This is a genomic window from Streptomyces spirodelae (assembly GCF_017676385.1).
Classification (GTDB): domain Bacteria; phylum Actinomycetota; class Actinomycetes; order Streptomycetales; family Streptomycetaceae; genus Streptomyces; species Streptomyces spirodelae.
In genome coordinates, this window is the sequence record NZ_JAFFZN010000008.1 from 114,341 (window position 1) to 172,011 (window position 57,671).

The window sequence follows — 57,671 nt, forward strand, 5'->3', positions numbered from 1 at the left end:
ACCACCGGCGGCTACGCCGATCTGCGCCAGGTGCACGCCTGGAACCAGGACTTCGTCAAGTCCAGCCCCTCCGGGCAGCGGTACGAGGCGCTGGCGCGCGAGATCGACCAGGCCATGAAGTTCATGCACGCCTGTGGGACCGATCCCGAAGAGCTCAAGACGGTCGAGTTCTACTCCTCGCACGAGGCGCTGCTGCTCGACTACGAGTCGGCCCTCACCCGGGTCGACTCGCGCAGCGGCAATCTCTACGACGTGTCCGGGCACATGGTCTGGATCGGCGAGCGCACCCGGCAGCTCGACGGCGCGCACATCGAGTTCGCCTCCCGGGTGCGGAACCCGATCGGGGTGAAGCTGGGCCCGACGACGACCTCGGAGGAGGCGCTCGCCCTCATCGAGCGGCTCGACCCGGACCGCGAGCCGGGCCGCCTCACCTTCATCACCCGGATGGGTGCGGACAAGATCCGCGACCGGCTCCCCGAGCTGGTGGAGAAGGTCACGGCCTCCGGTGCCACCGTCGCCTGGGTCTGCGACCCGATGCACGGCAACACCTTCGAGGCGGCCAGCGGCCACAAGACGCGCCGCTTCGACGATGTGCTGGACGAGGTCAAGGGCTTCTTCGAGGTCCACAAGGGCCTGGGCACCCACCCCGGCGGCATCCACATGGAGCTGACCGGTGACGACGTCACCGAGTGCGTGGGCGGCGGCGACGAGATCTTCGTCGACGATCTGCACCAGCGCTACGAGACGGCCTGCGACCCCAGGCTCAACCGCAGCCAGTCGCTCGACCTGGCCTTCCTGGTCGCGGAGATGTACCGGGACCAGTGAGCGCGGCCTGAGCGCTCGATCCCTCCCGCTGGGGCCCGCTTCACTCGTGTGACGCGGGCCCCAGCGGTGTATGTGGACAGGCCCACGCGGGTAAGGTTAGGTTAACCTCAGCAAGCCCTGAGACCGACCGGACCGACCCGAGGCGGAGGTGACCGCGTGTACGTCTGCTCGTGCTTCGGTATCACCGAGGAGCAGGTGCGAGAGCACGCGGCGGCGGGGGCGTGCACCCCGCGCCAGATTGCCTCGGCCAGCAAGGCGGGCACGGACTGCGGGTCCTGCGTCCGCCGTATCCAGGGCATCCTCGGCCGTGGCGAGTGCCCTCGCCGTACGGCGCTGGACCGCGGCGAGCCGCCTCTTACGGCGCAGCCGACCCCCGCCCCCGCGGCCTCATCTGCGGTCGCCGCGTAGGGCTCGCCCCGCATTCCCGCGCACCCCGCCACGGGGGCTGTGCATGCCGGCCCTGCTCCCCCAGCCTCCGGCCGGGAGGTACCCCCAGGGCGTGGACCTCCCAAGCACAGCAGGGAGGCGCCCCCTCCCACCGTGGCGGCGTCAGGTCTCGTCCGCGGCCTTCTGCTCGATCTGCCGCGAGAGATACAGCGACTCGCCCAGTTTGTCGACCAGGTCGAGCTGGGTGTCCAGATAGTCGATGTGGTGTTCCTCGTCCGCGAGGATGTCCTCGAAGATGTTGGCCGAGGTGATGTCGCCCTTGTTGCGCATCAGCTCGATACCGCGCTTGAGCCGGTCGATCGCCTCCACCTCGATCTGCCGGTCGGCCCGGAACATCTCGGTGACGGTCTGGCCCACCCGCACATGGAAGAGCCGCTGGTAGTTCGGCAGCCCCTCCAGGAAGAGGATGCGGTCGGTGAGCCGCTCGGCGTGCCGCATCTCGTCGAACGACTCGGAGCGGGTGTACTCGGCGAGCTTGGTCCAGCCGAAGTGCTCCTGCATCTTCGCGTGCAGGAAGTACTGGTTGATAGCGGTCAGCTCGGCGGTGAGCTGCTCGTTGAGGAATTCGATGACCTCGGGGTCGCCCTGCATGGTGGCGGGCTCCTTCCACGGCATGACGCGTGTACCGGGCAGAGTGCGCGCGTGGCGCGTAATCGCGCATCCTGTCACCGGCCAACGGCGTGGTCCAGTAAGTGCACGCTTACCGAGTGTGCCGATGTTTGCGGTTGTGAGCTGCGATTCCGACTCGGACGGGTACCCGCCCGACCGGCGTCCGACCGCCCGCTCGGGGGGTGGTCAAGACCACGGCCCGTGGTCTGTCACCATGGTTGGCATGGGTCAGCCGCAAAGCCGCGAAGGGGAGCAACCGGAGCTTCCGCCCGGGCAGCGGCTGCAGCGCGGGTGGCCGGTCACCCACTACGGCCCGGTACCGAAGTTCCGCCGCGAGCGCTGGGACTTCCGGGTCTTCGGCGCCACAGCGGACGGCGAGAAGCACTGCTGGAACCACGAGGAGTTCTCCGCGCTGCCGTACCGGACCGTCGTCGCCGATCTGCACTGCGTGGCCAAGTTCAGCATGCTGGGTGCCGAGTGGGGCGGCGTGCCCGCGCGCACGGTCCTCGAACTGGCGCCGCCCGCGCCCGACGTCACCCATGTGATGGTGTGGGCCGAGTACGGCTTCAGCTCGAACCTGCGCCTTTCGGACTTCACAGCTGAGAAGACGATGTTCGCCACGCACCGGGCCGGCGAGCTGCTGACCGCCGAGCACGGCTTCCCCGTGCGCCTGGTCGTTCCGCACCTGTACGCCTGGAAGGGCCCCAAGTGGGTCCGCGGTATCGAGTACATGACGGCGGACCGCCGGGGCTTCTGGGAGGAGCGGGGTTACCACAACATCGGCGACCCCTGGAAGGAGCAGCGCTACTCCTACCAGGAGGAGCCGGGGGACGGCCCGGAGCTGTAGCGGCCCCGCCCGCCCCCCCGTCGCGTCAGTGGTACTGGTGGACCACGGCGTGGCCCTTGCCCGCGCCGATGAGCAGGCGGTTGACCGGAGTGGTGACCGCGAAGGCGATCGCGAAGGCGACCGCGAGGGCGCCCCAGAACAGCGCTGTGTCCAGCTGGGCGTCCATCGCACCCGGGACCAGCAGGATCACGCCGTTGTCGACCAGCTCCATGACCAGGATGGAGACCGTGTCCGCGGCGAGGGCGACCTTGAGCGCCGTACGGAAGTCGAGGCCGGCGCGTACGACGGCGTACATCGTGAAGCTGTAGCCGAAGACGAACGCCAGGACGATCGCCAGCGCCATGGTCGGCGCGTTGTGCCAGGCCAGCGCTGTCCCGATCACCATGCCGAGGATCTCGCCCAGCGCGCAGCCCAGCAGGCAGTGCAGGGTGGCCCTGGCGGCCGTGGACCAGGAGACGGGACCGCGGCCGTGACTGTCGCCGTGGCCGCCGTGGCCGCCGTGGCCGCCGTGGTCGTGGCCGGGCTCGCCGTGCCGGTGGACTCCGGGGTCGTGCTGGACGTGCTGGGTCATGGGACACCTCGTTGTGAAGCAGAGCGGATCGTGCCGTCGCACCCCCGCAACGTTATACCCCCTAGGGGTATTCCGCATGGTGTGCGCCGACGAGTGTCAGCCGTCCCGCAGCTTCTTCAGCAGCGCCACATCCGTCGTATGCCCCTCCTTGCGGCCCGGGGTCTCGATCACCAGCGGTACGCCGGCCGTCAGCGGGTGGGCCAGCAGCTCGGCGAACGGCTCCGTCCCGATATGGCCGCCGCCGATGTTCGCGTGCCGGTCCTTGTGCGCACCGGCCACGTCCTTGGAGTCGTTGGCGTGGATCAGCTTCAGCCGGCCGGGCCCCGTCACCGACACCAGCTCCTGGAGCGTGCGGTCCACCCCGCCGGGAGCGGCCAGGTCGTGCCCGGCGGCGAAGACATGGCAGGTGTCGAGGCAGACGCCGAGCCTCGGATGGTGTTCCAGTGCCTCGAAGTACGGGCCCAGCTCGTGCACTTGGGAGCAGAGCGAGGCGCCCTGCCCGGCCGTCGGCTCCAGCAGCAGCCACGGGTCGTCGTCGTGGGTCAGCTCTTCCAGCAGCGGCATCATCAACGCGCGCGCCTGGGCGAGCGCGGTCGCCGGGGACCGCCCCCCGGTCGCGGCGCCGGTGTGGACGACGACCCCCAGCGCGCCGATGGCACGTGCGCGGCGCAGCGAATGCCGCAGCGAGAGCACGGACTTGGTGGCCGTCTCCTCGGTGTGCGAGCCGAAATTGATCAGATAAGGAGCGTGCACATAGGCGGGAAGTCCACGCTCCGCGCATGCGGTACGGAATTCGGCGTCCTGGTCCGCATTTCCCGTCGGCATCGCCCAGCCACGCGGATTCGCGACAAAGACCTGAAGTGCTTCGGCGCCGATATCCGCGGCATAGGAAATACCAGTGGCGGCCAGCCCCCCGGCTACGGGGACATGGCCGCCAATGGGATTGCGCATGCGCTGCGTCTCGTTCGTGGTCACACCACTCAGTATGCCGAGTTGACGTTGTCCATCGAACCGTAGCGGTCGGCAGCGTAGTTGCAGGCGGCCACGATGTTCGCCACCGGGTCGTACTGGTCCCAGGAGGTGCCCTCGACGTGGTAGGCGTCGAACGTCGGCTTGATCACCTGGAGCAGACCCTTGGACGGCACGCCGTTGATGGCGTTGATGTCCCAGTTGTTGATCGCGCGCGGGTCGCCGCCGGACTCACGGATGATGTTGCGCTTGATGCCCTCGTAGGAGCCGGGGATGCCGTGCTTGGCCATGATGGCGCGGGCCTCGCGAATCCAGCCGTCCAGGTTGTTCGGGTACGTGGGCTTGGCGGCGCGCTGCTTGGCGCGGTTGGCCGCCGCCTTGGCCGCACGCTCCTTGGCCGCGGCCGCCTCCGCCTTCTTCCGGGCCGCCGCCTTGGCGGCCCGCTCCTTGGCGTCGGCCTTTATCGCCGCTGCCACCTCGTCGGTGCCGGTGAAGCTCTTCGCGGTGGTGGTGGCGTCCTTGACGCTCGCCACCTCCTTGGTGTCGGCCGGTGCTGCGGCCAGCGACTGCTGCTGGGCGACCAGGTCCTTGCCCTGGTCGGGCAGTACGGAGGAGTGGGAGCTGAAGGCGACGTTCTCGGCGGTGACCTTCTTGGCCGTGGCCTGGCCCGCGTCACCGTGTGCCGCCGTACCGGGCAGCACGGTCACGGCCAGGGTCGCGGCGCCCGCGGCACCGAGACCGAACGCGGAGAACTTCTTGGCCCTGGGGCTGAGACTGAGGCTGGAGATGCTGGGCATGAGGAAGTACGGAACCTTTCATCGCTGGCGTCGTCGCAGAGGCGGGGAGCCGGGGAGAAACGCCGAGTGCTGATTCGGCGCCGTGCGACGACCGCAATTGTTAAAGGGCCCGTTTTACGAAATCAAAGGTGTGACGTACTACCTGAATTCGTTGCCAGGGGCCGCGCCCTGAGGTCCGTAAGGCACCTGCATTCCAGGTCGAGCGGTTGGTTCCTTTCCACTACGTTGTTTCGTAGGTGACGTGCGTCCTATGGGTGGGGTCACACGCCGACAAGTCGCCCAGCACTGACCGTGGCCGGACATGCGCGCCAAGCCGGACATCTCCGTACGGCGGGTGTCCGACCCGCTACACGGCGAAGCCCCGCGAGGAAGCCGGCGAACCGGCCCTCGCGGGGCTTGTGTCATGCGAGCTGCCGCCCTGCCCGGCGCCCCCGGGAGGGGGCGGGTCAGCAGCCGCTCAACGGAGCCAGATGGTGACCTCCGAGCCCCGGGGCGCCTTCTCGCCGCTGTCGGGGGACTGGTTGAAGACGGTGTCCCCGAAGAAGATGCGGCGCACGGTCACCTCGAAGCCCGCCTGCTCCAGCTTCGTGGTGGCCTCGTCCTCGCTGCGGCCCTCCACGTCCGGCACCTCGACCATGTCGGGCCCCTTGGAGACCGTCAGCGTCACGGTCTCGCCCTTGGCGAGCGAGCTGCCGTCGGTGGGGGACTGGCGGGCGACAGTGCCCTTGTCGTGCTCGGAGTGGACCCGCTCGGAGGCGATGCGAACCTTCAGGCCCGCTTCCTTCAGCTCCTTGACCGCGTCACTCTGCTCGTCACCCACCACATCGGGCACCTCGACCGGAGCGCCCTTGGAGACCGTCAGCGCCACCGCTGCACCCGGCCTGCGCTTGCTGCCCGGCCGGGGATCGGTGGTGATGACGGAGCCCTGCGCGGTCTCCTCGTCGAACCTCCGCTTGACCGTCCCCGGCTCCAGCCCGGCGTCCTTGAGCTGCCGGCGGGCGTCCGAGAGGGGAGTCCCCTTCAGCTCGGGGACCTTCACCACATGGGGGCCGCGGGAGACGGTCAGCGTGACGCTGCCCGTCTTGCGTACGCGCTCGCCCGGCTTCGGATCGGTGCTGATCACATGGCCGCGCTCGATCCGCTCGCTGTAGTCGCGCTCGACCTTCACATCCAGCCCGGCGTCCGAGAGCTTCTCCGTCGCCTCCGACTGGGTCTTGTCCAGCACGGCGGGGGTCCGGACGAACTGCCCGGAATTGACGTACCAGATGCCGGTGGCCACCAGCGCCACCAGCAGCACTCCCAGCGTCACCAGCCACCAGCGTGGCTGCAGTACCCGCCTCCGGTGGCCACCGGCGGCGGGACCTCCCGCTTCCCCCTCGCCGCCCGGCGGAGCCGCAGGCGGGGAGACGGGGGGTGCCGAGAGAATCGCCGTACGGTCCATCGGCTCGGCGTCCGGCACCGGTACCGGGGGGAGTGTCGCGGTGTCCGTGGCATCCGCGGAATGGGGGGCCTCCCCGGGGTGGGCGGCCTCCGCGAGATGGGTGGCCCCCGCGGGGTGGGCGGCCTCTGCTGGGCGGGGGATCACGGAGGTCTCGGCCTCGCTCGCCGAGGTGGCGCCCACGGGGGTCGCGACGGCGGGGTGTGCCGCTTCGGCGGCCGGCCCTGTGGGGCCCGCCGGGCCCGTGCCGCCGTCCTTGGCCTGCGGCGGTACTGCGTCCAGCTCCTCGTCGGACAGCCCCGCCCGGGCCGCGCGGACCTCCGCCAGCAGCGCGACCGCGTCCTCGGGCCGCCCCCCGGGCGACCGCGCCGTCGCCCGCGCGACCACGGCGTCCAACGCCGCCGCCATCCCCGGCACCGCCGCCGAGGGAGCCGGCATGTCCTTGTTCAGATGCTGGTAGAGCACCTGCGCGGGAGAGGCCCCGGAGTGCGGCTTGGTGCCGGTCAGCATCTCGTAGAGCATCACACCGCACGAGTACAGATCCGTACGCGGCGTCGCCGTGCCGTCCTCGATCTGCTCCGGCGCCAGATACGAGACCGTGCCCAGGATGGAGTCAGTCGTCGCCGAGGTCTGGCTGTCCACAGCGCGGACCAGCCCGAAATCGGCTACCTTCACCCGGCCGTCGTCCCCTATCAGCACGTTCTCCGGCTTCACATCCCGGTGCACGAGCCCGGCGCGGTGTGCCGCGCCCAGCGCGGCCAGCACCGGTTCCAGGATGTCGAGCGCCGCGCGGGGGCGCAGCGCGCCTCTGTCGCGCAGTACGTCACGGAGTGTGCAGCCCTCCACGTACTCCATCGCGAGATAGACGTACGTGCCGTCCGTACCCTGGTCGAAGACCCCGACGACGTTCTGGTGCGCGAGCCGCGCCGCCGACTTCGCCTCCCTGATGAAGCGGGTCACGAACGTGTCGTCCGCAGAGAGGGAGGTGTGCATCACCTTCAGGGCCAGCACGCGGTCCAGGCGGGTGTCCATGGCGCGGTACACCGTCGCCATGCCGCCGACGGCTACGCGGGCGTCGATGCGGTACCGGCCATCGAGAACCTGGCCCACCAGGGGGTCCTTGAGGGTGGTGTCCATTGCGCAGAGTGTACGAGGGCGCTGCGGCGGCTTTGCCGCTTGGTTGCGGGTTGCCGCTGTTTCGGAGCCGAACAGTGACAACCCCTCACGGGGGGCCGCCGCCTTGTGACCGCGGGCCCCTCACGGGGTGGTCCCCCGCGTTGTGGACGCACGCCCCGCTTGTTGCTTCGGCTGCCGCCGCGGGGTCGTGTCGGGGGGCTCCTCGGAGCCCCCCGACAACGGAAAGGAGCCAGAGGGCCGGGCCCTCAGCCAATGGTGGCGGCCTCAGGCAATGGTGGCGGCGTCAGCGGAAGGCGGGGCGTTCGGGGTCCAAGAGGGGGACCCCCTCAGAAGGAGAGGACGCCTCAGCGAAGTGGCGCCGCGGAATGCGCCCCGCGCGCTGGGCGAGGCGCCCGGCCTCAACGGCATGCCGCATGCCCTCAGCCATGAGCACGGGCTCCTGGGCCCGGGTGACGGCGGAAGCCAGCATCACGGCTGCGCACCCCAACTCCATCGCGAGGGCCACATCGGACGCGGTGCCGGCTCCGGCGTCGAGTACCACCGGTACCCGCGCCCTCTCCGTGATGAGCTGGAAGTTGTGCGGGTTGCGGATGCCGAGCCCGGAGCCGATGGGGGAGCCGAGCGGCATGACGGCGGCGCACCCCACGTCCTCCAGCTTCCGGGCGAGTACGGGGTCGTCGTTGGTGTACGGCAGCACGGTGAAGCCGTCGTCGACCAGGGTCTCGGCGGCGTCGAGCAGCTCGACGGGGTCGGGCAGCAGGGTGCGCTCGTCGGCGATGACCTCCAGCTTCACCCAGTCGGTGCCGAGCGCCTCGCGGGCCAGCCGGGCGGTGAGCACCGCTTCACCCGAGGTGTAGCACCCGGCGGTGTTCGGCAGTACGCGGATGCCGTGCTTGTCGAGCAGGGACAGTATGGAGCCGCTCACGGAGGGGTCCAGCCGCCGCATGGCGACGGTCGTCAGTTCCGTGCCGGAGGCCAGCAGCGCGCGTTCCAGGACGTCGAGGCTGGGCGCGCCGCCGGTGCCCATGATCAGGCGCGAGGTGAAGGTGGTGTCGCCAATGGTGAGCGGATCGTCGGCCATCGCTGTGCTCAGCCTCCCTGGACTGCGGTGAGAACTTCGACGCGGTCGCCGTCCACGAGCGTCGTGGCGGCCCAGCGGCTGCGGGGGACGACGTCCTCGTTGAGCGCCGCGGCCACGCCGGAGGGCGCGGTGGTGAGGGTGGCCACGAGCTGGTCGAGGGTGAGCCCGGCGGCCACCTGGCGGGGCTCACCGTTGACGGAGACGGTCAGTGTGCTGGCGGTGGAGGTCATACGGGCTGCTCCTGGAGCGCACGGGAGGGAGCGGGGGAGGCGGTGGAAGAGGCGAAGCGGCGTGGGGTGAACGGCAGCGCCGGCTCGGGCAGCTCGCCGGTGGTCAGCACTTCGGCCAGTACCTCGCCGGTGACGGGGGTGAGCAGGACCCCGTGCCGGTAGTGGCCGGTGGCCAGGTGGAGCCCGGCCAGTTCGGTGGGGCCGAGCAGGGGCGCGTTGTCGGGGGAGCCGGGGCGCAGCCCGGCGCGGGTCTCGGCCAGCGGCAGCTCGGTGACGCCGGGCAGAAGTTCGTGCGCGTCCCGCAGCAGCTCGTAGACGCCGCCGGCGGTGACCGTCGTGTCCCAGCCGAGCTCTTCGCTGGTGGCTCCGACGACCAGCTCGCCGTCCTCGCGGGGCACCAGATAGAGGGGAGCGCCGCGGACCACGGCACGCACCGTGCGGGAGAGGAAGGCGCCGTGCCGCGCGGGCGGCATCCGCAGCCGCAGGACTTGCCCTTTCACCGGGCGGACGGGCGGCGCCACCTCGGGCGGCAGACCCTCCAGGGCACAGCTGCGGGAGCCGAGCGCGAGGACCGTCTGCCCGGCGTGCAGTTCCGTGCCGTCCTCCAGGGCGGCGCCCACGGCGCGCTCCCGGGAGGTGAGCAGCCGCAGCGCGCGGGCGCGGCGGAAGACGACCCCCGCGCGTTCGCAGGCGCGCAGCAGTGCCGCCGCCAGTCGGCGGGGGTCGATCTGGTGGTCACCGTCCACGCGGGCTCCGCCGCGCACGGAGGGCGCCAGCATCGGCTCCAGGCGACGGCACTCACGCCCGGTCAGCCACTGCGATTCCAGTCCGCAGCGCTGCTGGAGCGCGTGCAGCTCGCGCAGGTGGGTGCGGTCGTCGGCGTCGAGCGCGACCGCGAGGGTGCCGCAGGCGCGGTGGCCGGTCTCCAGCCCGGCGGCGTCCTCCAGTTCGGCGACGAAGTCCGGATAGCGCGCGGCCGAGGCGAGGTTCAGGCGCAGCAGCGTCTCCTCGCCGTAGTGCAGCTCGGTGACGGCCGCCAGCATGCCCGCCGCGACCTGCGCCGCGCCGCCGCCGGGCTCGGGGTCGACGACGGTGACCGTCAGGCCGCGCCCGGCCGCCCGCCAGGCGGTGACCAGGCCGATGAGCCCGCCGCCGAGCACGAGCACATCGGGGCTCGCGCCGGGTTCGACGGGGACGGCCGAGACAGCTGGGACGGCGGTTCCACTCCTCGCGGTCTGCTTCTTCGGGGCTCGCTCCGCGGGGCCTGCGGTTCGCTCCGCGGGACTTGTCGTGCCGCGCATGGGCGCTGCTGCTCCCTTCGCCGGAATGACCCGGATCAGGTTCGGACGGTCGGAGGCCGCCGCAGCCTCCCTCTCAGCCCGGTGCGTCCGGGCTCCCGCGTATGCCGTGTGACTACCGCACCCACCCTACTGCGGTGCGGGTGAGCCGGGTAAGGCCACCGGGTGGGTCCGGGCGCCTCGCCGGGGGCCTACGACCGCTGGCCGATGGCCGTGCCAGCCGACCGGCATACAGTGATCGTGTGAGTGACAGTCAGAGGCAGCAGCGGGTCGTGATCGTGGGCGCGGGTATGGCCGGTGTGCAGACCGCCGTGCAACTGCGCGAACAGGGCTGGCCCGGCTCCGTCCGGCTGATCGGGGCCGAGCCGCACGCGCCGTACGACAGGCCGCCGCTGTCCAAGGCCGTGCTGCTCGGCAAGGGCGAGGAGGCCCAGGCGCCGCTCTTCGAGGTCGACTTCGCGAACCTGGACATCGAGCTCGAACTGGGCAGGACCGTCACCGGACTGCGGACCGACGAGCGGCTGCTGGTCACCGACGCGGGGCCGGTCCACTACGACCGTCTGGTTCTGGCCACGGGGGCCGAACCGGTCGCGCTGCCGGGAAGCGAGGGCGTGCCCGGTGTCCACCTGCTGCGCACTCTGGACGACGCGCAGCGGCTGCGCCCGGTGCTGGCGGCGCGGGGCAGGATCGTGGTGGTCGGCGCCGGCTGGATCGGCGCGGAGTTCGCCACGGCGGCGCGCGAGCGCGGCTGCGAGGTCACTGTCGTCGAGGCTGCGGACACCCCGCTGCCCGGCGCGCTCCCGGCGCAGGTGACCGAGCCGATGCGGGCCTGGTACGCGGAGGCCGGGGCGACGCTGCGCACCGGGGTCGCCGTCGAGTCGGTCGAACGCGGCGGGGTGCTGCTCGCCGACGGTACGCGGCTGGCGGCGGACGCGGTGCTGGTCGGCATCGGGGCCCGCCCGGCGACCGGCTGGCTGCGCGGCTCCGGCGTCGAGCTGGGCCCTGACGGTGCCGTGGTCGCCGACGCCCGGCTGCGCGCCACTGTCCCGGGCGACCACGACTCCGGTGTCTACGCGGTGGGCGACTGCGCCTCCTTCCCGTCGGCCCGCTACGGCGAGCGGCTGCTGATCCACCACTGGGACAACGCGCTGCAGGGCCCCCGTACGGTCGCGGCGAACCTGCTGGCCGAGGGGCACGCCGATGGCGAGGCCGACACCGTCGTCTACGACCCGGTGCCCTACTTCTGGTCCGAGCAGTTCGGCCGTTTCGTGCAGTACATCGGGCACCACGCGGAGGGGGACGAGCTGGTGTGGCGCGGCTCCCCGGACGGCGCCGCCTGGAGCGTGTGCTGGCTGCGCGGGGAGCGGCTGGCCGCGCTGCTGGCCGTCGGCCGTCCGCGCGATCTCGCACAGGGCCGGAAGCTGATTCAGCAGGGTACGGCCGTGGAGCGGGCGCTGGTGGGCGACGCGGCCGTGGCCCTGAAGCAGGCGGCGCGGTAGTGACTGTCGGCCCCAGATGGCAGTCTGGAACCCGTGACCGAGATTGACGCAAAGACCGATGCTCTCGTCCCCGCCTGGCTCACCCTTCCCGACGTCGCCGAAAAGCTCGGCGTCGAAGTGACCCGGGTACGGCAGCTCGTGAAGGAAGGCCAGCTGATCGCGGTGCGGCGGGAAGCGGAGTCCGGAAACAAGGTGCTCCAGGTTCCGGCCGCCTTCATCGGCGAAGGCCGGATCGTGAAGGGCCTGGCGGGCACCATCACGCTCCTGAAGGACGACGGCTTCAGCGACGAAGAGATGCTGGAGTGGCTGTTCACCGAGGACGAGTCGCTGCCCGGCTCGCCGGTGACGGCCCTGCGGGAGAACCGGGGCACGGAGGTCAAGCGCCGCGCCCAGGCGCTCGCCGTCTGACGCCGCCGCCCGGGCCGGCCGGCCCGGGCACAGCACGAGAACACCGACACCACCGGGTGCGCGGGTCCGCTCGTGGGCCCGCGCACCCCCGCACGGGGGGAACCACCGCGCCATGTCCCGTAGCACCACCACGCCCGGCACCACGCCCGGCACCACGCCCGGCACCGCGCCCGGCACCGCGCCCGGCACCGCGCCCGGCGCCGCGCCCGGCGCCGCGCCCGGCGCCGCCGTGACCGCCGATGCCGCGGCCCCCGACTCCGCCGACTCCGCCGCTTCTGCCGGAGTCCGGCAGCGGCTCGCCGCGGCGCGGCTGTACCTGTGCACCGACGCCCGTAAGGAGCAGGGCGACCTGCCCGAGTTCCTGGACGCCGTGCTGGCGAACGGTGTGGACATCGTCCAGCTGCGCGACAAGGGGATGGAGGCGGCCGAGGAGCTGGAGCACCTCGCGGTCCTCGCCGACGCCTGCCGTCGGCACGGCGCGCTGCTGGCCGTCAACGACCGCGCCGACGTGGCCCACGCCGCCGGCTCCGACGTGCTCCATCTCGGCCAGGGCGATCTGCCGGTGCCCGCGGCCCGCGCGCTGCTCGGCGACCAGGTGCTGATCGGCCGGTCCACCCACTCGGCCGCGGAGGCGGACGCGGCGCTGGCCGAGCCGGGCGTCGACTACTTCTGCACCGGTCCGTGCTGGCCGACCCCCACCAAACCGGGCCGCCCCGCACCGGGGCTGGATCTCGTCCGTCACACTGCCGCCCGTACCGGCACGAGTCCGGCGTCCCGGCCGTGGTTCGCCATCGGCGGTATCGATGCGGACAATCTCGGTCAGGTCCTGGAGGCCGGTGCCCGCCGGGCGGTGGTCGTCCGCGCGCTCACCCGGGCCGACGATCCGGGGGCTGCCGCGGCCTCGCTGGCGCGGCGGCTGCGGGAGGCGGCCGAGGGCGACCGGTAGGTCCGGCAGCCCCGTGGCCGCCCCCGCTGCGGCCGCCCCTCGCGGCCACCGGTGCCCTGACGTGGCCGTTCCCGTAACACGGGGTGGCCCCTCCGTCCAACAGGTGGACATCGGCCATCCGGGAAACGGACAGATCACCCCTTAATGCGTCAGTGTCGAGTCGCTCTGCAGGCCAGGCCGCTAGCCTGCAGTTATGGCCATCGGTATCTCAGCTCCCAGGACAGACCGTCCGCCGACTGTGCGTGATCTGCTCGCGAGCGGAGAGCAGTCCTTCTCCTTCGAGTTCTTCGCGCCGAAGACCGACAAGGGGGAGCGGACGCTGTGGGACGCGCTGCGCCGCATCGAGGCGGTGTCCCCGACCTTCGTGTCCGTCACCTATGGAGCGGGCGGTTCCTCGCGTGAGGGCACGGTCCGCAACACCGAGCGCATCGCCAACGAGACCACGCTGACCCCGGTCGCGCACCTGACCGCGGTCAACCACTCGCGGGCCGAGCTGCGCAACGTCATCGGGCAGTACGCGGACGCGGGCATCCGCAATGTGCTCGCGCTGCGCGGCGACCCTCCCGGCGACCCGCTGGGGGAGTGGGTCAAGCACCCCAACGGGATCAACTACGCCTCCGAGCTCGTCGAGCTGATCAAGGAATCCGGCGACTTCTGCGTCGGTGTCGCGGCCTTCCCCGAGATGCACCCGCGCTCCACCGACTGGGAGAGCGACATCCGGCACTTCGTGAACAAGTGCAAGGCCGGTGCCGACTACGCGATCACCCAGATGTTCTTCCGGGCCGAGGACTATCTGCGGCTGCGGGACAAGGTCGCGGCGGCCGGCTGCCACACGCCCATCATCCCGGAGATCATGCCCGTCACGAACGTGAAGCAGATCGAGCGGTTCGCGCAGCTGAGCAACGCCACCCTGCCGACCGGGATGATCGAGCGGCTCCATGCGGTACAGGACGATCCGGCGGCGGTACGCTCGGTCGGAATCGAGTACGCCACAGACTTGTGTGCGAGGCTGATGGCCGAAGGCGTCCCGGGGCTGCACTTCATCACGCTCAACCACTCCACGGCGACGCTTGAGATCCACCAGAATCTCGGCCTTCGGGAGAGGGCTAACCTGGGCCTCCGCAAGGGGGCTTGAGTCACGGAGCCGCCCATGGGGCGGCGGGAGCGGGAAGAGGGGCGTAGATGGGCTGGACGGTCCTCTATATCGCGTTCGGCGTCGTCGCACTGTGGCTGCTGGGCGAGGTCCTGCTCCAGTACAAGGCCCGGCTGCGCTGGCGGGCGCTGGCCTTCGCCGGGTTCCTGGGCGTGGTGGTGGGCACGGTGCTGCCGTCGGTCATCGTGATCGGGGTCGGCATCGCGGCCTTCGCCGTCGGCCAGACGTTCGTCACGCTCTCGGTGCGGAGCGGGTTCACCGCCGGGTGGTCGCTCGGCGGTGGCCCCGGCTCCAGCCGGCGCCGCCGCGCGGGCACGGTGACCGGCCGGGACACCGCATCCCTGGAGGTCACCGGACTGGAGACACACGGCCCCGGCGCCGCACCGGCCCCCGGCACGATGCCGGTGCCCGACCCGGTGGACGACTACGGCCCGCAGGGCTACGGCGGCCAGGAGCCCGCACCCCCGTACGGGCAGGAAGCCGGGACCGACTACGCGTACGCCGGATATGGCGCCTACAGCGGCCCCGACGGCTACGAGGAAGAGACCTCCGTCTTCGGCGGGCACCCGGGAGCGATGCCCCCTTCGGCGCCGGTACCCGGCCCCGTGCCCGCGGCGGAAGAGACGCAGGTGTACGCCTACGGGGAGGCGGCAGGTAGCGGCGAGCAGTACGCCGACCCGTACGCCGGTTACCCCGAAGCCCCCGGCGCCGGGGACTCCGCCGCGTACCAGAACCACCCCGCCTACCAGGAGTATCCGGACCCCTACGGCGGCTACGGCGGCGGCTACGCGGACGAGTACGCCTACCCCGCGCCGCCCCAGGAGCCCGCCCAGCAGCAGCCGTACTACCCCGATGTGCCCGAGACACCGCCGGGCGGCGTCTGGGTCCCCCAGCAGCGCGACTCCGGCGCCCCGCTCCCCCCGGCCGAACCGCCGCCCTACGGCGGCTACGGGAGCGAGTACGGAAACGAGTACGGCGGCAGCGAATACGGCGACTACTACGGCACCGATACCTCCCACCAGCAGCCGCAGCCGCAGCCCCAGCCGTATCCGCAGCAGGCGCCGCAGTACCCACCGGACTACTACGGCAGCGGCCAGTACTGAGCCACCTGCGGTCCCCGGGCCGGAGACGTACCCGCGTGGGGCCGGTCGGTCAGACCGAGCCGCGCCACTCCGGGTCCTGCACCAGCCCCGCCACCATGGCCCCGCTCATCCCGGCCGCGGGCAGGCCGCCGCCGGGATGGGACCAGCCGCCCGCCGCGTAGAGCCCCGGCAGCCGGGCCGGGTTGGCCGGGTGCAGGAAAGCGCCACCGGCACCGGGCAGGGCGGGCGGCGGCACCAGGCCGCCCGGGGCGCCGGTCTCCGCCTCGTAGTCGGCGGGGGTGCGTACGTCGTGCCAGAGCAGCCGCTCGCTCAGTCCCAGCCCCGCGGCGTCCGTCAGCGTCAGCAGCCGCTCGACGAACTCCCCGGCCGTACCGGACCCGGTCCCTGTGCCGGGGGGCACCGGTAGCGTGAGCACCGCAGCCTCGTGCTCGTCGTCGGGGCGCAGTGCCGGATCGTCAGGCCGCAGCAGGGTCAGCGGCTGCCCCGGCGCCTCCGCGCGGTGCACCAGTGTCCGGTGCGGCGTGCCCTCGGGGCGGGCGCCCCGCAGGGCGAGCAGCACCGTGAACCGGGCCATGCCACGACCGTTGCCGCCCTGGCCACCGGGCGCGCCCGGACCGGCCCCCGCGACGACCACATCCGCGTCCACCGTCGAGCCGTCCGCCAGCTCCACCCCGGATGCTCGCCCGTCCTTCTCGCGTACGCCCGTCACGGCGCTGTCGAAGTGGAAGGTCACCTTCCGCTCGCGGCACCGCTCGTACAGCGCGTCGGCGAGCACCCGCATACCGCCGCGCACGTACCAGGTGCCGAAGGTGTCCTCGACATACGCCAGTACGGCGGCGCTCGCCGGAGCCTCCGCCGGGTCCAGGCCATGCGCCCAGGCGCAGCCGCACAGCATCGCGGCCAGCCGCGGATCGCGCAGCTCGTCCCGGGCGATCTCGGCCAGTGCGGGACCGGCGGCACCTCCCGCCCGGCGAGTGCGCAAGCGGCCCAGCAGCCCCTTCTTCCGCAGCGCCGGATAGGCCCTGTCCCGGGCCAGCGCACCCCGCGAGGAGGGCTCGTCCCGCAGCGGCTCCTCCAACAGCGGCCGGCGCGTGGCCTCCCACGCCTCGCGGGCCCGCGTCAGCATCCCGGCCCACCGCTCGCCCGCACCGGCGCCCAGCGCATCGTCCAGCGCGGCGATCACCTTGCCCCGGGAGGCGTTCGGCAGCGTCACGGACGTCCCGTCGGCGAACACATGCCGGGCTGTGACCGGCACCTGGACCAGCTCCACCCGGTCCTCCAGCCGCTCGCGGCCGGTCTTGACGAACAGATCCCGGTAGACGGCGGGAAGTTGCAGCAGCCCCGGCCCGGTGTCGAACCCGAAACCGTCCCGCGCATACCGCCGCACGGCACCGCCATGGGTCCCGGCCCGCTCGTGCACCACGACCTCGTGCCCGGCGACAGCCAGCCGAGCCGCCGCCGCCATCCCACCCATCCCAGCCCCGACCACCACAACCCGCATACCCCGACCTTATCGAGCCCCCGACCCCGACCACTCTCCGCCGTCGCGGCAGGGCGCCCCTTTGCCCGCCGCGACGGCGCTCGGCGCGATAGTAGGTACTCGTACTCAGGGGGATCTTGAGTATGCGCACGGATGGGGCGCCATCCGGGCGGGCGGCAGAGTGGAGGGCGACGGAAGGGCACGGGCCGCACCGCTGACACGGGGCCGCGGAACGGTGCCGACGCCCTTCCGCGAGCCACCCCCCGCGCAGGCGGGGCGGTCCCGGTGGGGACGGGGCCGCCTCGCTCAGGCGGCCGGTTCCGCGGTCAGCGGGGCCGGCTTCCGCCGACCCGGCCCTGAAGCAGCAGGGACAGTGCGCCGTGTACGTCCTCGAGGGAGCGCTCCGGCTGGAACGCCTTCCAGTCGAGCGCGGCGACCAGCACCATCCCCACCAGGGCGGCAGCGGTGAGCTGGATGTCGATGTCCTCACTGAGCTCGCCCTCGGCGACCCCGGCACGCAGGACGCCCTCGACAACGGCGACCGCTTCCTTGCGTACCACCAGCAGGGTGTCGTTCCAGGCCCGTCCGGTGCGCCAGAGTTCGGCGACGTAGAGCTGGGTGAAGGCGGGGTAGCGGTCGATGAACTGCAGGCCGGCGCGGACCATCGAGTCCAGTGCGTCCACCCGGCTGTCGCCCCGGCGGGCCGTCTCCTCGGCGGCCTGCTGCAGATCGGCGGTCAGCAGTGCCACACCGTGCCGCAGCAGCTCCTCGAACAGTTCGGTCTTGCTGGAGAAGTTGTAGTAGACCGTGCCCTTGGCCACCCCCGCCCGTTCGGCGATCTCCTCGACGGTCGTCGAGGAGAACCCCTGTTCGGCGATGAGGGTGACCGCCGCCTGGAAGAGCTTGTCCCTGGTGGCGCTGCGGCTGCGTGGCGTGGTGGTGCGGGCACTCGTCATGCGGCCATTCTCCCCTCGGGGCCGACCGGGTCGGCGCGGTGCGTTCCCGGCCTCACAGCGAGATCTCCGGGCGCAGCCTGTCCAGCGTCCACACCTGCTTGCGGCGCGCTGTGACGGCCGTCAGCGCGAGGGCCCCCGCGGTGAAGGCCAGCAGCACCAGACACGCCCGCCACACCGGCCACAGCTCGCCCCCGGTGATCAGGTGCCGCAGCCCCTCCACCACGTAACTCATGGGCAGCAGCGGGTGGAGCGCGTTGAAGAAGCCGGGGCTGGTCTGGATCGGGTACGTACCGCCGGCCGAGGTCAGCTGCAGCATCAGCATCGCCAGGACGAGGATGCGCCCCGCGGGCCCGAAGCGCGCGTTGAGGAACTGGACGATCGCGGTGAAGCTCGCCGTGACCAGCACCAGGAAGCCCACTGTCGCCAGGCCGCGCGCCATCTGCAGCCCGAGCCCCCAGTGCAGCACGCTCATCAGCGCGGCCACCTGGGCCACCCCGATCGCGGCCACCGGCAGCCAGCCCGCCAGCGCGATCCGCCAGCTCGTGGCGCCCGCCGCCAGCGCCCGCTTGTTGAGCGGCTGCAGCAGCATGTAGGCGATCATCGCGCCGACCCAGAGGGAGAGCGGGATGAAGTACGGCGCGAAGCCGGTGCCGTAGTTGGGCGCCGCGTGGGCCTTGTGCGAGGCGAGGTCCACCGGGTCGGCCATCACGCCGGTGCGGTCCTGCCGCTCCTTCTTGTCGTAGTCCGGTATCTGCTTCGCGCCCGCGTGCAGGCCGTGCGCCAGCTTTCCTGAGCCGTCGGCCAGTTTGAACAGGCCACCGTCGAGCGTGGCGGCGCCGCTGGAGAGTTCGCCGAGGCCCGAGTGGAGCTTCCCGGCGCCCTTGGCGACCTTGTGGGCGCCCTTGTTGAGGGTGTTGATCTGCCGTACGGCGCTGTCCACGTCCTGCTGAAGGTGCGGAGCCCGGGCTGCGACCTTGTTCGCGGCCCGGTTCAGCTGGTCGAGGTGCCGGCCGAGCTCGTCGAGGTTCTTCTCGTTCTGGACGTAGCCGTTGAGCTTGGCGGCGACCTTCGCCGAGCGTTCCGCCGCGTCGACGGACTTCTTCAACTCCGCGCAGGAGTCGGCGGGCGCCTTGCCCGCGGCAGCCCCCGACCGGCTCGTGGACCCGTTCGCGGGTCCGTTCGTGGACCCGTTTGTGGACGGGCTCGTGGATGGGCTCGGGAGAGGCAGGTCGGGCGTGGGCTTGTCCGGTGCGGGGGTGCTCGGGCCGGTCCTGTCGGGAGCCGGTAGGTCCGGGCCGGATCCGGAAGGCCGGCCCTTGCCGCAGCGTGCCGCGTACAGCTTCGAGAGCGCGTCGGCGGCCTTGCGCGAGTCGGTCTGGGCACGCTGCGCGTCGGCCGGCAGCTTGCCGAGGTTCTTCTTGAGCGTCTTGCTGGTACGGGCCACGCCCCGCGCGGCCTCGCCCACTTCACCGCTGTGCGCCTTGAGGAACGGCCGCACCTCCTCGGCGGTGCCGTTCACCTTGTCGGCCAGCTTCTGGGTGCCCGCGGCGACCTTGCCCGCGCCGCTCTTGAGATCGCCGCTGCCGGTCTCCGCGTCGCCCAGGCCGCTCTTGAGCTTGCCCGCGCCCTTCTTCGCCTTGCCGATTCCGGCGCCCAGGTCGTCGGCGCCCTCGGCGGCCTTCGCCGTCTTGCCGTGCAGGGTGGAGAAGGAGACGTAGATCTTGTCGAAGAAGCCGCGCGAGACCTTGCTGGAGGCGCCGGCGCGGAGCTCGGAGAAGACGGTGCGGGAGATCTGCCCGACGATGTAGTTGTTGGCGTCATTGGTGCGCACCTTGAGCGCGCCCGTCTCGGGGGAGTCGCCCGAACTGGAGGAGACCCGCTTGCTGAAGTCGGCGGGCACCGTCAGCGACAGGTAGTACCGCCCGTCCTCGACCCCCTTCCGGGCATCCGCTGCGCTGGTCTCGTGCCAGTCGAACGAGTCGCTGTCGTGCAGGCCCTTGACGATGTCGTCGCCCGCCTCGATCCGCTCACCCTTGACCGTGGCGCCCCGGTCCTCGTTCACCAGCGCCACCGGGACCTTGTCCAGACGCTCGTAAGGGTTCCAGAACGACCACAGGTACAGCGCCCCGTACAGCAGCGGAAGCAGCAGCATCGCCGCCATCGCCGCTCGCGGCAGCCGTCCCCTGCCGAACCGCTTCAGCTCAAGCGCGGCTAGCCTCGGCGAGCGCATCCTCCGCCCTCTCCTTCTCCGTGTCGTCGTCCCGGTCGCCCTGCGAGCCGTCGTGCCCGTGTGCGTCGTCGTGCCGGTCGCCGTGTGCACCGGCGGAGTGCGTCCTGTCGGTACGGACCACAACAGCGCCCTCGGCGGGCGGTTCGCTGCACACCGCGAGCACGGTGGTGCCCCGCTCCGCCACCGTGCGCAACAGCCCCCACGCCGCCTCGCGTTCGCTCCGAGCCAGCTTCTGGTCCCAGTCGTCGACCGCCAGCAGCCGCGGCTCCCCCAGCAGCGCCAGCGCCACCGAGAGCCGCAGCACATCGAGCCGCTCCAGATCCCGTACGGCCGTGCGCCCGCCCCTGGGCAGCGTGTCCAGGTCCAGCCCGGCGGTCTCCAGCGCGGCCTCCAGCCGTGCCCGGCTCGCCGCGGCCCGCTCCTTGCGGGGGCGCAGCAGGGTGCGCAGCGGGCTGTCGAACCTCCGCTGGAGCAGCACCCGCTCGCGCAGCTGCTCGGTGACGGTCAGCGCCGGGTCCAGGTCGTTGACGCCGGGCACCGGGCCCAGGGCGCTGATGCGGCGTACGGGCGCGAGCCGCTTGGGCAGCGGATGACCTGCGACCTTCGCGTGGCCGCGGTGAGCCTTCATCCGGCCGGTCAGCGCCAGCAGCAGACAGGTGCGTCCGGAGCCCGAGGGGCCGGCCAGCGCGATCAGCGAGCCCGCATCGGCGGTGAAGCTCACCCCCTCGAAGACGGGGCCGCGCGGCCCGTCGAGCCCGAAGTCCTCCGCCGAGACGGCGGCTCCTCGCACGTCTGCCACGGCCCCTCCCGATGTGTCGTCCCGCTGGGTCGTCCCGCTGCGCCGGATCGCGTCCCGCCGGGGTGCGCCGTGCCCGGTCCCCGGCGCCGGGCACGGCGCTTTTGAACTGACTGGTCAGTTCAAAGTATGCAGCAGGCGGCGACCGGGATGCCAACCGGGCCGTCCCCTCGCCGCCCGCACGTCCGGCACTTCGCTGCCTCGTACGGCGTTTGCCCAGGTCGGGCAGATTGTCAGTGGCATGCGACACGATGTGCCCATACGACCGGTTCTCGAACCGGCATCAACCGACGGGAGGTTGATTCACGTGATGCGACCTTCTCCGGGGGCGCGCCCCGCGCCCCCGCAGCCGACAGCGCCACCCGCCAGCCACCCCGAAACGCCCCCGACCCCCGACCCGCGCCCGACCCCCGACGCCCGCGAGACCCGCGACGCCCACGACATCCACCCCGTGCTCCGCCGGGCCACCGCCCCGCCGGCCGCGCTCGACCTGCTGGCGCAGGCCCAGCACGGGCTCGACGAGGCGGCCGCCATGCAGACGGCCAACGAGCGGTACGCCACAGCGCACCTCGCCGCGCTCCGCACGGCCGCCGCCGTGCTGGCCGTCCGGGGCCGCCCGGAGCCGGCACCGCCCCGCAGGCGGGGCGCCCCCTCGCGCCGGGCGCGGCGCCCCGGCATCCGCAGCGCCTGGGAAGTGCTGCCGGAAGTCGCACCGGAACTCACCGAGTGGGCGGACCTCTTCGCCTCAGGGGCTCCCCGCCGCGCCCGCGCGGAGGCGGGCATAGTCGGCGCCGCGAGCTGGCGGGATGCCGACGACCTGGTCCACTACGCCGGGATGTTCCTCCGGCTCGTCGAGCGGATGCTGGTCGCCCAGCCGGCCCTGCCCAGGCCCCGCACGGTCACCGGCGAGGAGCACCACACCGAGCACCACGCCCGCCCGTCGCACCCCCGCGACCGGCGGGCGGGATGAGACGCCGTGCGGACGAGAGGCCCGCCGGGCGGAACAGCGGGCCCGGGAGGCAATAGGGTGGGGCACGCCCGTCCCTGAGCCGAGGAGCAGTCCATGTCCCGCCCCAGCGCAACCCTCCGGACCGCAGTGGTCTGGGACGTCCTCAGGGGAGCCCTCGACCAGCGCGCCAAACTGGCGGACCGTGCCGAGCTGGAGGTGCTCGACACCGGTGGCGGCACCGGCAACTTCGCCGTGCCCGTGGCGCGCCTCGGACACCGCGTCACCGTCGTCGACCCGAGCCCCGACGCCCTCTTCGCGCTGGAGCGCCGCGCTGCCGAGGCAGGCGTCGCCGAGCGGGTCACCGGCGTCCAGGGCGATGTGCGCGGCCTCTTCGACGTGGCCGAGCGCGGCGGCTACGACGTGGTGCTCTGCCACGGCGTCCTGGAGTACGTGGACGACCCTGCGGAGGGCCTGGGCAACGCCGTCGCGGCGCTGCGCGAAGGAGGCGGCACGCTCAGTGTGCTCGCCTCGGGGCTGGGCGGAGCCGTGCTGGCGCGGGCGCTGGCCGGGCACTTCACCGAGGCGCGGCACGCGCTCACCTCGCCCGGCGGGCGCTGGGGCGAGAGCGACCCGATGCCCCGCAGGTTCACCCCCGAGCAGCTCACCGCGCTGGTGACCAGCACAGGGCTGGAGGTGATCTCCGTGCACGGCGTACGGATCTTCGCCGACCTGGTGCCCGGCGCGCTCGTGGACACCGAGCCGGACGCGCTGGAGGCGCTCGCCCGGCTGGAGGCGGCCGCCGCCGAGCTGCCCGACTTCCAGTCGGTCGCCAGCCAGCTGCATGTGCTCGCTGAGGTCCCGCCCCGCGCGGCCCGGGCCGCCGGCCGCTGACGCCGCTGACGCCGCTCGTACCGGGCGGTCACAGCCGGCTCGTACCGGGCGGTCACAGCCGGCTCGTACCGGGCGGTCACAGCCGGCTCGTACCGGGCGGTCACAGCCGGCTCGTACCGCGCGGCCAGGGGCTGTCTCTTCGCGACCGCCCGATCACCCGCTGCGCGCCGTATGATCGAGGCACACCGTCCGGCATGGCGGAAAGGTGGTGCGGGAATGAACGGGACACGTCGTGGGCACCCCGTCCGTTATATCGGGTGTGGTGGGAGGAATTGGCGTAGAGGGGCGGGTTTCACGGGGGCGATTCCCTGCCTATCCTGAAAGAGTCGCATCCGGTCGCCCCCGCGACCGACGAGTAGGAGGACTCCGTGCCGCTCTCTGAGCACGAGCAGCGGATGCTCGAGCAGATGGAGCGAGCGCTGTACGCCGAAGATCCCAAGTTCGCGACAGCGCTCGAGGGAAGTGAGCTGCGCCGGTACACCCGCAAGCGGGTCTACCAAGCGGTTGCGGGCTTTCTGGTGGGTATCGCGCTCCTCATGGCCGGAATGGTCGCTCAGCAGATCTGGGTCAGCGTCATCGGCTTCCTGGTGATGCTGGGCTGCGCGGTCCTCGCGGTCACCGGGTGGAAGAAGGCCCCCAAGCGGGGCGAAGGACAGGCCCAGGGCCAGGCTGCGCAGGGTTCCGGCTCGCCATCCGGGTCCGGCCGCCGTCAGCAGCCACGCAGCCGCAAGTCGATGATGGCCCGCATCGAGGAGCGCTGGCAGCGCCGCCGCGACGAGGGCCACGGCCCCCACTGAGACGCTGAACCCGCGCCCGAAGGGGCGCGGGGAACTGCGCGAGCATCACAACGGACCCACGGTTCGCAAGCCACCGCCAGGGGCACCCCCACACTGGAACAGGGCGCCCCTCACCGGCTCCGTCACTGGAACGGGGGCGCCCCCCTACCGGTTCCGTCACTGGAACGGGGGTACCCCTCATCGGCTTCCTCACCGGAACGGGGGCACCCCGCACCGGCTCCGTCACCGGAATGGGCGTACCCCTCATCGGCTTCCTCACTGGAACGGGGCGCCCCCCTACCGGTTCCGTCACCGGAATGGGCGTACCCCCACCGGCTTCCTCACCGGAACAGGGCACCCCTCACCGGCTTCCGGAACGCGTCCCGCAATCGTCGCACCCTGCGGGTCGCAGACCACAGGAGCCGCACCGTGGAGGGCGGCAGCAGCAGCGCCCGTATCCGCACGGAACGCGGGGCTGCGGACCGCAGCCCCGCCCGGATGCGCCGCACCTCGCCAGCGATCCCCGGCGCCGCCCGCGGGACGGGTGCGTACAGCACCTGTTCGACCGCGAGGGCGACCCGTTGCGCCGCTTCGGCCTCTTCCTCCCGCAGCTCTCCGACCCGGGCCAGCCGCGCTGCGACGGTCCGTGGTGTCGCGGAGTCCTGGGGGACGATCCCGTAGTCCCAGCCGGTGTCGATGAGCTCCTGCCAGGCGCTCAGCACCGCCTCAGGACCGCCGGTGCCCGGGGCCGGGTCACGTAGCCGCCGGGAGCGTCCGCGCATCCGCGACAGCATCGGGGCCAGCAGCAGCGCGAGCACCGCCAGCCCACCGGCGCCGAGCCCGGCGACGGCGGCCATGGGCGGCCCCTGGTCGGAGTCGCGCGAGCCGGGGAGCGGGGCCGCGAGCCCGCACTCGGGGTCGGCCTGTTTCTGCTGTGCGGTGCACCGGTCGGACGGCGACGGATCGGCGGAGGGCTGGTCGTTCCGGCTGCGGTCGGGCAGCTCCTCGCCGGGGTCGAGGTCGGAGTCGGGCGTGTCGGGCTGGGCATAGGGCGGGGTGGTGCCGCGTGTGGGGGTGGGCTCGAACCGGGTCCAGCCGACGCCTTCGAAGTACAGCTCGGGCCAGGCGTGGGCGTCCTGGAAGCCGACCTCCATCTTGCCGTCGCCGCGGGCCGTGCCGGGGGTGAAGCCGACCGCGACGCGGGCCGGGATACCGAGGGTGCGGGCCATCGACGCCATGGCGAAGGAGAAGTGGATGCAGAAGCCCTCCTTCTGCTTCAGGAAGTCGGCGATGGCGTTGACGCCGGTACCGGCGGACACCTCGGTGTCGTAGGTGAAGCCGCCCTTGCTGGCGAACCAGTCCTGGAGCAGCACCGCGCGGTCGTAGTTGTCCTTGGCGCCGCGGGTGACCTTGCGTGCGGTCTCGGGTACGACGTCGGGGAGCGAGCCGGGGACGGCGGTGTACTCGCGCTTGAGCGCGGGCGGCGGCGCGGGGGCGTCGCGCAGCTGCTCGGCGGTGGGCCGCACCTGGAGGCTCTCGACGCTGTAGCGCAGGCCGCGGGTGGTCTGCCGGTCGTAGCCGACCAGGGTGCGCCCCTCCGGCTCGAACCGCCACTTGCCGTCGACGCGCACCCGCTGGGCCGGGTACGGCATGGGCAGCCAGTCCTGGGCGTAGGAGTCGCTGGCCTGGATGGTGGCGCGGACCGTGCTGGTGCGTACCCCGGGCGCCAAGCCGCGTGGTGTCGGCAGCGGGTCGGGGATCTCGCCGATGCGCCGCTCGGAGGGCTTCCACTGGGCGCCGTCGAACTTGTCGAGGGCGACGATGCGCAGGTACAGCTCCTGGTCGTCGTCGCCGTCGGTCGAGTAGACGAGCGCGGTGCGGTCCTGCGGCTGGTTGAGGCTGTTCTTGAGCGCCACGACCGGGTTGACGGCGGAAACGGTGCCGCCGCCCTTGTCGCCGCCGCCCCGGCCGCCGGTGCCCACGTCCTCCAGCAGTCCGCCGCTGAGCGAGGGCAGCGCGGCGGGCACCACCAGTGCGATGCCCAGCGCCAGTACGCCGATCCGCCGGCCTGTGCGCACCGGCGCCATGGCTGGTCCGCCGACGCTGCCCGGCTGGTGCGGGGGCGCGCCCGGCCTGGTCCGGTCGGCGAAGACGCGACCCCACTGCGAGAGCCGCTCGCGCCCCTCGGCCAGCAGGAGCAGCAGATAGCCGCCTGCGGCACACAGGAACCACAGCCAGCGGGCGCCGCCCTGGGAGAGCCCGGCGGCCACCGAGTACAGGGCGAGCAGCGGCAGCCCGGCGGGGGCCGCGCTGCGGTAGGTCACGGCGACGGTGTCCACCAGCAGGCCGATGACCAGCACACCGCCGACGAGCATCAGCCGTATGCCATCGGTGAGCGGCGCGGGTATCGCGTACCGGCTCACGTCGTCGATGCCCTGCTGGACCAGCGTGCCGAAGCGTTCGAACCCGGCGGGGCTGGGCAGGAACCCGCCCAGCGCGTACTCCCGTGCGAAGACCACGGTCAGCAGCAGCGCCGAGACGACGGCCTGCGTCAGCACGGTCACCGGGCGGGCGAGCGGCACCCGGCGGGTGGCCGCGCCCACTCCGGTCTGTACGGCGATCAGCAGCGCTGCCTGGAGCAGCCAGGTCGCCGGGTCGACCAGCGGCAGCAGCGCGCAGGCCGCGGTCAGGGTCGCCAGTGCGGCGCAGCATGCGAGCCGTCCCCGTCCGCTCATCGTTCCAGCCCCCTCGCGCTCGCGTTGTCGGCTTCCTGCCACAGCGCGGCCAGCGGCGTTCCGGGGCCGCCGGGCAGCGCGGTCCACCCGGCCCCGCGCAGGGCGCGCAGCGGTGCCTCCGCAGTCCCGTCCCCGGGCCGGGGCCCGGGCCGACGACGAACGCCACGGCGCGGTGGGAGCGCTGCCGCATCCGGCCGACCGTGCCGGCCTGTTCCTCGTCCAGGGCCCCGAGGAACGCGATCAGCAGTCCCTCGTTCCCTGCCGCTCCACCGCGCAGCGCGTCATAGGCGCCCGCCAGCCCCTGTTCGGGTGAATGTTCGACGATGGCGAGGGTGTCCAGCAGCAGCCCCGCCGTGTCCGAGGGCTCCGAGAGGAATCCCCCGCTCTCCGGTCCCGGCGCCGCGGCCCCGGTGTCGGTCAGCAGCCGTACCGACCAGCCCCGCTCCAGCAGGTGCAGACAGACGGAGGCGGCGGCCGCGACGGCCCACTCGAACGGGGAGTCGGGCCCCGCGCCGGGGTAGGCGCAGCGGCGGGTGTCCAGCACCACGGTGCAGCGGGCCTGCTGCGGCTGCTCCTCGCGGCGCACCATCAGCTCGCCGTAGCGCGCGGTGGACCGCCAGTGGACCCGCCGCAGGTCGTCGCCGTGCCGGTAGCCGCGCGGGATCACATCGTCGTCCCCGGCCAGGGCCAGCGCGCGCTGCCGTCCCTCCCCGTAGCCGCTGGTCTCGCCCGTCAGCCGGACGGGCGGCAGGGCTTCGACGGGCGGTACGACGGTGAGGGTGTCGTACGTACTGAAGGACCGGGTCAGCTCGCACATCCCGAACGGGTCCGTCAGCCGCAGCTGCAGCGGGCCCAGCGGATAGCGTCCACGCAGGTCGGAGCGGACGCGGTAGGAGACCTCACGCCGCCCGCCCGGCTCCACCCGGTCCAGCACGAACCTGGGGCGGGGGCCGAGCACGTAGGGCACCCGGTCCTGCAGCATCAACAGCCCGGTGGGCAGCCGCGAGACGTTGTCGATCCGCAGGTGCACCCGGGCCTCCGAGCGGGCCGGCACCCGGGAGGGCGACAGCCTGCGGTAGCCGGCCACCCGGTAGCGGGTGCGGTGCAGCACCAGCACGCACACCAGCGGCAGCACGGCCAGCAGCACGCCGACCCGCAGCAGTTCGTCCTGGCCCAGTACGTACGCGCACAGGGCCGCCGCCAGCCCGGCCGCCAGGAAGGAGCGGCCGCGCGTGCTCAGTCCGCCGAACGCCCGGCGCAGCGAACCCCGGCTCTCCCGGCCCTCCTCGGGACCCGCGCCGGCGGAGCGGCCGGCACCGCGCCGGGGCGTCTCCCCGCTCCCGTACGGCTGCGTACCGCTTTTCCCGGACGGCCCGCCGCGCTGTGGTCCCGTACCTCCGTGCGGGCCGGTGGCGGGCGACGGCGGGGGCGACGACGGGGGCGGCGACGACGGCGGTGGCGGGGCGCCGGGGGCCGGTCCGTAGGCCATCAGTAGCCCCGGGCCTGCCCGGGCTGCGGCCGGCCCGCCGGTGGGTGCCCGGGCGCCGGGTGCCCGGGCGCCTGCGGCTGACCGTAGGGGCCGGTCACACCACCGGGCGCGCCCGGGGCTGCTCCGGGCGGCGTGGGGCCGGGCCCGACGGCGGGTACCGGCACCCGCTGGAGGATCTCGGTGACCACCTGCTCGGCCGTACGGCGGTTCAACTGTGCCTGCGCCGTGGGCAGCAGACGGTGCGCCAGCACCGGAACGGCCAGCGACTGCACGTCGTCGGGCAGCGCGAACTCGCGCCCGGCCAGCGCCGCGGACGCCTTGGCGGCCCGCAGCAGATGCAGTGTCGCGCGCGGCGAGGCGCCCAGCCGAAGGTCGGCGTGCGACCGGGTGGCGGCCACCAGTTCGACCGCGTAGCGCCGTACCGCGTCCGAGACGTGCACGCCCCGCACCGTCTCGATCAGCTTGGCGATGTCGTGGGCGTGCGCCACCGGCTGGAGGTCGTCCAGCGGGGAGGTGCTCCCGTGCACATCGAGCATCTCCAGCTCGGCGGCCGGGCTGGGGTAGCCGATGGAGACGCGCACCATGAACCGGTCCCGCTGCGCCTCGGGCAGCGGATAGGTGCCCTCCATCTCCACCGGGTTCTGGGTGGCGACCACCATGAACGGGTCGGGCAGCTCATAGGTCTGCCCGTCGATGGTGACCTGGCGCTCCTCCATCGACTCCAGCAGCGCGGACTGCGTCTTGGGCGAGGCACGGTTGATCTCGTCGCCGATGACTATCTGCGCGAAGACGGCACCGGGCTTGAACTCGAAGTCCTTGCGCTGCTGGTCGTAGACGCTCACCCCGGTGATGTCCGAGGGCAGCAGGTCGGGGGTGAACTGGATACGGCGCACCGAGCAGTCGATGGTCTTGGCCAGTGCCTTGGCCAGCATCGTCTTGCCGACCCCGGGCACGTCCTCGATCAGCAGGTGCCCCTCGGCCAGCAGCACCGTCAGCGAGAGCCGGACGACTTCCGGCTTTCCCTCGATCACCGACTCGACACAGCGGCGTACCTCCCCCGCGGTAGCACTCAGCTCGCTCAGGTTCGTCCGCTCGTCATAGGTCGTCACCGGCCCTCCTCGGCCCCATCCCCGTGCCCGTCCGTACGCGCCCGCCGCGGAGGCGCCCGCATCCGTTCGACCGGGCCCCGCAGTGTGCGCTGTTGCGTATTCTTCACGGCGACAGGGCCTCCCGTCACTCTCCCGGGTGGCCGGGAGCAGGCTGCCCCTCGCGTCAGGCCGGGGCGACCTCACGCAGCCGGCCCGTCGTCACGTCGAAGACGAAGCCGCGGATGTCGTCCCGGTGGGGCAGGAACGGCGAGGTCCGTACGCGCTCGATCGGCTGGCGCACCTCCTGGTCCAAGTCCTTGAAGGACTCGTCAGCCCAGGACGGCCGCTGACCCACTTCCAGTTCCCGTTCGTGCCGGAAATCCTCGGTGAGGTCGAGCAGTCCGCAGCCGGTGTGGTGACGTTGGACGCTTCCGTAACGGCCGGCCCGTCCGGGAACGGGGAAAAGCGGCGGCTCACCGCGGTGTGAAGTACCCCACAGCCCACCCAGCGGCATCCCCGGTCCCACCCGTCCACCGACGCCCCGGTCCGGCGCTCCGGCCGCCGCCGGAATGCGCCTGGTCCCGTAGGTGGACGCGCCTGGTCCCGTAGTTGACCGCGAGGACGAGTGGACTAAAGTGACGCGAAGTGGGAGGCGACACATTCTCCCCAAGGACGCCCGAATCCCCTCGCGTGCGCGGGCGCGCACGTGCGGCTCGGCCTCCTCCCGCTCCCGGCCTCCGGCGCCCGTTCGGCGCGGGTGGCCGCTCCCCTTCGAGCGGGCGGGGACCAAGGAGCATGTGCAAGGTGCCCGCCAGATCTGAGAGGGCACAGTGACCACCAACGAGCGGCCCGTCGGCGAACTCCACAACCCGGTGATGCTCGGGCGCACCCTGGAACTGCTCGCCCCCGCCCTCGCCGAACCCGGCGCGACCGTCGTCGACTGCACGCTCGGCCTCGGCGGCCACAGTGAGGCGCTGCTGGCCACCTTCCCCTCGGTGCGGCTGATCGGCCTGGACCGGGACACCGCCGCGCTCGAACTCGCCGGTGAGCGGCTGGCCCGCTACGCCGACCGGGCCACCTTGGTGCACGCCGTCTACGACGAGCTGCCGCAGGTGCTGGCCCGGCTGGAGGTCCCGCGGGTCCAGGGCGTGCTGTTCGACCTGGGCGTCTCCTCCCTCCAGCTGGACGAGGCGGACCGGGGCTTCGCCTATGCGCAGGACGCGCCGCTGGACATGCGCATGGACCAGACGAAGGGCCTCAGCGCCGCCGAGGTGCTCAACACCTACGCACCCGGTGACCTGGTGCGCATCCTGCGCTCCTACGGCGAGGAGAAGCAGGCCCGCCGCATCGTCGAGGCCATCGTGCGGGAGCGCGAGAAGGAACCGTTCACCCGCAGCGCCCGGCTGGTCGAGGTGATCCGCGAGGCCCTGCCGCAGGCTGCGAAGCGCACCGGTGGCAACCCGGCCAAGCGGACGTTCCAGGCGCTGCGTATCGAGGTGAACGGGGAGCTCACGGTGCTGGAGCGGGCGCTGCCCGCCGCGCTGGACGCGCTGGTGGTCGGGGGCCGGATGGCCGTCCTGGCGTACCACTCGCTGGAAGACCGGCTGGTCAAACAGCTGTTCGCCGCCGGCTCCCGCAACACGGCCCCGGCGGGGCTGCCGGTCGTACCCGAGCAGTACCAGCCCAGGCTGCGCCTGCTGACCCGGGGCGCCGAGCTGCCCACCGACGAGGAGATCGCCCGCAACCGCCGCGCCGCACCGGCCAGGCTGCGGGCCGTCCAGCGCATCCGGGAGGCACCATGACCGCCCGCCGCACCCAGGACATGACCGCCCGCAGGCCGAGGGAGGCGACATGACCGCACAGCAGCGCATCGCGCGGCTGGCCAGACTGATGCCCGCCGGGGGCTCCCCGGCGGCGCGCGCCCCGTTCGTCCTGCTGGTGGTCCTGCTGCTGGGCAGCGGCATGCTGACGCTGCTGCTGCTGAACGCGTCCCTCAACAAGGGCTCCTTCCAGCTGGACAGGTTGCAGAAGGAGACCGAGGAGCTGACGGACCAGCAGCAGGCACTCCAGCAGGAGGTCGACAGCTACTCGGCCCCCGAACGGCTGGCCAAGCGCGCCCGCGAGCAGGGCATGGTCCCCGGCGGCAACCCCGTCTTCCTCAGCCCGGACGGCACCGTGCGCGGCAAGCCGGACAGCGACAGCGCCGACGGCACCGGGCAGGTGGACCCGTGAGTGAGCGCTCCCGCGAGCCGGACCCCGGTGCCCGCAGGACCGGACGGCCGGCAGCGGACAAGGGCCGGACGGCCGAGCGGGGCCGGGCCACCGGTGCCCGCCGCGTGCCCCGGCCGGTCCAGCAGGGCTCCTCTTCCAATACGTCCCGCTCCGGTACGTCCCAGGGCGCGCGGCCGCCGGCGGCGCGGCGCGGCGGCGGCTCGGGGCCCCCGCGGGGCGGCGGTCCTGCACCGCTGCGGCTGGTGAACCCCCGCCCCCGGCTGCGGCTGGTCGCCGTCGCGCTGACGCTGGTGATGCTGGCGTTCACCGCGCGGCTGCTCCAGGTGCAGGCCGTCGACGCGAGCGCGTACGCGGACAAGGCGGCCGTCAACCGCTACATCACCGTGCCCCTCGCCGCCGAGCGCGGCACCATCACGGCCAGGGACGGCTCAGCGCTGGCCAGCACGGTGGACGCCTACGACATCACCGCCGACCCGTATCTGCTCACCCCGGAGCAGACGAAGAGCAAGGACGCACCCGAGCGGGCCGCCGAGCTCCTCGCCCCCCTGCTGCACAAGGACCGGGCCGAGCTGGCCGAGAAGCTGTCCGAGCCGGACACCCGCTATGTGGTCCTCGCCCGTCAGCAGACCCCGCAGACCTGGCGGCAGATCAAGAAGCTCAAGGACAGCAAGCCCGACGTGCTCGCCGGGATCTACCAGGAGAAGCACGCCAAGCGCGTCTACCCGAACAAGGAACTGGCCGCCCCGGTGCTCGGCTTCGTCAACTCCGACGGCAAGGGCGGAGCCGGGCTGGAGGCGATGCTGAACGACAAGCTCGACGGCGAGAACGGCAAGATCACCTACGCCCAGTCGGGCGGCCGTCAGGTCCCCACCGCGGGCGTCCGTGAACAGCCGGCCAGGCCGGGCTCCGACGTGGAGCTCACCCTGGACCGCGACATCCAGTGGTCGGCGCAGCAGGCGATCTCCGACCAGGTGCGCAAGTCGCACGCCGACAGCGGTTACGTCATCGTCCAGGACACCAGGACCGGCCAGCTCCTGGGGATGGCCAGCGCGCCCGGCTTCGACCCGAACGACATCCGCGGCGCCAAGGTCGACTCCTTCGGCAACCCGGCGGTGCAGGACGTCTACGAACCCGGCTCCACCAGCAAGGTGATGTCGATGGCCGCGGTCCTGGAGGAGGGCAAGGCCACCCCGACCACGGCGGTCACCGTCCCCAACCGGCTCAAGCGGGCCGACCGCGCCTTCGCCGACGACATCGACCACCCCACCTGGCACCTGACCCTCAACGGCGTCCTGGCCAAGTCCAGCAACATCGGCACCATCCTCGCCACCGAGCAGCTCGGCAAGACGCAGAAGCAGGCCAACAAGGTGCTCTACCGCTATCTGCGCAAGTTCGGCATCGGCCGGCCCACCGGGCTCGGCTTCCCGGGGGAGACCAACGGCCTGCTGGCGAGGCCAGGGAAGTGGAGCGCCTCCCAGCAGTACACGATCCCCTTCGGCCAGGGCCTGTCCCTCAACGCCGTCCAGGCCGCCTCCATCTACTCCACCATCGCCAACGGCGGCGAACGGATCGAGCCCACCGTCGTACGCGGCACCACGGGCCCCGACGGGCGGTACCGGCCCGCCGAGCCGCCCGAGAAGCGCCGGGTCGTCAGCGAGAAGACCGCCAGGACGCTCGCCCGGATGCTGGAGTCCGTGGTCTCCGACATGGAGGGCACCGGAACCACGGCCAAGATCCCCGGCTACCGCGTCGCGGGGAAGACCGGTACGGCCAACCGGGTGGACCCGAAGACGGGCCGCTACCACGGCTACACCGCCTCATTCGCCGGCTTCGCCCCCGCCGACGAGCCCCGGATCACCGTCTACTGCGCTGTCCAGAACCCCAAGAAGGGCAGCTACTTCGGCAGCGACGTGTGCGGCCCCGTCTACAAGAAGGTCATGAAGTTCTCCCTCAAGACCCTGCAGATCCCCCCGACCGGGGCCAAACCCGCGCGGTTTCCCGTGCTCGCGGGGAAGGACCGGAACGACTGAGCCATGCACCACGTGAGAACGATCACTGACAGCGAGTACAACCCCCCGGGATCGGCTCCGCCGCGCCCCTCGCTTCGCGGGGCGGGGGCGGCGCCCGGTACGCTCACCGCCGTGCCACAAGCTGATCAGACCTCCCCCGAGTCCTTCCCGGGGCCGCCCCGCCCCATGCGGGTCGAGCCCGTCCCGCTCGCGGAGCTGGCCCGACTGCTGGATGCCGAGGACGCCGGCGCTGCGGTGACCGGCCCCGCGGGCGCACCGGAAGGCGACGCCGCTCCGGAAGCCGGGCTGTCCGGCGTGTCCGTCACCGGCATCACCCACGACTCGAGAGCCGTGCGCCCCGGCGACATCTACGCCGCGCTGCCCGGCGCCCGGCTGCACGGCGCCGACTTCGTGGACCAGGCCCACAGCCTCGGCGCCGCCGCCGTGCTGACCGATCCGGGCGGTACCGAGCGCGCGGCGGCCACCGGGCTGCCGGTGCTGACGGTGCCCGACCCGCGCGGCCGGATGGGGAAGCTGGCCGCGGCGATCTACGGGACTCCCGGCGAGGACCTGCTCCAGATCGGCATCACCGGCACCTCGGGCAAGACGACCACCGCCTATCTGGTGGACGGCGGGCTTCGCAAAGCCGCCGAGAAGGACGGCGGCCTCACCGGGTTGATCGGCACCGTCGAGTCGCGGATCGGCGACGAGCGGATCAAGTCCGAGCGCACCACCCCGGAAGCCACCGACCTGCAGGCACTGTTCGCGGTGATGCGCGAGCGCGGCGTCCGCTCGGTGGCCATGGAGGTCTCCAGCCACGCGCTGGTCCTCGGCCGGGTGGACGGCTGCGTCTTCGACATCGCGGTCTTCAACAACCTCAGCCCCGAGCACCTGGACTTCCACCGCGACCTGGAGGACTACTTCCAGGCCAAGCGGCAGCTGTTCACCCCCGAGCGGTCGCGGGCCGCGGTGGTCAACTTCGACGACGACCACGGCTTCCGGCTGCTGGGCGAGCTGAAGGACGAAGGTTTCCCCGTCACCAGCTTCTCCGCCGAGGGCCACCCCGACGCGGACTGGCGGGCCGCGGACGTGGAGGTCGGCCCGCTGGGCTCGACGTTCACGGCGGTGGGGCCCGACGGCCAGAAGGTGCCCGCCGGCGCCCCGATCGCCGGGCCCTTCAACGTCGCCAACGCGCTGGCCGCGCTCACCGCGCTGGTCGCCGCCGGTATCGACGCGCACACGGCGGCCGACGGCATCGCCGCCGTCCCCGGCGTGCCAGGGCGCCTCCAGCGGGTGGACGCGGGCCAGGACTACCTCGCCATCGTCGACTACGCGCACAAACCGGACGCCGTCGAATCCGTGCTCTACGCCGTCCGCAAGGTCACCGAGGGCTCCGTGCACGCCGTCCTGGGCTGCGGCGGGGACCGCGACCCGCACAAGCGGCCCGCGATGGGCGCCGCGCTGGCGCGGCTGGCCGACACGGCGGTGCTCACCTCCGACAACCCGCGCTCCGAGGACCCCCTCGCGATCCTCGCCGCCATGCTCGGCGGGGCCGCCGAGGTGCCGGCCCACGAGCGCGGCACCGTGCTGCTGGAGGAGGACCGGGCCGCCGCGATCCGCGCCGCCGTCGCCCGCGCCGAACCCGGCGACACCGTCCTGGTGCTGGGCAAGGGCCACGAGCAGGGGCAGAACATCGCCGGTGTGGTGCGCCCCTTCGACGACGTCCAGGTCCTGCACGAGGCCATCCGCGCACGCGCGGCCGACCACCCCGAGGCTTCATCCGCTGCCGCACCGGCGGCCGAGTCCCTGTCGTCTCCCTCCTACTCCCCGTCCACCTCGTCCTCCTCGCCCACTTCCGTCGAGAACCAACGGACAGACAACCAGAACCGATGATCCCCCTCTCCCTCGCAGAGATCGCCGCCCTGACCGGCGGACGGCAGCACGACATAACGGACCCGGAAGCGCGGATCACCGGGCCGGTGGTGATCGACTCCCGGGAGGCGGGCCCCGGCGCGCTGTTCGCGGCGTTCGCCGGTGAGCGTGCCGACGGTCACGAATTCGCCGCCGGCGCCGTCTCCTCGGGCGCCGTCGCCGTGCTCGCCACCCGCCCCGTCGGTGTCCCGGCGATCGTCGTCGACGACGTCACCCGCGCCCTGGGCGCCCTGGCCCGGCACACGGTGCGGGAGCTGGGCACCCAGGTCGTCGCGCTGACCGGGTCCAGCGGCAAGACCAGCACCAAGGACCTGATCGCCCAGTTGCTGGGTCGGCTGGGTCCCACGGTGTGGCCGGAAGGCTCGCAGAACAACGAGATCGGCCTGCCGCTGACGGCCCTGCGCGCTGATACGGCCACCCGGCACCTGGTGCTGGAGATGGGCGCCCGCGGCATCGGCCACATCCGCTACCTCACCGAGCTCACCCCGCCCCGGATCGGCGTCGTCCTCAACGTCGGCACGGCCCATATCGGCGAGTTCGGCGGCCGCGAGCAGATCGCCCAGGCCAAGGGCGAACTGGTCGAGAACCTGCCGACCGCCGACGAGGGGGGAGTGGCGGTCCTCAACGCCGACGATCCGTACGTACGAGCCATGGCCGAGCGCACCCGGGCCCGGGTGCTGTTCTTCGGTGAGGCACCGGAAGCGGACGTACGGGCGGAAAACGTGCGGTTGTCGAAACGCGGCACACCAGCTTTCACCCTTCACACACCTACCGGGTGCGGTGATGTGACCATGCGCCTGTACGGTGAGCACCACGTGTCGAACGCGCTCGCCGCGGCGGCCGTCGCCCACCAACTGGGCATGCCCGCTGGGGACATCGCCGATGCGCTCTCCTCCGCGAGCTCGCTCTCCCGTTGGCGGATGGAGGTCACCGAGCGCGCCGACGGCGTCACGGTCGTCAACGACGCCTACAACGCCAACCCCGACTCCATGCGGGCAGCGCTCAGGGCGCTGTCCGCCATGGGGGAGGCGGCGAAGGCCCGGGGGGGCCGGACCTGGGCGGTGCTGGGCGAGATGGCCGAGCTCGGCGACGATGCGCTCGCCGAGCACGACGCGATCGGACGGCTCGCCGTCCGGCTCAACGTCAGCAAGCTCGTGGCAGTCGGAGGCCGGGAGGCCGCCTGGCTCGACATGGGTGCCAAGAACGAGGGTTCGTGGGGTGAGGAGTCGGTGCATGTGTCCGGCACTGAGGCGGCCGTCGACCTGCTGCGCGGTCAGCTGCGCGCGGGAGATGTCGTACTGGTGAAGGCTTCCCGGTCGGTGGGCTTGGAGCAGGTGGCTGCCGCCCTCCTGGAGGACGGCTCCGGGGAGGGTGAGGGCTCCGCCCGATGACGATGAAGCAGATCCTCTTCTCCGGGGTCATCGGACTCTTCCTGTCCCTGATCGGGACCCCCCTGCTGATCAAACTGCTCGCCCGGCGCGGCTACGGCCAGTTCATCCGGGACGACGGCCCGCGCAACCACCACAGCAAGCGCGGCACCCCCACCATGGGCGGTATCGCCTTCATCCTGGCCACCGTCCTGGCCTACGTCCTCACCAAGCTCATCACGGGCGAGCAGCCCACCTTCTCCGGCGTGCTGGTGCTCTTCCTGTTCGCCGGTATGGGCCTGGTCGGCTTCCTGGACGACTACATCAAGATCGTCAAACAGCGCAGTCTGGGCCTGCGGGCCAAGGCGAAGATGGCCGGACAGCTCATCGTCGGCATCGCCTTCGCGCTGCTGGCGCTCAGCTTCGAGGACGCGCGCCAGCTCACCCCCGCCTCCACCAAGCTCTCCTTCACCCAGGACTTCGGCTGGGCCCTGCCACCGGTGCTGTTCGTGGTCTGGGCGCTGTTCATGATCCTGGCGATGTCCAACGGCGTGAACCTCACCGACGGTCTCGACGGTCTGGCGACCGGCGCCTCGGTGATGGTCTTCGGCGCCTATGTGTTCATCTGCGTATGGGAGTACCAGGAGTCCTGTGCGCACATCGCCACGGCGGGACCCGGCTGTTACGAGGTACGGGACCCACTCGACCTGGCCGTCGTCGCGGCGGCGCTGATGGGCGCCTGCTTCGGCTTCCTGTGGTGGAACACCTCGCCCGCGAAGATCTTCATGGGGGACACCGGCTCCCTCGCCCTCGGCGGCGCGCTGGCGGGCCTGGCCATCTGCTCGCGCACCGAGCTGCTGCTGGCGATCCTGGGCGGCCTGTTCGTGCTGATCACCATGTCCGTAGTGATCCAGGTCGGCTCCTTCCGGCTCACCGGGAAGCGGGTGTTCAAGATGGCCCCGCTCCAGCACCACTTCGAACTCAAGGGGTGGTCCGAGGTCCTTGTGGTGGTCCGGTTCTGGATCATCCAGGGCATGTGCGCCATCGTCGGCGTCGGCATCTTCTACGCGGGCTGGGCGGCGAGCAAGTGAGCACCGAGGACGCGACGAACCGTACGAACCTGACGAAGCTCTCCGAGGAGCTGTCCGGCAAGCACGTCACTGTCGCCGGTCTCGGCGTCAGCGGCATGCCGGCGGCCAAGGTGCTGCACCGTCTCGGGGCCCGGGTCACGGCGGTCAACGGCGGCGACGGCGAGGGGCCGCGCCGCCAGGCGGCCGAGCTGGAAGCGCTCGGGATCGGCGTCCGGCTCGGCGACGACCGCACGCTCCCGGAGGGCACCGAGCTGGTCGTCACCACCCCCGGCTTCAAGCCCACCAGTCCGCTCTTCCAGGCCGCGGCCGAGGCAGGCGTACCGGTGTGGGGAGACGTGGAGCTGGCCTGGCGGCTGCGCGGGCCGGAAGCGCCGCCGTGGCTGGCGGTCACCGGCACCAACGGCAAGACCACCACCGTGCAGATGCTCGCCTGCATCCTGCGCGCTGCGGGACTGCGGACGGCCGCGGTCGGCAACATCGGGGTCTCCCTCATCGACGTCGTCCTGGAGCAGGAGCCCTACGACGGCCTCGATGTGCTCGCCGTCGAGCTGTCCAGCTACCAGCTGCACTGGGCGCCCAGCCTGCGCCCGCACTCCGGCGCGGTGCTCAACCTCGCCCCCGACCACCTCGACTGGCACGGCTCGATGGAGGCGTACGCCGCCGCCAAGGGCCGCATCTACGAGGGCAACCAGGTCGCCTGCGTCTACAACGCCGACGACCGGGGCTGCGAGCCCGGCGTGCCCCGCACCGAGGACCTGGTGCGGGCGGCCGACGTGGTCGAGGGAGCGCGCGCCATCGGCTTCACCCTCGGCACCCCCGGGCCCTCCCAACTCGGTGTCGTCGAGGGCGTACTGGTCGACCGGGCCTTCGTCGCCGACCGGCAGGAGCGGGCACAGGAGCTGGCCGAGGCGGGCGACATCACCCCCCCAGCCCCGCACAACATCGCCAACGCGCTCGCCGCCGCCGCGCTGGCCCGCGCCTTCGGCGTGCCGCCCGTGGCCGTACGCGACGGACTGCGCGCCTTCAGCCCGGACGCGCACCGCATCACCCACGTCGCCGAGGTGGGCGGCGTCTCCTACGTCGACGACTCCAAGGCCACCAACACGCACGCGGCCGAGGCGTCACTGGCCGCCTACGAGTCGATCGTGTGGATCGCGGGCGGACTGGCCAAGGGCGCGACGTTCGACGAACTGGTCGCCGCGTCCGCGCCCCGGCTGCGCGGCGTCGTGCTGATGGGCGCCGACCGGGAGCTGATCAGGCAAGCCCTGGCGCGACACGCCCCCCAGGTGCCGGTGGCCGACCTCGAACGCACGGACACTGGGGCGATGGCGGAAGCCGTCCGGGAGGCGACATCGCTGGCTCGGCCCGGCGATACCGTACTGCTGGCCCCCGCGTGCGCCTCGATGGACATGTTCGTCAACTACAACGCGCGAGGCGACGCGTTCGCCGAGGCGGTCCGGGCCCTCGCCGCCGACGGGCCGCACAGCGGCCGAGCAGGCCGCAGCGAGCCCGCCGAAGGCAACAGCGAGCACTGACCCCGTCCCCGCCGGCCGAGGACGCGGGCGAGACGGAGGGGATACGGATGACGGCGCGACCCGCCAAACCGCCCACGCCCCGGCGCGCGCGCAGCCAACCCGCGCCCATGCGTCCGCCAAGGCGCCTCGGCAGCCCCGGGGGCGCCTCGGCGCCCCAGCGGCTCTACGCCCGCGCCAAGCGTGCCTGGGACCGCCCGCTGACGGCGTATTACCTGATTTTGGGCGGCAGTGCGCTCATCACCGTGCTGGGCCTCGTAATGGTCTTCTCCGCCTCGCAGATCCAGGCCCTCCAATCCGGGCTGGCCTCCACCTACTACTTCCGCAAGCAGTTGGTGGCCGCCGTCCTGGGGACCGGGCTGCTGCTGGCCGCCTCCCGGATGCCGGTACGGCTGCACCGGACGCTGGCCTATCCGCTGCTGATCGTGTCGGTCTTCCTGATGTGCCTGGTGCAGGTGCCCGGTATAGGGCAGGAGGTGAACGGCAACCAGAACTGGATCCATCTGGGCGGCCCGTTCCAGCTCCAGCCCAGCGAGTTCGCCAAGCTGGCCCTCGTGCTGTGGGGCGCGGACCTGCTCGCGCGCAAGGGCGACAAGAAGCTGCTGACCCAGTGGAAGCATCTGCTGGTGCCGCTGGTGCCCGTCACGCTGCTGCTGCTCGCGCTCATCATGCTCGGCGGCGACATGGGCACGGCCCTGATCATCGCCGCCGTGCTGTTCGGGCTGCTGTGGCTGGTCGGCGCCCCCACCCGGCTGTTCACCGGTGTGCTGGTGGCCGCGCTCACGGCCGCCGCGCTGCTGGTCACCTCGAGTGCGAACCGGATGTCGCGGCTCCGCTGCATCGGCGCGACCGATCCGGGCCCCGACGACCAGTGCTGGCAGGCCGTGCACGGAATCTACGCGCTGGCCTCCGGCGGCTGGTTCGGTTCCGGACTGGGGGCGAGTATGGAAAAATGGGGCCAACTACCCGAACCCCATACCGATTTCATCTTCGCCGTGACCGGGGAGGAACTCGGACTGGCGGGGACGCTGTCGGTACTCGCCCTCTTCGCGGCTCTAGGCTATGCGGGTATCCGCGTGGCCGGACGCACGGAGGAACCCTTCGTGAGGTATGCCGCGGGAGGTGTGACGACGTGGATCATCGCGCAGGCGGTGATCAACGTGGGTGCGGTGCTCGGTCTGCTGCCGATCGCCGGGGTCCCCCTCCCGCTGTTCTCCTACGGTGGGTCAGCCCTGCTGCCGACGATGTTCGCTGTCGGACTGCTGATCGCCTTTGCGCGCAGCGACCCGGCGGCACGCGCTGCCCTGGCCGTGCGGCAGCCCGCCCTGTGGCAGCGCACGTCCCGGGGAGGGCTGGCAGGGGTGCTGCGGAAGGGGAGCGCCCCCGGCCGGAAGAGAGAGAAGACGATGAGACGGCGCGCCGGAAGGCCGCCGTCCGGAGAGCGGTGAAACAGCGTGCACGTCGTACTCGCCGGTGGGGGGACCGCCGGCCACATCGAGCCCGCGCTCGCCCTCGCGGACGCCCTGCGCAGGCAGGACCCGACCGTGGGAATCACGGCCCTCGGTACCGAGCGCGGCCTGGAGACGCGGCTCGTGCCGGAGCGCGGTTACCAACTCGAGCTCATTCCGGCCGTTCCGCTGCCGCGCAAACCCACACCCGAGCTGATCACCGTGCCCGGGCGGCTGCGCGGCACCATCAAGGCAGCCGAGCAGATCCTGGAGCGCAACAAGGCCGACTGCGTCGTGGGCTTCGGCGGCTACGTGGCGCTGCCCGGCTATCTGGCCGCCAAGCGGGCCGGTGTGCCGATCGTCGTGCACGAGGCCAACGCCCGCCCGGGGCTCGCCAACAAGATCGGCTCCCGTTACGCGCACGGCGTGGCCGTCTCCACGCCCGACAGCAAGTTGCGGGGCGCGCGCTACGTCGGGATTCCGCTGCGCCGCTCCATCGCGACCCTCAACCGCGCCGCCGTACGGCCCGAGGCGCGGGCCGCCTTCGGGCTGGCTCCCAACCTGCCCACGCTGCTGGTCTCCGGCGGCTCGCAGGGTGCGCGCCGGCTCAACGAGGTCGTCCAGCAGGTCGTTCCGCCCCTGCAGCGCGCGGGCATCCAGGTCCTGCACGCGGTCGGCCCCAAGAACGAACTCCCCCACGTGGACCACATGCCCGGAATGCCGCCCTATGTGCCGGTACCGTATGTGGACCGGATGGACCTCGCGTACGCCGCGGCCGACATGATGCTCTGCCGCGCGGGCGCGATGACCGTGGCGGAGCTGTCGGCCGTCGGGCTGCCGGCCGCCTATGTCCCGCTGCCGATCGGCAACGGCGAACAGCGGCTGAACGCTCAGCCGGTCGTCAAGGCGGGCGGCGGACTCCTCGTCGACGACGCGGAGCTGACCCCGGAGTGGATCAAGGAGAATGTGCTCCCGGTCCTCGCCGACCCGCAGCGGCTCACCGCGATGTCGCGCGCGGCGGCCGAGTTCGGCCGTCCGGACGCCGATGAGCTGCTCGTCGGCATGGTGTACGAGGCGATCGCCGCGGGCCGCCGGGGCTGACCCGGCGCGGCAGCTCGCCGAGAACCGGAAAGCAGGGTGGTCCTTGTGGTCAGAGCTGCCAGAGCCGTCAGGGCGACGAACCGGACCGCCGAGCGGGCAAGGGGTGCCGGCGTCACGGCCGGCACCCGGCCAGGCCCGCGCGCCGGAGCCGGTGGCCGTGACCGCCGGGAGCCGGCCCACCCGGGACCGTCCGGACCGCGGCTGCGCCGCAGACGTCTGCTGGCCCTGCTGGCCCTCCTCGCGGTGGTGCTGGGCGGCTTCGGCAGCTGGGCGCTGTACGGCTCACCGTGGCTGCGCGTGAAGAGCGTGTCCGTCACCGGCAACCGGGTGCTGACCGACTCCGAGGTCTCCCGCGCGGCGGCGGTCCCCACCGGCGAGCCGCTCATCTCCGTGGACAAGGCGGCCGTACAGCGGCGCGTACGCCAGGAACTGCCTCGCGTGCGCCAGGTGACGGCCGAGCGGTCCTGGCCGCACGGCATTGTGCTGACCGTGACCGAAAGACGCCCTCAACTCGTCATGGAGTCGGCCGGGAATTACGTGGAAGTGGACTCCGAAGGCGTGCGATTCGCCACAGTCGGCAAGCCGCCGAAAGGCGTTCCGCTTCTCGTCCTGGAGCCGCGGAAACCGGCGGGCAAGCGCTACTTCTCGGCGACCCGGCTGCGCCGGGAGGCGGCAAGGGTCACAGACGCCCTCCCCGATTCCGTCCACCGTGCCACCCGCTCCGTACGGGTCCGCTCCTACGACGACATCAGCCTGGAGCTGACGGGCGATCGCACGGTGCGGTGGGGTAGCGCGGAGCACGGCAAGGCGAAGGCCGAAGCGCTCGGAGCACTGATGAAAGCGGCAGCGGACGCCGACCACTTCGACGTCTCAGCGCCCAGCGCCCCGGCGGCTTCGGGCAGTTAGCCGGGGCGGGTCCGCCTGCCGTACCGCTTCCGGACACGCGGCCGCGCGGCCGGACAACCCCCGTGCGGTCCGGCCGGATTCGTAAGCCGGACCCCTCCGACCGTTCCGTCCTCGCCTCCGCCGCGTTGTACCGGTTGCTAACCGCTGTACCTCCAGCCGGGTTCGGCGAACGGCTGGACTCCACCGTTCCCTGGCCGCGTCAGTTGACCCGGGCTGCTCGTCATGATCAGGCTGATGTCCTCGCCGGGAGCCGACTGTCCCAGTTGACGGGCATCGCCGCTGGTGAGCACCCTGGATGGCTACTGCTCGGTCTGATCACATAGGGTGAAAAGAAAAACGGGAGGTTCGGCGTGTTCGTTGAACACCCAGCACTTGTCGACTTAGTGTCCGTTGCGAAGAGTCCAAGTAAGACAGGCACTGGTAACCCTAAACTTCACACTTAGGGTTCGGGTCGGCGTTCGAACCGCCCCACAGGGATACGTAACTCGAGGCGAGAGGCCTTCGACGTGGCAGCACCGCAGAACTACCTCGCAGTCATCAAGGTCGTCGGTATTGGCGGCGGTGGCGTGAACGCCATCAACCGGATGATCGAGGTCGGTCTCAAGGGCGTCGAGTTCATCGCGATCAACACTGACGCGCAAGCCCTGTTGATGAGCGACGCCGACGTCAAGCTCGATGTGGGCCGCGAGCTGACTCGCGGCCTCGGCGCCGGCGCCAACCCGGACGTCGGCCGCAAGGCCGCCGAGGACCACCGCGAGGAGATCGAGGAGGTCCTCAAGGGGGCCGACATGGTCTTCGTGACCGCGGGCGAGGGCGGTGGCACCGGCACCGGTGGCGCGCCCGTCGTGGCGAACATCGCCCGCTCGCTCGGCGCCCTCACCATCGGTGTCGTCACCCGTCCCTTCACCTTCGAGGGCCGCCGCCGGGCCAACCAGGCCGAGGACGGCATCGCGGGGCTGCGCGACGAGGTCGACACCCTGATCGTCATTCCCAACGACCGACTGCTGTCCATCTCGGACCGTCAGGTCAGCGTGCTGGACGCCTTCAAGTCGGCGGACCAGGTGCTGCTCTCCGGTGTCCAGGGCATCACCGATCTCATCACCACCCCTGGCCTGATCAACCTCGACTTCGCGGACGTCAAGTCCGTGATGTCCGAGGCCGGATCGGCCCTGATGGGCATCGGTTCGGCGCGCGGGGACGACCGCGCGGTGGCCGCCGCCGAGATGGCCATCTCCTCACCACTGCTGGAGGCGTCCATCGACGGGGCGCGCGGGGTCCTGCTCTCCATCTCCGGCGGCTCGGACCTCGGGCTGTTCGAGATCAACGAGGCGGCCCAGCTGGTGAGCGAGGCCGCGCACCCCGAGGCGAACATCATCTTCGGCGCCGTCATCGACGACGCGCTCGGCGACGAGGTGCGGGTCACCGTCATCGCCGCCGGGTTCGACGGCGGACAGCCGCCCTCCAAGAAGGGGGAGAAGGCGCTCGGCCAGTCGTCGTCCGCCTCCTCCGCCTCGCCGTCCTACAAGGACGAGCCGTCGGCGGCCTCGCCCGACCCGGAGCCCGAGCGGCCCTCGTTCAGCGGTCTCGGTTCGGTCGCTCCGCCGCGTGAGGAGGACACCCCGCCCCGCTCGGAGCCGGCTCCGGTCAGCGAGGTACCGCCGCCTCCGGCTGCCACCCCGCAGGTGCCGCCGGCCCGCCCGTACCACGACAGCCAGGCGGAAGAGCTGGATGTGCCGGATTTCTTGAAGTGAACAGCCTGAAGATAGCTGCTTGAAGTGATAGCTGCACAAGAGACGGTCAGCGGCGCGCACTTCGCCTTCACCGACAGGTGGGGCGGGGTGAGCGCCGCTCCGTATGAGGAGCTCAACCTCGGCGGCGCGGTCGGTGACGACCCGGAGGCGGTACGCGCCAACCGGGAGCGGGCCGCGCGTGCGCTCGGGCTGTCGCCCGACGAGGTGGTCTGGATGCATCAGGTGCACGGGCGCGACGTCGCCGTCGTGGACCGCCCGTTCGGCGCGGACGCGCCTCCCGTCGACGGGGTGGTGACGGCGCGCAGGGGGCTCGCGCTCGCGGTGCTCACCGCCGACTGCACTCCGGTGCTGCTGGCCGACCCGGTCGCGGGGGTCGCGGGCGCGGCGCACGCGGGGCGGCCCGGGGTGCTGGCCGGGGTGGTGGGTGCGACGGTCGCGAGGATGGCCGCGCTCGGCGCGGAGCCGGAGCGCATCATCGCCCGTACAGGGCCCGCCGTCTGCGGCGCCTGCTACGAGGTCCCCGAGCAGATGCGGGCCGAGGTCGCGGCCGCGGTCCCCGAGGCGTACGCCACCACCCGGCAGGGGACGCCGGCCGTCGACATGGCCGCCGGGGTGCGGGCGCAGCTCGCCCGCGCGGGGGTCGCACGGTGCGGCCAGTCCTCCGTGTGCACGCTGGAGTCCGACGATCATTTCTCGTACCGCCGGGACAAGACGACGGGGAGGCTTGCGAGTTATGTCTGGATCGAGGCGAGCTGAGAAATGACGGCAGAGATGTCATCCGAGCCCCCTGAGTCCCACTCTGCGGCTTCTGGGCACTCCGTGGCCTCTCAGGCCGCTCAGGAGGCGCGCAGGGCGGAGCTTGCCGCGAATCTCGCCCGGGTGGAGGAGCGCATCGCGGGCGCTTGTTTCGCGGCGGGGCGTAAGCGCGAGGAGGTCACTCTCATCGTGGTGACCAAGACCTACCCGGCCGACGATGTGCGGCTGCTGGCCGGGCTCGGGGTGCGGGACGTGGCCGAGAACCGCGACCAGGAGGCCGGACCCAAGGCGGCTGCCTGCGCCGATGCCGGGCTCACCTGGCATTTCGTCGGCCAGTTGCAGACCAACAAGACGCGATCGGTTGCCGGTTATGCCGACCGTGTCCACTCGGTCGACCGCGCCCGGCTGGTGAGCGCGCTCTCGAACGCCGCCGTGCGAGCTGAACGGGAGATCGGATGTCTGATCCAGGTCGCCCTTGATGCCGAGTCAGGCTCGGTCGGCGAGCGGGGCGGTGTGGCACCCGACGGTGTGATGGATCTCGCTCAGGCGGTGACCGACGCCCAAGGGCTCCGGCTCGACGGAGTGATGACCGTCGCACCGCTGACCGGGCCGCTGGCCGGCCGCCCGCGGGCGGCCTTCGACCAGCTGTCGGAAATCTCAACCGCCCTGCGAGCGGCCCATCCTGCTGCCACGATGGTGTCGGCGGGAATGAGTTCGGATCTCGAGGAGGCGGTGCTTGCCGGTGCGACACATGTGCGCGTCGGCAGTGCGGTACTCGGAGACCGACCCCGGCTCCGGTAACGTCGCGAAGCGGAGTTGGGCCACAGCAGAATATATGGTCATTTCCGCCGGAAAAGGCCGGTCGGAGAGGCTGCGTGGATCATCCCAGGGCCACCGGTGACGGGGGCGGAGTCGATCCACCACAGAGCGGAGGACGCAGAGAATGGCCGGCGCGATGCGCAAGATGGCGGTCTACCTCGGCCTCGTGGAGGACGATGGGTACGACGGCCGGGGATTCGACCCCGACGACGAGTTCGAGCCCGAGCCCGAGCCCGAACGCGACCGTCGGCGGTACGAGTCGGAACAATCACACCATTCCCTCCAAAAGACCGAACCTGAGGAGCCGGTGAGGGTGGCTCACCCCCCGGCGCAGCGGGAGCGGGAGCCGGAGACACCCCCGGTGGTCGCGGCTGAAAGCGGACGAGCCGGGAGAATTGCTCCGGTGTCATCCATCACACCTGAACGCCAGAATGTCGAGAAGAGTGCCCCGGTGATCATGCCCAAGGTTGTGTCCGAACGTGAGCCGTACCGGATCACCACGTTGCACCCCCGGACCTACAACGAGGCCCGTACCATCGGGGAACACTTCCGTGAGGGCACTCCGGTGATCATGAATCTGACGGAGATGGACGATACCGACGCGAAGCGACTTGTCGACTTTGCGGCTGGTCTGGTCTTCGGTCTGCACGGCAGTATCGAGCGAGTGACGCAGAAGGTGTTCCTGCTGTCTCCTGCTAACGTCGATGTCACGGCGGAGGACAAGGCCCGCATCGCAGAGGGCGGGTTCTTCAACCAGAGCTGAGACGCAGGACCAAGGAACAGGCCGCCAAGGCCGCACGAGAGCCCCAGGGGAGAGGGACGCGCAGATGAGAACCGCACTGGACGTGGTCCAAATTGCGCTGTACTGCTTCCTGCTCGTGCTGATCTTCCGGCTGGTGATGGACTACGTCTTCCAGTTCGCCCGCTCATGGCAACCCGGCAAGGCGATGGTGGTCGTTCTGGAGGCCGCCTACACTGTCACCGATCCGCCACTCAAGCTTTTGCGGCGGTTCATCCCACCGCTGCGCTTCGGGGGCGTGGCGCTCGACCTGTCCTTCTTCGTACTCATGATCATCGTCTACATCCTGATCAACGTCGTGGCCAGGCTGTGAACGATCGGAATGGTCTTGCCGATATGCCGACGACTTACGTTGAGGTGAAGAGATGCCCCTGACCCCCGAGGACGTGCGGAACAAGCAGTTCACGACCGTCCGTCTGCGTGAAGGCTATGACGAGGACGAGGTCGATGCCTTCCTCGATGAGGTCGAAGCCGAGCTGACCCGGCTGCTGCGGGAGAACGAGGACCTGCGCGCCAAGCTGGCCGCCGCCACACGCGCGGCAGCGCAGAACCAGCAACAGCAACAGGGCGGTATGCGAAAGCCTCCTGAACCTCAGGACAGGCAGCAGCAGCAAGGACAGGGGCCCGTCCCCGCCGCCATATCCGGACCGCAGCCCGTCCCGCCCCAACAGCAGGGCATGGGCGGCCCGCCGCAGCTTCCCGGCGGACAGGCACAGCTCCCCGCGGGCCCCGGCGGCCCCGGTGGACACGGCGGTCCCGGTGGCCCGGGTCCGCAGGGCGGTCCGATGGGTCCAGGTGGCCCCGGCCCGCAGCAGGGCGGCCCCATGGGTCCCGGTGGACCGCAGGGCGGCCCGCAGATGCCCGGTGGCGGCGGCCAGAACAACGACAGCGCGGCCCGAGTGCTGTCGCTGGCACAGCAGACCGCGGACCAGGCGATCGCGGAGGCCCGTTCCGAGGCCAACAAGATCGTCGGTGAGGCACGCAGCCGCGCCGAGGGCCTGGAGCGGGACGCCCGCGCCAAGGCCGACGCGCTGGAGCGGGACGCGCAGGAGAAGCACCGGGTCGCGATGGGCTCGCTGGAGTCGGCCCGCGCCACCCTGGAGCGCAAGGTCGAGGACCTGCGCGGCTTCGAACGCGAGTACCGCACGCGGCTGAAGTCGTACCTGGAGAGCCAGCTGCGGCAGCTGGAGAACCAGGCCGACGACTCGCTGGCCCCGCCGCGGACGCCGGCGACCGCCTCGCTGCCCGCGCCCTCGCCCTCGATGGCGTCGGCCGGAGCCGGTGCCCCCGCGGGTGGCGGCGGAGGTCACCAGACGATGGGCGGCAACGGCCACTCCATGGGCGGCCACGGTGGCGGCCCCGGCGGTGGTCCGCACACCCAGGGCGGTGCCGGCCAGTCCTATGGCGGACAGCAGCAGATGTCGCCCGCCATGACGCAGCCGATGGCGCCGGTGCGCCCGCAGGGCGGCCCCCAGGCCGCGCAGCAAACGCCCTCGCCGATGCGGGGCTTCCTCATCGACGAGGACGAGAGCTGACGCCGAACCGTCGGTCGCAGCTGGGCCGGGCCCCTGAGAGCACCTCCGCTCTCAGGGGCCCGGCCCTGTCTGCTGTGGTTGCCTAGTCGGCGGGGGTCTTGCGCAGCCGGAATGCCAGGCTCAGCGCCTCGTCCTCGAAAGTGGGCCCGGCGATGTCGGCCGGGTCGCCCTGTGCGAACTCCTCGGCCAGGACCTCTTCCGCGATGAGGAAGGTGTGCTCCGCCAGAGCGCGGGAGACCTCCTCGTCGCCGGACTGCCAGCGCAGCTCGATCCGGTCGGCGACATCGAGACCGGAGTTCTTGCGGGCCTCCTGGATGAGCCGGATGGCGTCGCGGGCCAGCCCGGTGCGGCGCAGCTCGGGGGAGATCTCCAGATCGAGCGCCACGGTGGCGCCGGAGTCGGAGGCCACCGACCAGCCCTCACGGGGCGTCTCGGTGATGATGACCTCCTCGGGGCTGAGCGCGACCGTCTCGCCGTTCACCTGCACCGTGGCGGTGCCCTCGCGCAGGGCCACCGAGAGGGCCGCCGCTTCCGCCTCGGCGATGGCCTTGGCGACGGTCTGGGTCTCCTTTCCGAACCTGCGTCCCAGTGCCCGGAAGTTCGCCTTGGCCGTGGTGTCCACCAGCGAGCCGCCGACATCCGAGAGGGAGGCGAGCTGCTCGACGTTCAGCTCCTCGGTGATCTGGGTGCGCATCTCGGGGGAGAGGGTCTCGAAGCCCTGCGCCGCGATCAGCGCCCGGGACAGCGGTTGCCGCGTCTTGACGCCGGACTCGGCGCGCGAGGCACGGCCCAGCTCCACCAGCCTGCGTACCAGCAGCATGTCCTGGGACAGCTCGGGGTCGATCCGGCTCAGGTCGGCCTGCGGCCAGGAGGCCAGGTGGACCGAGTCGGGGGCGCCGGGGGTGACCGGGACGACGAGGTCCTGCCAGACGCGCTCGGTCACGAACGGGGTGATCGGCGCCATCAGCCTGGTGACCGTCTCGATCACATCGTGCAGCGTGCGCAGCGCAGCGGCGTCGCCCTGCCAGAAGCGGCGGCGGGAGCGGCGCACGTACCAGTTGGACAGGTCGTCCACGAAGGTGGACAGCAGCTTGCCGGCGCGCTGGGTGTCGTAGCTGTCCATGGCGATGGTGACCTGGTCGACCAGGGCGTGCAGCTCGCTCAGCAGCCAGCGGTCCAGTAGCGGGCGCAGATGCGGAGCCGGATCGGCCTCGGAGGGCGCCCAGCCGGTCGTACGGGCGTAGAGGGCCTGGAAGGCGACGGTGTTCCAGTAGGTCAGCAGCGTCTTGCGGACGACTTCCTGGATGGTGCCGTGGCCGACCCGGCGCGCGGCCCAGGGGGAGCCGCCGGCGGCCATGAACCAGCGCACCGCGTCCGCGCCGTGCTGGTCCATCAGCGGGATGGGCTCCAGGGTGTTGCCCAGGTGCTTGGACATCTTGCGGCCGTCCTCGGCGAGGATGTGGCCGAGGCAGACGACGTTCTCGTAGGACGACTTGTCGAAGACGAGGGTGCCGACGGCCATCAGCGTGTAGAACCAGCCGCGGGTCTGGTCGATGGCCTCCGAGATGAACTGCGCCGGGTAGCGCTTCTCGAACAGCTCCTTGTTCTTGTACGGGTAGCCCCACTGCGCGAAGGGCATGGAGCCCGAGTCGTACCAGGCGTCGATGACCTCCGGCACCCGGGTGGCCTCGAGGGTGCAGCCCTCGGTGGGGCAGCCGAAGGTGACCGCGTCCACGTAGGGGCGGTGCGGGTCGAGCCCGGACTGGTCGCTGCCGGACAGCTCGGTCAGCTCGGCCAGCGAGCCGACGCAGGTGAGGTGGCCCTCCTCGCAGCGCCAGATGGGCAGTGGGGTGCCCCAGTAGCGGTTGCGGGAGAGCGCCCAGTCGATGTTGTTGTTCAGCCAGTCGCCGAAGCGGCCGTGCTTGACCGACTCGGGGAACCAGTTGGTCGCCTCGTTCTCGCGCAGCAGCGCTTCCTTGACCTGGGTCGTGCGGATGTACCAGGACGGCTGCGGGTAGTAGATGAGGGCCGTATGGCACCGCCAGCAGTGGGGGTAGCTGTGCTCGTAGGCCACGTGCCGGAACAGGATGCCGCGGGCCTCCATGTCCGCGACCAGGGCCTCGTCGGCCTTCTTGAAGAACTGGCCGCCGACCAGGTCCAGCTCGGGCTCGAATGTGCCGTCGGCGCGTACGGGCACCACCGGGGAGATCCCGTTGGCGCGGGCCACCCGGAAGTCGTCCTCACCGAAGGGCGCCAGGTGCACCATGCCGGTGCCGTCCTCGGTGGTGACATAGGTGTCGTTGACGACGAAGTGTGCATCCGGGATGTCGACCAGCTCGAACGGGCGCCGGTAGCGCCAGCCGTTCATCTCGCGGCCGGTGTAGCGCTCGCCGGTGATGTGCCAGCCCTCGCCGAGCGCGGACTCCAGCAGCGGCTCGGCGACCACGACCTTCTCGGTGCCGTCGGAGGCCACGACGTAGGTGACGTCCGGGTGGGCTGCCACGGCCAGGTTGGAGACCAGCGTCCACGGGGTCGTCGTCCACACCAGCAGCGACGCCTCGCCGGCCAGCGGGCCGGAGGTCAGCGGCATCCGGACGGTGACCGAGGGGTCGACCACCGTCTCGTACCCCTGCGCCAGCTCGTGGTCGGACAGGCCGGTGCCGCAGCGGGGGCACCAGGGGGCGACGCGGTGGTCCTGGACCAGCAGTCCCTTGTCGAAGATCTGCTTGAGCGACCACCAGACCGACTCGATGTACTCGGGGTTCATCGTGCGGTACGCCTCGTCCAGGTCGACCCAGTAGCCCATCCGGGTCGTCAGCTCGGCGAAGGCGTCCGTGTGGCGGGTGACCGACTCACGGCACTTGGCGTTGAACTCGGCGATGCCGTAGTCCTCGATGTCCTGCTTGCCGTTGAAGCCCAGCTCCGTCTCGACGGCCAGCTCGACCGGCAGGCCGTGGCAGTCCCAGCCCGCCTTGCGGGCCACGTGGTAGCCGCGCATGGTGCGGAAGCGGGGGAAGACGTCCTTGAAGACGCGGGCCTCGATGTGGTGCGCGCCGGGCATGCCGTTCGCGGTGGGCGGGCCCTCGTAGAAGACCCACTCGGGGCGGCCCTCGGACATCTCGAGGCTGCGGGCGAAGACCTTGTTCTCGTGCCAGAAGTCGAGCACGGCGCGCTCCAGCGCGGGCAGGTCGACCTGGGCGGGCACCTGGTTGTATTGCATCGGCGGGTCTACTTCCTCCGGCGGACATCGGGAAGACGCCGCGCGTCTTCACTTCCGTCGGAGGGACGAGCTCGCCTGCCTGGCCGGCGGCGGACCCGCGGTACCACCCTCCTTGACGGCGGGCCGTGCCCACCGTCCCCTCATTGGGGCAGCGCTGCCGGTTCTACTGGCTCGGAGGGGATGCCCCCCTCCGGGTTTTCTTCCGGCGGCTCCGGGGTGATCTTCACGCCGCGCTCGCCTCCGGGCTCCCACCGTCCCCGGATCGCTCTGGGCCGCTCACGGACGCTACTCGTCCCCATCAACGCCTCTCGCCGCCCCCAGTGTACGGGGATTCACGCGCGGGTACGGAGCGGTTTTCGAGCGCCCGGGCGGGGCACAAAGGTTGCAGACCGGCGTGGCCCGTTGCCGTGTACTTGAAGTCGATTTATCGTTCCGGTCACGTTTCGCGAGCAAGATCACAAAATGTGAAGGGGCCGCGGTCATGGTGGCGGAGGAGAGCGCCGCGAAGAAGACGGCAGCATCGAAGAAGGCCACAGGCTCCGGGGACAGGGCCGCGGCGGCGAAGAAGGTTCCCGGCAAGAAGGCGTCGGCGGACAAGTCGACAGCCAAGAAGGTACCGGCGAAGAAGGCATCTGCGAAGAAGGCGGGGGCGAAGAAGACACCGGCGAAGAAGGCTCCGGCGAAGAAAGCCGCGGCGAAGAGGACCGCGGGGGAACGGGCGGCGGCCGGCACGGCCGCGGCGGAAGTGACGGCGGCCGAAGCGGCAGCGGACCGGCCGGAGGGCGCCGCGCAGGCGCCCGCCGGGCAGGCCGCGCAGACGACGACGGGAGCAGGGACGGTGGCTGCGAAGAAGACTCCGGCGATGACGGAGGCCGAGGCGGTGCCCTTGGCGCGGAACGGGGAGGGTGCGGCGGCCCCCGGTGAACTGCCGGTACGCCCCGACGAGGACCCCTGGACCCCGGAAGAGGTGGAGGAGGCGCGCTCGGGCCTGCGGGACGAGGCCGAGCGGCTGCGCCAGGAGATCATCTCGGCGGACGAGGCGCTCACCGGACTGATGCGGGACTCGGGCGACGGCGCCGGTGACGACGACGCCGACACCGGGACCAAGAACATCACCCGCGAGCACGAGATGGCGCTGGCGGCCAACGCGCGCGAGATGCTCTACCAGAGCGAGCGGGCGCTGGAGCGGCTGGACGCGGGCACCTACGGGTCGTGCGAGAACTGCGGCAAGCCCATCGGCAAGGCCAGGATGCAGGCGTTTCCGCGGGCCACGCTGTGTGTGGAGTGCAAGCAGAAGCAGGAGCGCCGCTGACAGCCGGACAACGCCGTGAACGCCGCCGTCCGCGTGTGTCGTACCCTCAAGGCGTGACTGAGGTGGAGCGGCCTGTCGAGGGCCCCGACGACAGCGCGGCCGGTGGCGGCGACCAGGAGCGCACGGAAGGGGAGCGCGCCGGGGAAGAGCGCCCCGACGCCGAGGACGCCGGGACGGAGCGCTCCGGGACCGACCAGACCGACGGTGGGCCGGCCGCTCCCTCACGGGGCAGGCGCCGGATCACCGTGCTGATCGCCGTGGCCGCGCTCGCCTTCGTGCTGGACCTGGTCAGCAAGCTGGCGGTGGTCGCGAAGCTGGAGAATCACGCGCCGGTCGAGCTGATCGGCTCCTGGCTCCAGCTGAACGTCATCCGCAACCCCGGCGCCGCCTTCGGCCTGGGGGAGGCGCTGACTCTCCTGCTGACCGCCATCGCCGTCGCCGTGGTGGTGGTGATCGCACGGATCGCCCGGAAGCTGTACAGCACCCCGTGGGCCATCGCGCTCGGCCTGCTGCTGGGCGGCGCCTGCGGCAACCTGACCGACCGGATCTTCCGTGCGCCCGGCGTCTTCCAGGGCGCCGTCGTGGACTTCATCGCGCCCAAGCACTTCGCCGTCTTCAATTTCGCCGACTCGGCCATCGTGTGCGGCGGCATCCTGATCGTGCTGCTCTCCTTCCGCGGTCTGGACCCGGACGGGACCGTGCACCGGGACTGAGCCGCCGCCGTCGCGGGGTGCCGGAGCGCTCAGTCGCCCTCGCGGGGCACATGGACGCGTATGCCGTAGCCGCCGTCGTCGCCGGCCTCGGTGACGGTGATCCGTATCCCGCCGGGGAAGGTGTGGCTCTCGCCTGGCCGGAAGGGGGCGTCCGACATCTCGGCGAGTTCGGTTGGCAGCCGGTCGGCGCAGGCCGCGCCGCCGTGGCTGCGGGGCCGCGAGTCGACGACGCGGACCGGCCCCTGACCGGTCGGCCGACGCGAGTCGACGGTGTAGAGGAGCACACCCTCCGCGCAGATGTCCCCGTCCAGCCCGAAGCGGGCGCGTGCCTCGGCGACGATCGCGCTGTGCCGCCCGGTCCGCACGACGGCCAGACCCGCGTCGCTGGAGCTGACCGGGGCCAGTTCGTGCTCGGTGGTGCCGGGGGAGGTGATGCAGCCGACCCGGGAGCCCCGCAGCCAGCCGAACTTCCATTTGTGCCAGCCCAGCAGGTCCGAGATGCCCGCCATGCTCATGGTGTCCCAGCCGCCCACGTACTCCACGGAGGCGTCCTCCGAGACGTTGTAGAGGTCGGGCAGGCCGTAGAGGTGGTGGGCCTCGTGGACGAAGTTGCCGCGCTGCCACAGCGCCGAGTCGGATGCGCGGCCGAAGACGAGGGCCGCCCCGTGCACCTGGGTCCCGGCCGCTTCGAGCCCGTCGAAGGTGTGTGCCTGGGAGACGGTCGGCGGGGCCGGCAGGTTGCTGTCGGCGACGACGAAGACGAGGTCGGCCCCGTGCACGTCGGTGCCCTGGCGGGCTGCGGCCTCCAGCGCGTCCTGGACGTAGCGGCGCATCACGCCGGTCGGGATGCCGCGGGTGATCCCGTAGGAGGACCACGGCCGCGGCATACGTATCCAGTCGGAGCTGGGCTCGGACTCCAGCTGGTACTTCCCGAACGAGGCCCGGTCCCAGAAGCGGTCGCCGTAGCGGGAGAAGAAGCGGGCGCGCTCGTGGGCCGGGGTGACCGCGGGGTGGTCGCTGAAGTCGACCATCAGCATCAGCGCCCGCTTGTGCCCGCGGGGGCGTACGAAGGCGGAACCGAGCGGGCCCTCGTCCGTGCCGCTGCCGGGCGCTATGGCGCACGGTCCCGTCATCCCCTCGGCCGTCACGCCCTGGACCGGTGCGACGGTGAGACAGGCGGTGGCCAGCGCCGTGGCCGCCGCCAGCGCGCGGCGGCGTGCGGGGCTGCGGCGTATGCCGGACTCCGCGCCGGCGTCCGGCGCGGAGTGCTTCGGTGTCCTGCGCGGCGTCATCGGCTGTTCCCTCCGGGGGTGCTCGCCGGTGTCCCGAGGCTCATGTCACACCGTCGGGCCGGTGAGGTGCCGCCGCACCCCCGGCTGCGCCGCGCGGGTGAGGGCCCGGCCAGGACCGGATGTCCGGCGGCCCGCAAGGCGGATGGCGGCGTCCGGCATACTCGATCAGGTGAGCACGCTTCCTGAGACCCGCACCCTGCCCGTACCCGACGGCCTCGAAGGCGAGCGCGTCGATGCCGCACTCGCCCGGATGTTCGGCTTCTCGCGGACCAAGGCGGCGGAGCTGGCCGCAGGCGGGAAGGTGCTGCTGGACGGTGCGCCGGCGGGCAAGTCCGACCGGGTGCAGGGCGGGGCCTGGATCGAGGTCGAGATGCCCCAGCAGGCGCAGCCCGTAAGGATCGTCGCCGAGCCCGTCGAGGGCATGGAGATCGTCCATGACGACGACGACATCGTGGTGATCGTCAAGCCGGTGGGCGTCGCGGCGCACCCCAGTCCCGGCTGGAGCGGCCCCACCGTCATCGGCGGACTGGCGGCCGCCGGATACACCATCGCCACCTCCGGCGCCGCCGAGCGGCAGGGCATCGTGCACCGGCTGGATGTGGGCACCTCGGGGCTGATGGTCGTGGCCAAGTCCGAGCGGGCCTACACGCTGCTCAAGCGGCAGTTCAAGGAGCGCACTGTCGACAAGCGCTACCACGCGCTGGTCCAGGGCCACCCCGACCCGCTCAGCGGTACCATCGACGCGCCCATCGGCCGTCACCCGCAGCACGACTACAAGTGGGCCGTCACCTCCGACGGCAAGCCCTCGGTGACCCACTACGACCTGATCGAGGCGTTCCGCGCCGCCAGTCTGCTGGACATCAAGCTGGAGACAGGCCGCACCCACCAGATCCGGGTGCACATGGCCGCCCACCGGCACCCCTGCGTCGGCGACCTCACCTACGGCGCCGACCCGACGCTGGCCAAGCGGCTGCGGCTGGAGCGCCAGTGGCTGCACGCCGTTCGGCTCGGCTTCGAACACCCGGGCGACGGGAGCTGGGTCGAGTACGCCAGCGCCTACCCGGCAGACCTGCAGGCCGCGCTGGACAAGGTGCGCGCCGAGAGCTCCTGATCCATGGATCAGCTCGCCCTCTTCTTCGCTCTGCTGCTCGCCGCCGTCCTCATGGTCCCACTGGGGGACAAGCTCGGGGTGCCCTCACCCGTCCTGATGACGATCTTCGGCGGGGTGCTGGCGCTGATCCCGTCCATCCCGAACGTCTCGCTGCCGCCCGAGTTCATCCTGCCGCTGGTGCTGCCACCGCTGATCTACGCCGCTGCCCAGCGCACCTCTTGGCGGCAGTTCGCGGCGAACAAGCGGCCGATCTTCCTGATGGCGGTCGCGCTGGTCTTCGCCACCACCGCGGCGGTCGCCACCGTGGCCAACGCGCTGGTGCCCGGGCTCGGCGTCGCCGGGGCCGTGGCGCTGGGCGCGCTGGTCGCCCCGCCGGACCCGGTCGCCGCCACGGCGGTGGCCGGAAACCTCGGACTGCCGCGTCGGCTGGTCTCCGCGCTGGAGGGCGAGGGCCTCTTCAACGATGTGACGGCGATCACCCTCTACCACGTGGCCATCGCCGCCGCCGTGACGGGCTCCTTCTCGCTGCCCGTCGCGGTCGGCGAACTGGTGCTCTCCGGTGTGGTGGCCGTCGCGGTGGGGCTCGCGCTCGGCTGGCTCGCCGGGAAGCTGATGGGCTACCTCGGGGACGCCACACTGCAGACCGGGCTGACCCTGCTGGTGCCGTTCGCCTCCTATGTGCTCGCCGAGGAGCTGATGGGCTCAGGCGTGCTGGCCGTGCTCACGACGGCGCTCTACCTCGCCTCCGGGCACGCGGTGGACGCGGACGACGTCCAGGGCAGGCTGGCCGGGCAGACGTTCTGGCAGATCGTGGACACGCTGGTGACCGGCATCGCCTTCGGGCTGATCGGGCTGGAGCTGCACACCATCTTCGGCACCGTCCAGGAGGACTGGCGGCAGCTGCTGCCCGCGGCCCTCGCCGTCGTCGGAGTCGTGGTCGTCCTGCGGCTGCTGTGGCTGCTGCCCTCCGCGTGGCTGGCGCAGCGGCTGCACCAGCGCAAGGACCTGGACGAGGACATCCCCCGCAACTGGCGCGAGACCGTCGTGATCTGGTGGGCGGGGATGCGCGGGGTGGCCTCGGTCGCGCTGGCACTGGCCGTCCCGCTGTCCGTCGAGCCACAGGCCGGGGGCGGCGCCTTCCCCGGCCGGGAGGCGATCATCTTCATCGCCTTCGCGGTGGTCATCGTCACCCTGGTCTTCCAGGGGCTGACCCTGCCCCGGCTGGTGGGGCGGCTGAACGTCCAGTCCGACAGCGCCGCCGAGCGCGAGCTGGAGCGGCAGCTGGCGCTGCGGGTCGCCAAGGCGGCGCGCAAGCGGCTCAAGGAGATCGAAGAGGTCGAGGAACTGCCCGAGGAGGTCTCCGAGGCGCTGGTGCGGCGGGCCTGGGACGTGGGCGCGCGGATCTCGCCCGAGATCGTCGGGGAGGAGCGCAGGTCCGCGCACAGCAAACGCGTGGCCCGTGCCCAGAAGCTGCGGCGGCTCCAGGGGGAACTGCTGTCCGCCGCGCGGCACGAGGTGCTCGCGGCGCGCGGCGAGGCCGGTGTGGACCCGGAGGTCGTGGACCGGGTGCTGCACCAGCTGGACGTGCGCAGTTTCCGGGGGCTGTGAGAGAGGGGCGGCTCCCCGACCTCACATCAGCTTGTCCTGCTGGATGTAGCGAATACCGGGCAGCGCCTCGGGATGGTAGGTCTTCAGCCAGGTGATCAGCTGTTCGCGAAGCGAACACCGCAGCGTCCACAGGTCGCCGGAGGTGCGTGCCGTCACGGCGACCCGCACCTCGATGGTGGTGGGCGTGGTGTCGGTGACCAACAGGTTCCAGCTCCGCCCGTCCCACTCGTCGCTGGCCCGCACCAGCTCCTCCGTCTTGGCGCGCAGGTCTTCCAGGGGGGTGGAGTGGTCCAGGTGGAGGTAGACGGTGCCGGTCATCTGCGGGCCGCCGCGCGACCAGTTCTCGAACGGCTTGTTGGTGAAGTAGGAGACCGGCATCGTGATCCGGC

General features: G+C 71.9%; 48 protein-coding genes, 2 pseudogenes and 1 riboswitch (2 of these 51 running past the window's edge). Of the genes and pseudogenes, 31 read left to right on the forward strand and 19 right to left on the reverse strand.

Going from position 1 to position 57,671, the window contains the following annotated elements; translation table 11 throughout:
• Both JW592_RS11315 and JW592_RS11320 read left to right on the forward strand, forming a co-directional pair.
• Positions 1-825: the 3' portion of a class II 3-deoxy-7-phosphoheptulonate synthase gene (locus JW592_RS11315; RefSeq protein WP_209264941.1), read on the forward strand. Its footprint begins 519 nt before the window's first position; the window shows 825 of its 1,344 coding nt (coding positions 520-1,344); its start codon lies off the left edge, out of view; its stop codon occupies positions 823-825.
• A 156-nt stretch (positions 826-981) separates the two neighbouring features.
• A complete protein-coding gene (locus JW592_RS11320) occupies positions 982-1,233 on the forward strand; it encodes a (2Fe-2S)-binding protein (RefSeq protein ID WP_209264849.1) in 252 nt (83 codons plus the stop codon).
• Positions 1,234-1,374: 141 nt separating this feature from the next.
• On the opposite strand, the gene bfr is transcribed toward JW592_RS11320, so the two are convergent.
• The gene (gene bfr / locus JW592_RS11325) at positions 1,375-1,863 is read right to left on the reverse strand and encodes a bacterioferritin (protein ID WP_209264942.1); all 489 of its coding nucleotides are present in this window, start codon (positions 1,861-1,863) and stop codon (positions 1,375-1,377) included.
• 241 nt (positions 1,864-2,104) lie between these two features.
• On the opposite strand from bfr, the gene JW592_RS11330 reads away from it, so the two are divergent.
• Complete coding sequence (locus JW592_RS11330) at positions 2,105-2,728, forward strand: sulfite oxidase-like oxidoreductase (protein ID WP_209264850.1); 624 nt, start codon at positions 2,105-2,107, stop codon at positions 2,726-2,728.
• A gap of 25 nt (positions 2,729-2,753) precedes the next feature.
• On the opposite strand, the gene JW592_RS11335 is transcribed toward JW592_RS11330, so the two are convergent.
• The 7 genes from JW592_RS11335 to thiO form a co-directional block, all read right to left on the reverse strand.
• Positions 2,754-3,299, reverse strand: coding sequence for a DUF4396 domain-containing protein (locus JW592_RS11335; RefSeq protein WP_209264851.1), 546 nt, complete (start codon positions 3,297-3,299; stop codon positions 2,754-2,756).
• Between the two features lie 96 nt (positions 3,300-3,395).
• Entirely contained in the window at positions 3,396-4,250 is an 855-nt protein-coding gene (locus JW592_RS11340; protein WP_209264943.1) for a deoxyribonuclease IV, read from the reverse strand.
• Between the two features lie 29 nt (positions 4,251-4,279).
• Entirely contained in the window at positions 4,280-5,065 is a 786-nt protein-coding gene (locus JW592_RS11345) for a transglycosylase SLT domain-containing protein (RefSeq protein WP_209264852.1), read from the reverse strand.
• Between the two features lie 457 nt (positions 5,066-5,522).
• The gene (pknB, locus tag JW592_RS11350; RefSeq protein WP_209264853.1) at positions 5,523-7,640 is read right to left on the reverse strand and encodes a Stk1 family PASTA domain-containing Ser/Thr kinase; all 2,118 of its coding nucleotides are present in this window, start codon (positions 7,638-7,640) and stop codon (positions 5,523-5,525) included.
• 283 nt (positions 7,641-7,923) lie between these two features.
• A complete protein-coding gene (locus JW592_RS11355; RefSeq protein ID WP_209264854.1) occupies positions 7,924-8,721 on the reverse strand; it encodes a thiazole synthase in 798 nt (265 codons plus the stop codon).
• Between the two features lie 8 nt (positions 8,722-8,729).
• The gene (thiS, locus tag JW592_RS11360; protein ID WP_209264855.1) at positions 8,730-8,951 is read right to left on the reverse strand and encodes a sulfur carrier protein ThiS; all 222 of its coding nucleotides are present in this window, start codon (positions 8,949-8,951) and stop codon (positions 8,730-8,732) included.
• The gene (thiO, locus tag JW592_RS11365; RefSeq protein WP_209264856.1) at positions 8,948-10,252 is read right to left on the reverse strand and encodes a glycine oxidase ThiO; all 1,305 of its coding nucleotides are present in this window, start codon (positions 10,250-10,252) and stop codon (positions 8,948-8,950) included. Before thiO ends, thiS begins: the two co-directional genes overlap by 4 nt.
• Positions 10,248-10,361: riboswitch (TPP riboswitch) on the reverse strand. (Overlaps the previous gene by 5 nt.)
• A gap of 178 nt (positions 10,362-10,539) precedes the next feature.
• Here thiO and JW592_RS11370 point away from each other — a divergent pair.
• The 5 genes from JW592_RS11370 to JW592_RS32685 all read left to right on the forward strand — a co-directional run bounded on the left by JW592_RS11370 (position 10,540) and on the right by JW592_RS32685 (position 15,358).
• Positions 10,540-11,748 (forward strand): NAD(P)/FAD-dependent oxidoreductase, encoded by a 1,209-nt coding sequence (locus tag JW592_RS11370; protein WP_229375767.1) that lies wholly within the window; start codon positions 10,540-10,542, stop codon positions 11,746-11,748.
• A gap of 33 nt (positions 11,749-11,781) precedes the next feature.
• A complete protein-coding gene (locus tag JW592_RS11375) occupies positions 11,782-12,156 on the forward strand; it encodes an Rv2175c family DNA-binding protein (RefSeq protein WP_099879917.1) in 375 nt (124 codons plus the stop codon).
• Between the two features lie 112 nt (positions 12,157-12,268).
• Complete coding sequence (gene thiE, locus JW592_RS11380) at positions 12,269-13,102, forward strand: thiamine phosphate synthase (protein WP_229375699.1); 834 nt, start codon at positions 12,269-12,271, stop codon at positions 13,100-13,102.
• 193 nt (positions 13,103-13,295) lie between these two features.
• Positions 13,296-14,237, forward strand: coding sequence for a methylenetetrahydrofolate reductase [NAD(P)H] (gene metF / locus JW592_RS11385; protein ID WP_209264858.1), 942 nt, complete (start codon positions 13,296-13,298; stop codon positions 14,235-14,237).
• 47 nt (positions 14,238-14,284) lie between these two features.
• On the forward strand, positions 14,285-15,358 hold the full coding sequence (locus JW592_RS32685) for a hypothetical protein (RefSeq protein WP_229375701.1): 1,074 nt from the start codon (positions 14,285-14,287) through the stop codon (positions 15,356-15,358).
• A gap of 49 nt (positions 15,359-15,407) precedes the next feature.
• Here JW592_RS32685 and JW592_RS11395 read toward each other — a convergent pair whose 3' ends face one another.
• The 4 genes from JW592_RS11395 to JW592_RS11410 all read right to left on the reverse strand — a co-directional run bounded on the left by JW592_RS11395 (position 15,408) and on the right by JW592_RS11410 (position 20,823).
• A complete protein-coding gene (locus tag JW592_RS11395; protein ID WP_209264859.1) occupies positions 15,408-16,859 on the reverse strand; it encodes a phytoene desaturase family protein in 1,452 nt (483 codons plus the stop codon).
• Between the two features lie 305 nt (positions 16,860-17,164).
• On the reverse strand, positions 17,165-17,794 hold the full coding sequence (locus tag JW592_RS11400; RefSeq protein ID WP_209264860.1) for a TetR/AcrR family transcriptional regulator: 630 nt from the start codon (positions 17,792-17,794) through the stop codon (positions 17,165-17,167).
• A 52-nt stretch (positions 17,795-17,846) separates the two neighbouring features.
• Entirely contained in the window at positions 17,847-20,024 is a 2,178-nt protein-coding gene (locus JW592_RS11405; RefSeq protein WP_209264861.1) for a YhgE/Pip domain-containing protein, read from the reverse strand.
• Positions 19,996-20,823, reverse strand: a complete 828-nt coding sequence (locus tag JW592_RS11410; RefSeq protein ID WP_209264862.1) for an ATP-binding cassette domain-containing protein — start codon at positions 20,821-20,823, stop codon at positions 19,996-19,998. The genes JW592_RS11405 and JW592_RS11410 overlap by 29 nt, the downstream gene beginning before the upstream one ends.
• Positions 20,824-21,130: 307 nt before the next feature.
• Between JW592_RS11410 and JW592_RS11415 the strand changes: the two genes are divergently transcribed.
• The 3 genes from JW592_RS11415 to JW592_RS11425 all read left to right on the forward strand — a co-directional run bounded on the left by JW592_RS11415 (position 21,131) and on the right by JW592_RS11425 (position 23,457).
• Positions 21,131-21,790: an SAV_6107 family HEPN domain-containing protein gene (locus JW592_RS11415; protein WP_209264863.1), complete on the forward strand. Its 660-nt coding sequence runs from the start codon at positions 21,131-21,133 to the stop codon at positions 21,788-21,790.
• Between the two features lie 93 nt (positions 21,791-21,883).
• Complete coding sequence (locus JW592_RS11420; protein WP_209264864.1) at positions 21,884-22,660, forward strand: methyltransferase; 777 nt, start codon at positions 21,884-21,886, stop codon at positions 22,658-22,660.
• A gap of 368 nt (positions 22,661-23,028) precedes the next feature.
• Positions 23,029-23,457, forward strand: a complete 429-nt coding sequence (locus JW592_RS11425; RefSeq protein ID WP_209264865.1) for an SCO2097 family morphological protein — start codon at positions 23,029-23,031, stop codon at positions 23,455-23,457.
• Positions 23,458-23,777: 320 nt separating this feature from the next.
• On the opposite strand, the gene JW592_RS11430 is transcribed toward JW592_RS11425, so the two are convergent.
• The 4 genes and pseudogenes from JW592_RS11430 to JW592_RS11445 all read right to left on the reverse strand — a co-directional run.
• Positions 23,778-26,171, reverse strand: coding sequence for a transglutaminase TgpA family protein (locus tag JW592_RS11430; RefSeq protein WP_209264866.1), 2,394 nt, complete (start codon positions 26,169-26,171; stop codon positions 23,778-23,780).
• A pseudogene (locus JW592_RS11435) lies at positions 26,168-27,660 on the reverse strand (DUF58 domain-containing protein). The gene JW592_RS11430 and the pseudogene JW592_RS11435 overlap by 4 nt, the downstream one beginning before the upstream one ends.
• Entirely contained in the window at positions 27,660-28,769 is a 1,110-nt protein-coding gene (locus JW592_RS11440) for an AAA family ATPase (protein WP_307805375.1), read from the reverse strand. The pseudogene JW592_RS11435 and the gene JW592_RS11440 overlap by 1 nt, the downstream one beginning before the upstream one ends.
• A 163-nt stretch (positions 28,770-28,932) precedes the next feature.
• Positions 28,933-29,166, reverse strand: a pseudogene (locus JW592_RS11445) (carbonic anhydrase); the annotation flags it as partial.
• Between the two features lie 412 nt (positions 29,167-29,578).
• On the opposite strand from JW592_RS11445, the gene rsmH reads away from it, so the two are divergent.
• The 16 genes from rsmH to JW592_RS11525 all read left to right on the forward strand — a co-directional run bounded on the left by rsmH (position 29,579) and on the right by JW592_RS11525 (position 48,026).
• Positions 29,579-30,550 (forward strand): 16S rRNA (cytosine(1402)-N(4))-methyltransferase RsmH, encoded by a 972-nt coding sequence (gene rsmH / locus JW592_RS11450; RefSeq protein WP_307805376.1) that lies wholly within the window; start codon positions 29,579-29,581, stop codon positions 30,548-30,550.
• Between the two features lie 49 nt (positions 30,551-30,599).
• Entirely contained in the window at positions 30,600-30,980 is a 381-nt protein-coding gene (gene ftsL, locus JW592_RS11455; RefSeq protein ID WP_209264867.1) for a cell division protein FtsL, read from the forward strand.
• Complete coding sequence (locus tag JW592_RS11460; RefSeq protein WP_372446488.1) at positions 30,977-33,010, forward strand: peptidoglycan D,D-transpeptidase FtsI family protein; 2,034 nt, start codon at positions 30,977-30,979, stop codon at positions 33,008-33,010. The genes ftsL and JW592_RS11460 overlap by 4 nt, the downstream gene beginning before the upstream one ends.
• 3 nt (positions 33,011-33,013) lie before the next feature.
• Complete coding sequence (locus JW592_RS11465; protein ID WP_209264868.1) at positions 33,014-34,882, forward strand: UDP-N-acetylmuramoyl-L-alanyl-D-glutamate--2,6-diaminopimelate ligase; 1,869 nt, start codon at positions 33,014-33,016, stop codon at positions 34,880-34,882.
• Positions 34,879-36,312 (forward strand): UDP-N-acetylmuramoyl-tripeptide--D-alanyl-D-alanine ligase, encoded by a 1,434-nt coding sequence (locus tag JW592_RS11470; RefSeq protein ID WP_209264869.1) that lies wholly within the window; start codon positions 34,879-34,881, stop codon positions 36,310-36,312. Before JW592_RS11465 ends, JW592_RS11470 begins: the two co-directional genes overlap by 4 nt.
• Before the next feature lie 2 nt (positions 36,313-36,314).
• On the forward strand, positions 36,315-37,379 hold the full coding sequence (gene mraY / locus JW592_RS11475) for a phospho-N-acetylmuramoyl-pentapeptide-transferase (protein WP_209264947.1): 1,065 nt from the start codon (positions 36,315-36,317) through the stop codon (positions 37,377-37,379).
• Between the two features lie 95 nt (positions 37,380-37,474).
• Positions 37,475-38,914 (forward strand): UDP-N-acetylmuramoyl-L-alanine--D-glutamate ligase, encoded by a 1,440-nt coding sequence (gene murD / locus JW592_RS11480; RefSeq protein ID WP_229375775.1) that lies wholly within the window; start codon positions 37,475-37,477, stop codon positions 38,912-38,914.
• A 47-nt stretch (positions 38,915-38,961) separates the two neighbouring features.
• Positions 38,962-40,359, forward strand: coding sequence for a putative lipid II flippase FtsW (gene ftsW / locus JW592_RS11485; RefSeq protein WP_209264870.1), 1,398 nt, complete (start codon positions 38,962-38,964; stop codon positions 40,357-40,359).
• A gap of 6 nt (positions 40,360-40,365) precedes the next feature.
• Positions 40,366-41,460 carry an undecaprenyldiphospho-muramoylpentapeptide beta-N-acetylglucosaminyltransferase gene (gene murG / locus JW592_RS11490; protein ID WP_209264871.1) on the forward strand — a complete coding sequence of 365 codons (1,095 nt, stop codon included), beginning with the start codon at positions 40,366-40,368 and terminating at the stop codon, positions 41,458-41,460.
• A 45-nt stretch (positions 41,461-41,505) separates the two neighbouring features.
• Positions 41,506-42,366: a cell division protein FtsQ/DivIB gene (locus JW592_RS11495; RefSeq protein ID WP_209264872.1), complete on the forward strand. Its 861-nt coding sequence runs from the start codon at positions 41,506-41,508 to the stop codon at positions 42,364-42,366.
• 506 nt (positions 42,367-42,872) lie between these two features.
• Positions 42,873-44,117, forward strand: a complete 1,245-nt coding sequence (gene ftsZ, locus JW592_RS11500; RefSeq protein WP_209264873.1) for a cell division protein FtsZ — start codon at positions 42,873-42,875, stop codon at positions 44,115-44,117.
• A gap of 24 nt (positions 44,118-44,141) precedes the next feature.
• On the forward strand, positions 44,142-44,873 hold the full coding sequence (gene pgeF, locus JW592_RS11505; RefSeq protein ID WP_209264874.1) for a peptidoglycan editing factor PgeF: 732 nt from the start codon (positions 44,142-44,144) through the stop codon (positions 44,871-44,873).
• Positions 44,874-44,936: 63 nt separating this feature from the next.
• A complete protein-coding gene (locus JW592_RS11510; protein WP_307805378.1) occupies positions 44,937-45,674 on the forward strand; it encodes a YggS family pyridoxal phosphate-dependent enzyme in 738 nt (245 codons plus the stop codon).
• 142 nt (positions 45,675-45,816) lie between these two features.
• Entirely contained in the window at positions 45,817-46,455 is a 639-nt protein-coding gene (locus JW592_RS11515; RefSeq protein ID WP_209264876.1) for a cell division protein SepF, read from the forward strand.
• Between the two features lie 64 nt (positions 46,456-46,519).
• On the forward strand, positions 46,520-46,804 hold the full coding sequence (locus tag JW592_RS11520) for a YggT family protein (RefSeq protein ID WP_173869241.1): 285 nt from the start codon (positions 46,520-46,522) through the stop codon (positions 46,802-46,804).
• 52 nt (positions 46,805-46,856) lie between these two features.
• The gene (locus JW592_RS11525) at positions 46,857-48,026 is read left to right on the forward strand and encodes a DivIVA domain-containing protein (protein WP_209264877.1); all 1,170 of its coding nucleotides are present in this window, start codon (positions 46,857-46,859) and stop codon (positions 48,024-48,026) included.
• Positions 48,027-48,108: 82 nt separating this feature from the next.
• Here JW592_RS11525 and ileS read toward each other — a convergent pair whose 3' ends face one another.
• The gene (gene ileS / locus JW592_RS11530; protein ID WP_209264878.1) at positions 48,109-51,246 is read right to left on the reverse strand and encodes an isoleucine--tRNA ligase; all 3,138 of its coding nucleotides are present in this window, start codon (positions 51,244-51,246) and stop codon (positions 48,109-48,111) included.
• Positions 51,247-51,727: 481 nt separating this feature from the next.
• On the opposite strand from ileS, the gene JW592_RS11535 reads away from it, so the two are divergent.
• Together JW592_RS11535 and lspA are read left to right on the forward strand one after the other, a co-directional pair.
• Positions 51,728-52,558: a TraR/DksA family transcriptional regulator gene (locus JW592_RS11535; protein WP_209264879.1), complete on the forward strand. Its 831-nt coding sequence runs from the start codon at positions 51,728-51,730 to the stop codon at positions 52,556-52,558.
• A 53-nt stretch (positions 52,559-52,611) separates the two neighbouring features.
• Positions 52,612-53,271: a signal peptidase II gene (lspA, locus tag JW592_RS11540; RefSeq protein WP_372446489.1), complete on the forward strand. Its 660-nt coding sequence runs from the start codon at positions 52,612-52,614 to the stop codon at positions 53,269-53,271.
• A 29-nt stretch (positions 53,272-53,300) separates the two neighbouring features.
• Here the strand turns inward: lspA and JW592_RS11545 are convergent, their stop codons facing one another.
• Positions 53,301-54,563: a metallopeptidase domain-containing protein gene (locus tag JW592_RS11545; protein ID WP_209264880.1), complete on the reverse strand. Its 1,263-nt coding sequence runs from the start codon at positions 54,561-54,563 to the stop codon at positions 53,301-53,303.
• Between the two features lie 169 nt (positions 54,564-54,732).
• On the opposite strand from JW592_RS11545, the gene JW592_RS11550 reads away from it, so the two are divergent.
• Together JW592_RS11550 and JW592_RS11555 are read left to right on the forward strand one after the other, a co-directional pair.
• Entirely contained in the window at positions 54,733-55,674 is a 942-nt protein-coding gene (locus tag JW592_RS11550) for an RluA family pseudouridine synthase (RefSeq protein ID WP_209264881.1), read from the forward strand.
• 3 nt (positions 55,675-55,677) lie between these two features.
• The gene (locus JW592_RS11555; RefSeq protein ID WP_209264882.1) at positions 55,678-57,282 is read left to right on the forward strand and encodes a Na+/H+ antiporter; all 1,605 of its coding nucleotides are present in this window, start codon (positions 55,678-55,680) and stop codon (positions 57,280-57,282) included.
• Positions 57,283-57,303: 21 nt separating this feature from the next.
• Here JW592_RS11555 and JW592_RS11560 read toward each other — a convergent pair whose 3' ends face one another.
• Positions 57,304-57,671: the end of a mechanosensitive ion channel family protein gene (locus JW592_RS11560; protein ID WP_209264883.1), read on the reverse strand. The gene runs 670 nt beyond the window's last position; the window shows 368 of its 1,038 coding nt (coding positions 671-1,038); its start codon lies beyond the right edge, outside the window — the gene reads right to left on this strand; it ends in the stop codon at positions 57,304-57,306.

Coding starts and splice junctions, on each gene's coding strand:
- bfr (WP_209264942.1), bottom strand. CDS start 1,863: ATGCAGGGCGACCCCGAGGTCATCGAATTCCTCAACGAGCAGCTCACC.
- JW592_RS11330 (WP_209264850.1), top strand. CDS start 2,105: ATGGGTCAGCCGCAAAGCCGCGAAGGGGAGCAACCGGAGCTTCCGCCC.
- JW592_RS11335 (WP_209264851.1), bottom strand. CDS start 3,299: ATGACCCAGCACGTCCAGCACGACCCCGGAGTCCACCGGCACGGCGAG.
- JW592_RS11340 (WP_209264943.1), bottom strand. CDS start 4,250: ATGCGCAATCCCATTGGCGGCCATGTCCCCGTAGCCGGGGGGCTGGCC.
- JW592_RS11345 (WP_209264852.1), bottom strand. CDS start 5,065: ATGCCCAGCATCTCCAGCCTCAGTCTCAGCCCCAGGGCCAAGAAGTTC.
- pknB (WP_209264853.1), bottom strand. CDS start 7,640: ATGGACACCACCCTCAAGGACCCCCTGGTGGGCCAGGTTCTCGATGGC.
- JW592_RS11355 (WP_209264854.1), bottom strand. CDS start 8,721: ATGGCCGACGATCCGCTCACCATTGGCGACACCACCTTCACCTCGCGC.
- thiS (WP_209264855.1), bottom strand. CDS start 8,951: ATGACCTCCACCGCCAGCACACTGACCGTCTCCGTCAACGGTGAGCCC.
- thiO (WP_209264856.1), bottom strand. CDS start 10,252: ATGCGCGGCACGACAAGTCCCGCGGAGCGAACCGCAGGCCCCGCGGAG.
- JW592_RS11370 (WP_229375767.1), top strand. CDS start 10,540: ATGGCCGGTGTGCAGACCGCCGTGCAACTGCGCGAACAGGGCTGGCCC.
- thiE (WP_229375699.1), top strand. CDS start 12,269: ATGTCCCGTAGCACCACCACGCCCGGCACCACGCCCGGCACCACGCCC.
- metF (WP_209264858.1), top strand. CDS start 13,296: ATGGCCATCGGTATCTCAGCTCCCAGGACAGACCGTCCGCCGACTGTG.
- JW592_RS32685 (WP_229375701.1), top strand. CDS start 14,285: ATGGGCTGGACGGTCCTCTATATCGCGTTCGGCGTCGTCGCACTGTGG.
- JW592_RS11395 (WP_209264859.1), bottom strand. CDS start 16,859: ATGCGGGTTGTGGTGGTCGGGGCTGGGATGGGTGGGATGGCGGCGGCG.
- JW592_RS11400 (WP_209264860.1), bottom strand. CDS start 17,794: ATGACGAGTGCCCGCACCACCACGCCACGCAGCCGCAGCGCCACCAGG.
- JW592_RS11405 (WP_209264861.1), bottom strand. CDS start 20,024: ATGCGCTCGCCGAGGCTAGCCGCGCTTGAGCTGAAGCGGTTCGGCAGG.
- JW592_RS11415 (WP_209264863.1), top strand. CDS start 21,131: ATGCGACCTTCTCCGGGGGCGCGCCCCGCGCCCCCGCAGCCGACAGCG.
- JW592_RS11420 (WP_209264864.1), top strand. CDS start 21,884: ATGTCCCGCCCCAGCGCAACCCTCCGGACCGCAGTGGTCTGGGACGTC.
- JW592_RS11430 (WP_209264866.1), bottom strand. CDS start 26,171: ATGAGCGGACGGGGACGGCTCGCATGCTGCGCCGCACTGGCGACCCTG.
- ftsL (WP_209264867.1), top strand. CDS start 30,600: ATGACCGCACAGCAGCGCATCGCGCGGCTGGCCAGACTGATGCCCGCC.
- JW592_RS11465 (WP_209264868.1), top strand. CDS start 33,014: ATGCACCACGTGAGAACGATCACTGACAGCGAGTACAACCCCCCGGGA.
- JW592_RS11470 (WP_209264869.1), top strand. CDS start 34,879: ATGATCCCCCTCTCCCTCGCAGAGATCGCCGCCCTGACCGGCGGACGG.
- mraY (WP_209264947.1), top strand. CDS start 36,315: ATGAAGCAGATCCTCTTCTCCGGGGTCATCGGACTCTTCCTGTCCCTG.
- murD (WP_229375775.1), top strand. CDS start 37,475: ATGCCGGCGGCCAAGGTGCTGCACCGTCTCGGGGCCCGGGTCACGGCG.
- ftsW (WP_209264870.1), top strand. CDS start 38,962: ATGACGGCGCGACCCGCCAAACCGCCCACGCCCCGGCGCGCGCGCAGC.
- JW592_RS11515 (WP_209264876.1), top strand. CDS start 45,817: ATGGCCGGCGCGATGCGCAAGATGGCGGTCTACCTCGGCCTCGTGGAG.
- JW592_RS11520 (WP_173869241.1), top strand. CDS start 46,520: ATGAGAACCGCACTGGACGTGGTCCAAATTGCGCTGTACTGCTTCCTG.
- JW592_RS11525 (WP_209264877.1), top strand. CDS start 46,857: ATGCCCCTGACCCCCGAGGACGTGCGGAACAAGCAGTTCACGACCGTC.
- ileS (WP_209264878.1), bottom strand. CDS start 51,246: ATGCAATACAACCAGGTGCCCGCCCAGGTCGACCTGCCCGCGCTGGAG.
- JW592_RS11535 (WP_209264879.1), top strand. CDS start 51,728: ATGGTGGCGGAGGAGAGCGCCGCGAAGAAGACGGCAGCATCGAAGAAG.
- JW592_RS11545 (WP_209264880.1), bottom strand. CDS start 54,563: ATGACGCCGCGCAGGACACCGAAGCACTCCGCGCCGGACGCCGGCGCG.
- JW592_RS11555 (WP_209264882.1), top strand. CDS start 55,678: ATGGATCAGCTCGCCCTCTTCTTCGCTCTGCTGCTCGCCGCCGTCCTC.